The 56456-nt window shown below is 72.4% G+C and carries 53 protein-coding genes and 1 riboswitch (1 of these 54 running past the window's edge); of the genes, 20 read left to right on the forward strand and 33 right to left on the reverse strand.

From position 1 onward, the window contains the following. From ACIBTU_RS16305 to rsmH, 13 genes are all read right to left on the reverse strand, one after another. Positions 1-592 carry the 5' portion of a YggS family pyridoxal phosphate-dependent enzyme gene (locus ACIBTU_RS16305; RefSeq protein ID WP_399126800.1) on the reverse strand. Its footprint begins 155 nt before the window's first position, so the window shows 592 of its 747 coding nt (coding positions 1-592); its start codon is at positions 590-592; the stop codon falls past the left edge of the window. Between the two features lie 6 nt (positions 593-598). Next, positions 599-1330 (reverse strand): peptidoglycan editing factor PgeF, encoded by a 732-nt coding sequence (gene pgeF / locus ACIBTU_RS16310; protein WP_399126801.1) that lies wholly within the window; start codon positions 1328-1330, stop codon positions 599-601. Positions 1331-1361: 31 nt separating this feature from the next. Further along, the gene (ftsZ, locus tag ACIBTU_RS16315; protein ID WP_399126802.1) at positions 1362-2588 is read right to left on the reverse strand and encodes a cell division protein FtsZ; all 1227 of its coding nucleotides are present in this window, start codon (positions 2586-2588) and stop codon (positions 1362-1364) included. Between the two features lie 297 nt (positions 2589-2885). Continuing rightward, positions 2886-3692: a cell division protein FtsQ/DivIB gene (locus ACIBTU_RS16320; protein WP_399126803.1), complete on the reverse strand. Its 807-nt coding sequence runs from the start codon at positions 3690-3692 to the stop codon at positions 2886-2888. Between the two features lie 29 nt (positions 3693-3721). Continuing rightward, positions 3722-4810: an undecaprenyldiphospho-muramoylpentapeptide beta-N-acetylglucosaminyltransferase gene (gene murG, locus ACIBTU_RS16325; protein WP_399126804.1), complete on the reverse strand. Its 1089-nt coding sequence runs from the start codon at positions 4808-4810 to the stop codon at positions 3722-3724. Between the two features lie 6 nt (positions 4811-4816). Next, on the reverse strand, positions 4817-6127 hold the full coding sequence (gene ftsW / locus ACIBTU_RS16330; RefSeq protein ID WP_399126806.1) for a putative lipid II flippase FtsW: 1311 nt from the start codon (positions 6125-6127) through the stop codon (positions 4817-4819). 90 nt (positions 6128-6217) lie between these two features. Further along, positions 6218-7660 carry a UDP-N-acetylmuramoyl-L-alanine--D-glutamate ligase gene (gene murD / locus ACIBTU_RS16335; RefSeq protein ID WP_399126808.1) on the reverse strand — a complete coding sequence of 481 codons (1443 nt, stop codon included), beginning with the start codon at positions 7658-7660 and terminating at the stop codon, positions 6218-6220. Then, positions 7642-8715, reverse strand: a complete 1074-nt coding sequence (gene mraY / locus ACIBTU_RS16340) for a phospho-N-acetylmuramoyl-pentapeptide-transferase (protein WP_188339410.1) — start codon at positions 8713-8715, stop codon at positions 7642-7644. Before mraY ends, murD begins: the two co-directional genes overlap by 19 nt. Then, entirely contained in the window at positions 8712-10133 is a 1422-nt protein-coding gene (gene murF / locus ACIBTU_RS16345) for a UDP-N-acetylmuramoyl-tripeptide--D-alanyl-D-alanine ligase (protein ID WP_399126810.1), read from the reverse strand. The genes mraY and murF overlap by 4 nt, the downstream gene beginning before the upstream one ends. Positions 10134-10137: 4 nt before the next feature. Further along, a complete protein-coding gene (locus ACIBTU_RS16350; protein WP_399126812.1) occupies positions 10138-11793 on the reverse strand; it encodes a UDP-N-acetylmuramoyl-L-alanyl-D-glutamate--2,6-diaminopimelate ligase in 1656 nt (551 codons plus the stop codon). Positions 11794-11897: 104 nt separating this feature from the next. Further along, positions 11898-13862, reverse strand: a complete 1965-nt coding sequence (locus tag ACIBTU_RS16355) for a peptidoglycan D,D-transpeptidase FtsI family protein (RefSeq protein WP_399126813.1) — start codon at positions 13860-13862, stop codon at positions 11898-11900. Between the two features lie 4 nt (positions 13863-13866). Then, entirely contained in the window at positions 13867-14508 is a 642-nt protein-coding gene (locus ACIBTU_RS16360; protein ID WP_399126814.1) for a septum formation initiator family protein, read from the reverse strand. Positions 14509-14544: 36 nt separating this feature from the next. Further along, positions 14545-15501 carry a 16S rRNA (cytosine(1402)-N(4))-methyltransferase RsmH gene (rsmH, locus tag ACIBTU_RS16365; protein ID WP_399126815.1) on the reverse strand — a complete coding sequence of 319 codons (957 nt, stop codon included), beginning with the start codon at positions 15499-15501 and terminating at the stop codon, positions 14545-14547. Between the two features lie 312 nt (positions 15502-15813). Between rsmH and ACIBTU_RS16370 the strand changes: the two genes are divergently transcribed. From ACIBTU_RS16370 to ACIBTU_RS16385, 4 genes are all read left to right on the forward strand, one after another. After that, the gene (locus tag ACIBTU_RS16370; protein WP_399126817.1) at positions 15814-16356 is read left to right on the forward strand and encodes a beta-class carbonic anhydrase; all 543 of its coding nucleotides are present in this window, start codon (positions 15814-15816) and stop codon (positions 16354-16356) included. Between the two features lie 257 nt (positions 16357-16613). Beyond that, the gene (locus ACIBTU_RS16375) at positions 16614-17657 is read left to right on the forward strand and encodes an AAA family ATPase (RefSeq protein ID WP_399126818.1); all 1044 of its coding nucleotides are present in this window, start codon (positions 16614-16616) and stop codon (positions 17655-17657) included. Then, positions 17657-19057 carry a DUF58 domain-containing protein gene (locus ACIBTU_RS16380; protein WP_399126820.1) on the forward strand — a complete coding sequence of 467 codons (1401 nt, stop codon included), beginning with the start codon at positions 17657-17659 and terminating at the stop codon, positions 19055-19057. The genes ACIBTU_RS16375 and ACIBTU_RS16380 overlap by 1 nt, the downstream gene beginning before the upstream one ends. After that, positions 19054-21465, forward strand: coding sequence for a DUF3488 and DUF4129 domain-containing transglutaminase family protein (locus ACIBTU_RS16385; protein ID WP_399126821.1), 2412 nt, complete (start codon positions 19054-19056; stop codon positions 21463-21465). The genes ACIBTU_RS16380 and ACIBTU_RS16385 overlap by 4 nt, the downstream gene beginning before the upstream one ends. 194 nt (positions 21466-21659) lie before the next feature. On the opposite strand, the gene ACIBTU_RS16390 is transcribed toward ACIBTU_RS16385, so the two are convergent. From ACIBTU_RS16390 to ACIBTU_RS16400, 3 genes are all read right to left on the reverse strand, one after another. After that, positions 21660-22073 carry a DUF3040 domain-containing protein gene (locus tag ACIBTU_RS16390; RefSeq protein WP_399126823.1) on the reverse strand — a complete coding sequence of 138 codons (414 nt, stop codon included), beginning with the start codon at positions 22071-22073 and terminating at the stop codon, positions 21660-21662. A 275-nt stretch (positions 22074-22348) separates the two neighbouring features. Further along, positions 22349-23173: a methyltransferase gene (locus ACIBTU_RS16395; protein WP_399126824.1), complete on the reverse strand. Its 825-nt coding sequence runs from the start codon at positions 23171-23173 to the stop codon at positions 22349-22351. A 165-nt stretch (positions 23174-23338) separates the two neighbouring features. After that, positions 23339-23908 (reverse strand): SAV_6107 family HEPN domain-containing protein, encoded by a 570-nt coding sequence (locus ACIBTU_RS16400; RefSeq protein WP_399126826.1) that lies wholly within the window; start codon positions 23906-23908, stop codon positions 23339-23341. A gap of 169 nt (positions 23909-24077) precedes the next feature. On the opposite strand from ACIBTU_RS16400, the gene ACIBTU_RS16405 reads away from it, so the two are divergent. The 5 genes from ACIBTU_RS16405 to ACIBTU_RS16425 all read left to right on the forward strand — a co-directional run bounded on the left by ACIBTU_RS16405 (position 24078) and on the right by ACIBTU_RS16425 (position 30162). Continuing rightward, positions 24078-24926: an ATP-binding cassette domain-containing protein gene (locus tag ACIBTU_RS16405; RefSeq protein ID WP_399126827.1), complete on the forward strand. Its 849-nt coding sequence runs from the start codon at positions 24078-24080 to the stop codon at positions 24924-24926. Then, positions 24898-26982, forward strand: a complete 2085-nt coding sequence (locus tag ACIBTU_RS16410) for a YhgE/Pip family protein (RefSeq protein ID WP_399126829.1) — start codon at positions 24898-24900, stop codon at positions 26980-26982. Before ACIBTU_RS16405 ends, ACIBTU_RS16410 begins: the two co-directional genes overlap by 29 nt. Positions 26983-27017: 35 nt before the next feature. Next, on the forward strand, positions 27018-27644 hold the full coding sequence (locus ACIBTU_RS16415; RefSeq protein ID WP_399126830.1) for a TetR/AcrR family transcriptional regulator: 627 nt from the start codon (positions 27018-27020) through the stop codon (positions 27642-27644). A gap of 372 nt (positions 27645-28016) precedes the next feature. Next, the gene (locus ACIBTU_RS16420) at positions 28017-28625 is read left to right on the forward strand and encodes a DUF4126 domain-containing protein (RefSeq protein WP_399126831.1); all 609 of its coding nucleotides are present in this window, start codon (positions 28017-28019) and stop codon (positions 28623-28625) included. A 43-nt stretch (positions 28626-28668) separates the two neighbouring features. Further along, on the forward strand, positions 28669-30162 hold the full coding sequence (locus ACIBTU_RS16425; RefSeq protein WP_399126833.1) for a phytoene desaturase family protein: 1494 nt from the start codon (positions 28669-28671) through the stop codon (positions 30160-30162). Positions 30163-30259: 97 nt separating this feature from the next. Here ACIBTU_RS16425 and ACIBTU_RS16430 read toward each other — a convergent pair whose 3' ends face one another. The 6 genes from ACIBTU_RS16430 to ACIBTU_RS16455 all read right to left on the reverse strand — a co-directional run bounded on the left by ACIBTU_RS16430 (position 30260) and on the right by ACIBTU_RS16455 (position 35143). Beyond that, complete coding sequence (locus ACIBTU_RS16430) at positions 30260-31180, reverse strand: hypothetical protein (protein ID WP_399126835.1); 921 nt, start codon at positions 31178-31180, stop codon at positions 30260-30262. Positions 31181-31224: 44 nt separating this feature from the next. Further along, the gene (metF, locus tag ACIBTU_RS16435) at positions 31225-32145 is read right to left on the reverse strand and encodes a methylenetetrahydrofolate reductase [NAD(P)H] (protein ID WP_399126836.1); all 921 of its coding nucleotides are present in this window, start codon (positions 32143-32145) and stop codon (positions 31225-31227) included. A gap of 110 nt (positions 32146-32255) precedes the next feature. Then, positions 32256-32903 (reverse strand): thiamine phosphate synthase, encoded by a 648-nt coding sequence (gene thiE / locus ACIBTU_RS16440; protein ID WP_399126838.1) that lies wholly within the window; start codon positions 32901-32903, stop codon positions 32256-32258. A gap of 75 nt (positions 32904-32978) precedes the next feature. After that, positions 32979-33344: an Rv2175c family DNA-binding protein gene (locus tag ACIBTU_RS16445; protein WP_161304574.1), complete on the reverse strand. Its 366-nt coding sequence runs from the start codon at positions 33342-33344 to the stop codon at positions 32979-32981. A 69-nt stretch (positions 33345-33413) separates the two neighbouring features. After that, complete coding sequence (locus tag ACIBTU_RS16450; protein WP_399127016.1) at positions 33414-34577, reverse strand: NAD(P)/FAD-dependent oxidoreductase; 1164 nt, start codon at positions 34575-34577, stop codon at positions 33414-33416. 209 nt (positions 34578-34786) lie between these two features. Then, complete coding sequence (locus ACIBTU_RS16455; RefSeq protein WP_399126841.1) at positions 34787-35143, reverse strand: hypothetical protein; 357 nt, start codon at positions 35141-35143, stop codon at positions 34787-34789. A gap of 51 nt (positions 35144-35194) precedes the next feature. After that, a riboswitch (TPP riboswitch) is annotated at positions 35195-35308 on the forward strand. On the opposite strand from ACIBTU_RS16455, the gene thiO reads away from it, so the two are divergent. From thiO to ACIBTU_RS16485, 6 genes are all read left to right on the forward strand, one after another. Then, the gene (thiO, locus tag ACIBTU_RS16460) at positions 35306-36493 is read left to right on the forward strand and encodes a glycine oxidase ThiO (RefSeq protein ID WP_399126843.1); all 1188 of its coding nucleotides are present in this window, start codon (positions 35306-35308) and stop codon (positions 36491-36493) included. Its footprint overlaps the riboswitch before it by 3 nt. Next, on the forward strand, positions 36490-36690 hold the full coding sequence (gene thiS / locus ACIBTU_RS16465; protein WP_399126844.1) for a sulfur carrier protein ThiS: 201 nt from the start codon (positions 36490-36492) through the stop codon (positions 36688-36690). The genes thiO and thiS overlap by 4 nt, the downstream gene beginning before the upstream one ends. 5 nt (positions 36691-36695) lie before the next feature. Beyond that, on the forward strand, positions 36696-37490 hold the full coding sequence (locus ACIBTU_RS16470; RefSeq protein ID WP_399126845.1) for a thiazole synthase: 795 nt from the start codon (positions 36696-36698) through the stop codon (positions 37488-37490). An 83-nt stretch (positions 37491-37573) separates the two neighbouring features. Further along, positions 37574-39517 (forward strand): Stk1 family PASTA domain-containing Ser/Thr kinase, encoded by a 1944-nt coding sequence (gene pknB / locus ACIBTU_RS16475; RefSeq protein WP_399126846.1) that lies wholly within the window; start codon positions 37574-37576, stop codon positions 39515-39517. 76 nt (positions 39518-39593) lie between these two features. Then, on the forward strand, positions 39594-40487 hold the full coding sequence (locus ACIBTU_RS16480; RefSeq protein ID WP_399126847.1) for a deoxyribonuclease IV: 894 nt from the start codon (positions 39594-39596) through the stop codon (positions 40485-40487). A gap of 85 nt (positions 40488-40572) precedes the next feature. Further along, positions 40573-41139 (forward strand): DUF4396 domain-containing protein, encoded by a 567-nt coding sequence (locus ACIBTU_RS16485; RefSeq protein WP_399126848.1) that lies wholly within the window; start codon positions 40573-40575, stop codon positions 41137-41139. Between the two features lie 41 nt (positions 41140-41180). On the opposite strand, the gene ACIBTU_RS16490 is transcribed toward ACIBTU_RS16485, so the two are convergent. Then, a complete protein-coding gene (locus ACIBTU_RS16490) occupies positions 41181-41813 on the reverse strand; it encodes a sulfite oxidase-like oxidoreductase (RefSeq protein ID WP_399126850.1) in 633 nt (210 codons plus the stop codon). Between the two features lie 175 nt (positions 41814-41988). Between ACIBTU_RS16490 and bfr the strand changes: the two genes are divergently transcribed. After that, positions 41989-42468, forward strand: a complete 480-nt coding sequence (gene bfr, locus ACIBTU_RS16495) for a bacterioferritin (protein ID WP_399126851.1) — start codon at positions 41989-41991, stop codon at positions 42466-42468. A 27-nt stretch (positions 42469-42495) separates the two neighbouring features. Here bfr and ACIBTU_RS16500 read toward each other — a convergent pair whose 3' ends face one another. Then, a complete protein-coding gene (locus ACIBTU_RS16500; RefSeq protein ID WP_399126852.1) occupies positions 42496-42735 on the reverse strand; it encodes a bacterioferritin-associated ferredoxin in 240 nt (79 codons plus the stop codon). A 308-nt stretch (positions 42736-43043) separates the two neighbouring features. Next, positions 43044-44396, reverse strand: a complete 1353-nt coding sequence (locus tag ACIBTU_RS16505; protein ID WP_399126853.1) for a class II 3-deoxy-7-phosphoheptulonate synthase — start codon at positions 44394-44396, stop codon at positions 43044-43046. Between the two features lie 273 nt (positions 44397-44669). On the opposite strand from ACIBTU_RS16505, the gene ACIBTU_RS16510 reads away from it, so the two are divergent. Beyond that, a complete protein-coding gene (locus ACIBTU_RS16510) occupies positions 44670-46553 on the forward strand; it encodes an anthranilate synthase family protein (protein WP_399126854.1) in 1884 nt (627 codons plus the stop codon). Here ACIBTU_RS16510 and ACIBTU_RS16515 read toward each other — a convergent pair. From ACIBTU_RS16515 to ACIBTU_RS16530, 4 genes are read right to left on the reverse strand one after another with little or no spacing between them, the layout of a single operon-like run. Beyond that, positions 46502-47512, reverse strand: coding sequence for a 2-hydroxyacid dehydrogenase (locus tag ACIBTU_RS16515; protein WP_399126856.1), 1011 nt, complete (start codon positions 47510-47512; stop codon positions 46502-46504). The genes ACIBTU_RS16510 and ACIBTU_RS16515 overlap by 52 nt on opposite strands. A 50-nt stretch (positions 47513-47562) precedes the next feature. After that, on the reverse strand, positions 47563-48258 hold the full coding sequence (locus ACIBTU_RS16520; RefSeq protein WP_399126857.1) for a response regulator: 696 nt from the start codon (positions 48256-48258) through the stop codon (positions 47563-47565). Positions 48259-48299: 41 nt separating this feature from the next. Further along, entirely contained in the window at positions 48300-49550 is a 1251-nt protein-coding gene (macS, locus tag ACIBTU_RS16525) for a MacS family sensor histidine kinase (protein ID WP_399126859.1), read from the reverse strand. Positions 49551-49584: 34 nt separating this feature from the next. Then, complete coding sequence (locus ACIBTU_RS16530; RefSeq protein ID WP_399127018.1) at positions 49585-50346, reverse strand: lysophospholipid acyltransferase family protein; 762 nt, start codon at positions 50344-50346, stop codon at positions 49585-49587. Between the two features lie 226 nt (positions 50347-50572). Here ACIBTU_RS16530 and ACIBTU_RS16535 point away from each other — a divergent pair, with 226 nt between their 5' ends. From ACIBTU_RS16535 to ACIBTU_RS16545, 3 genes are all read left to right on the forward strand, one after another. Beyond that, positions 50573-51382 (forward strand): alpha/beta hydrolase, encoded by an 810-nt coding sequence (locus tag ACIBTU_RS16535; protein WP_399127019.1) that lies wholly within the window; start codon positions 50573-50575, stop codon positions 51380-51382. Further along, positions 51375-52028, forward strand: a complete 654-nt coding sequence (locus ACIBTU_RS16540; RefSeq protein ID WP_399126860.1) for a hypothetical protein — start codon at positions 51375-51377, stop codon at positions 52026-52028. Before ACIBTU_RS16535 ends, ACIBTU_RS16540 begins: the two co-directional genes overlap by 8 nt. Before the next feature lie 65 nt (positions 52029-52093). Continuing rightward, positions 52094-52738, forward strand: coding sequence for a dihydrofolate reductase family protein (locus tag ACIBTU_RS16545; protein WP_399126862.1), 645 nt, complete (start codon positions 52094-52096; stop codon positions 52736-52738). Here ACIBTU_RS16545 and ACIBTU_RS16550 read toward each other — a convergent pair. The 4 genes from ACIBTU_RS16550 to ACIBTU_RS16565 form a co-directional block, all read right to left on the reverse strand. After that, positions 52723-53499: an endonuclease/exonuclease/phosphatase family protein gene (locus tag ACIBTU_RS16550; protein WP_399126863.1), complete on the reverse strand. Its 777-nt coding sequence runs from the start codon at positions 53497-53499 to the stop codon at positions 52723-52725. The two genes, ACIBTU_RS16545 and ACIBTU_RS16550, sit on opposite strands and share 16 nt — an antisense overlap. 69 nt (positions 53500-53568) lie before the next feature. Then, entirely contained in the window at positions 53569-54522 is a 954-nt protein-coding gene (locus ACIBTU_RS16555) for an ROK family glucokinase (protein WP_399126865.1), read from the reverse strand. 230 nt (positions 54523-54752) lie between these two features. After that, positions 54753-55223, reverse strand: a complete 471-nt coding sequence (locus ACIBTU_RS16560) for a DUF5304 domain-containing protein (RefSeq protein WP_399126867.1) — start codon at positions 55221-55223, stop codon at positions 54753-54755. Between the two features lie 68 nt (positions 55224-55291). Beyond that, positions 55292-56386, reverse strand: coding sequence for an ArsA family ATPase (locus ACIBTU_RS16565; RefSeq protein ID WP_399126868.1), 1095 nt, complete (start codon positions 56384-56386; stop codon positions 55292-55294). Between the last annotated feature and the right edge of the window lie 70 nt (positions 56387-56456).

A 56456-nucleotide genomic window follows, 5' to 3' on the forward strand; every position in this document is an offset into this window, starting at 1 on the left:
GCCGCTCGAACGCCGCCTGTTGCCGTCCCGCGTAGACCCCCGTGAGCGGCGCGACGGTCATCAGACCGTCGAGCCGCAAGCCCGGAGCCTCGGCCACGCGAGCGGCCAGTTCCTCCACTCCCCCCACTCCCACGCCGCCGCGCTCGCCGTGCCCGTCCTCCTCGGCGTCGAGCGCGACCTGGATCAGACAGCCCAGCTCGCGCTCGGCCCGCACCGCCTCCTTGGACAGTGCCGTGACGAGCTTCGCGCGGTCGACGGACTGCACCAGACCGGCATAACCCACCACGGAACGGACCTTGTTGGTCTGCAACTGGCCGACGAAGTGCCATGTGAGGGGCAGATCCGCGCATTCCGCGGCCTTGGGGGCGGCGTCCTGGTCACGGTTCTCGGCCACGTGCCGCACCCCGAGCCCGGACAGGATCCGCACGTCGCTCGCGGGGTAGGTCTTGGTGACCACGATCAGGGTCACGTCCTCGCGCTTGCGGCCCGCGGCCGCGCAGGCGGCAGAGATACGTTCCTCCACCGCCGCCAGGTTCGAGGCGAGTTCGGCCTCGCGGTCCTGAAGGTCCGCAGGTCCCTGAAGGTCCGTCATGTCGTATCAGTCCAGCCAGACGTAGCCGGCGAGCCGGCCGGTGGCCTTGTCGCGGCGGTAGGAGAAGTGGTCGTGCGATTCGAGGGTGCACACCGGCGACCGCTCCCGGTCGCGCACCCCCAGCCGTTCCAGTTGCGCGTGCACACCGGCGGTCACGTCGACGGCCGGTGTGCCCCAACTGGTCTCGGCGTACGCCGCGGCTTCCACCGCGGCGACCTGCGCGCGCATCTCGGCCGGGACCTCGTAGCACCGCCCGCAGACCGCGGGTCCGGTGCGGGCCACGATCCGGGCCGGGTCCGCGCCGAGCTTCACCATCGCGCCGACCGCGGCGGGGACGACTCCGGCGATCATGCCGGGGCGCCCCGCGTGTGCGGCGGCAACGACACCGGCGACCGGGTCGGCGAGCAGGACGGGCGTGCAGTCCGCGGTGAGCACGGCGAGGGCGAGCCCGCGCCGCGTGGTCACGATCGCGTCGACGCACGGAATGTCGGAGTCCGGGCCCCAGGGCCCGTCCACCACCTCGACGTCGGGCCCGTGCACCTGGTTCATCCAGACCACCCGGCCCGGCTCGAGGCCGAGTTCCCGCGCCGCCCGTTCCCGGTTGCGCAGGACGGCCGCGGGGTCGTCGCCGACCGCGCCGCCGAGGTTGAGCTCCGCGTACGGAGCGGCGCTCACCCCGCCCCACCGGTCGGTGAAGGCGAAGTGCGCGCCGCTCACGGTGTCGCGCTGTCCTATCACTTCAGCGAAGTTCCCATCGGGCCCAGGAACGTCACTTCAGGAAGTCCGGGACGTCCAGCTCCTCGGCCTGGCTGTCCGGGTAGGACGGCCGGGGCACCTGGGGCGGGGAGACCGGGACGGCCGGGGCCTCGTTGACCGGGGTGGCCTCGACGGGCTCCGGGAGCTTGGGCTCCTCGCGCGGGGTGACGCTGCCGAGCGAACCGAAGCTCGGGCGCGAGGGCTCGGGGGCCGGGGCCGGACGCGAGGCCGGAGCCTGCTCCTCGCGCTTGGCCGAGGACGAACCGATCACGTTGTCCCGCTTGTTCGGCGGCTGACCGCCGTCGAAGCCGGCGGCGATCACGGTGACCCGCACCTCGTCGCCGAGGGCGTCGTCGATGACGGCGCCGAAGATGATGTTCGCCTCGGGGTGCGCGGCCTCGCTGACCAGCTGGGCGGCCTCGTTGATCTCGAACAGGCCGAGGTCGGAGCCGCCGGAGATGGAGAGCAGCACGCCGCGGGCGCCGTCGATGGACGCCTCGAGGAGCGGCGAGGAGATCGCCATCTCCGCGGCGGCCACGGCGCGGTCGTCGCCGCGGGCCGAGCCGATGCCCATGAGGGCCGAACCCGCCTCGGACATGACGGACTTGACGTCCGCGAAGTCGAGGTTGATGAGACCCGGGGTGGTGATGAGGTCGGTGATGCCCTGGACACCGGAGAGCAGGACCTGGTCCGCCGACTTGAAGGCGTCGAGGACGGAGACCTGCCGGTCCGAGATGGACAGGAGCCGGTCGTTCGGAATGACGATGAGGGTGTCGACCTCTTCGCGGAGCTCGGCGATGCCGTCCTCCGCCTGGTTCGCCCGGCGTCGGCCCTCGAAGGTGAACGGGCGGGTGACCACGCCGATCGTGAGGGCGCCGAGCGAGCGCGCGATGTTGGCCACGACGGGCGCGCCGCCGGTGCCGGTGCCGCCGCCTTCACCGGCGGTGACGAAGACCATGTCGGCCCCCTTGAGGACCTCCTCGATCTCCTCGCGGTGATCCTCGGCCGCCTTGCGTCCGACGGCCGGATTGGCTCCGGCGCCGAGTCCGCGGGTGAGTTCACGGCCGACGTCGAGCTTGACGTCCGCGTCGCTCATCAACAGGGCTTGCGCGTCGGTGTTGATGGCGATGAACTCGACGCCCTTGAGACCGACCTCGATCATCCGGTTGATGGCATTGACACCACCGCCGCCGACACCGATGACTTTGATGACTGCGAGGTAGTTCTGCGGTGCTGCCACGTCGAAGGCCTCTCGCCTCGAGTTACGTGTCGCCGCTTCGCTTCTACGGTGCGACGACTGATGCCGAATTGGGACGGTCCGGACTACTAGTTGAGTACTAGTCGACTGCCGACCCGAACCCTAACGCTGAAGTTTAGGGTTACCAGTGTGTCTGTTTCCTGGACTCTTCCGAACCTGACACTAAGTCGACAAGTGGCGCCCGTTCAACGAACACGCCGAACCTCCCGTTTTTCTTTTCACCCTATGTGATCAGCCGTAGCGCTGCCCAACCAGGGTGCTGGCCTGCGCCGATGAGCGTCAACTCCGCGATGAGGCGGGGGCGGTGGGGACGCTCACATCGAAGTGCCGGGCCTTCGGGGCTGCTTTCATGAGAGCGACGAGCGCACGCGCCTTGGCCGCACCCTTCTCCGCACTTCCCCACTCGACGACCCGCCCCCGGGTGAGCTCCAGCGAGATGCCGTCGTACGAACGGACCTTGAGATTCCGGGTGTCGCGCGCGACCTCCCGGGGAAGTTGCCGCGCGACGCGCACCGCCTCCCGCACCAGCCGGTCGGGGCCGAAGCGGCGCAGGCTGGCCGCGGCGCCGCCGTGATCCGGCGTCAATTCGAGGTGGGGAACGCCCTCGGGGGCTTTGTCGACCGTCGCGAAACGGACGCCTTTACGGTCAATTTCGACGAACTTGCCCGAATTTCGGGCGTCTTCGGCGAGGAGAACCGGCTTGCGTTCCGTCACTTTCAGTCCGATTCCGTGCGGCCAGGAACGGACGACGTCCACCGAGTCGATCCGCGGCAGTTTCCGCCGCAGCCGGGCCTCGATGGCGTCGGTGTCGACCGAGACCAGCGGGGCGCCGACCGGCACGTCGGCCGCGTCCCGCACCTGGGCCGACGTCAGGACCTCGGTGCCCGAGGTGGTCACGCGGTCCACGCGCAGCCACGCGGAGCCGTAGAGGAGCCAGATGCCTCCCGCCACGGCGAGGACGAGCAGCACTCCGGTCACGACGAGGGTGCGCATGCCCGGCATGCGCACCCTCCTGGGGGCGGGGGGCGGTTCGGGCGCCTGGGTCCTGTCCCGTTCGCCGCGGTCCGCGGTGGTCGCCTTGGCCACGCTCCCCTGCCTTCACATCCGTACGTCCGCTAGTGACGCGAGTTGATCGCCTCGTACACCATGCCGACGAGCAGGTCGTCGGCGTCCCGGCGGCCGAACTCGGAGGCGGCGCGGGACATCTCGTACAGCCGGTGCGGGTCGCCGAGGACGGGCAGGACGTTGCCCTGGACCCACTCGGGGGTCAGTTCCGCGTCGTCGACCAGCAGGCCGCCGCCCGCCTTGACCACCGGCTGGGCGTTCAGCCGCTGTTCGCCGTTGCCGATGGGCAGCGGGACGTAGGCGGCCGGGAGCCCGACGGCGGAGAGTTCGGCGACGGTCATCGCGCCCGCGCGGCAGAGCATCATGTCGGCCGCGGCGTACGCGAGGTCCATCCGGTCCACGTACGGTACCGGGATGTACGGGGGCATCCCCGGCATCTGCTGGACCTGCGGCAGTTCGTTCTTCGGGCCGACCACGTGCAGGATCTGGATGCCCGACTGCTGGAGCAGCGGGGCGACGCGCGTGACGACCTCGTTGAGGTGCCGGGCGCCCTGCGAGCCGCCGGAGACAAGCAGCGTCGGCAGGTTCGGGTCGAGCCCGAACGCGGCGCGGGCCTCAGGGCGCATCGCGGCCCGGTCCAGCATGGCGATGGTGCGGCGCAGCGGGATGCCGATGTAGCGGGCCCCCCGCAGCTTGCTGTCCGGGGTGGAGACGGCGACCCCGGCCGCGTACCGCGAGCCGATCTTGTTGGCCAGGCCGGGCCGGGCGTTGGCCTCGTGCACCACGATCGGCACACCGAGCCGCTTGGCGGCGAGATAGCCGGGCAGCGCCACGTAGCCGCCGAAGCCGACGACGGCGTCGGCCTTGGTGCGCTCCAGGATCTGCTCGGCGGCCTTGATGGTTCCGCGCAGCCGCCCCGGGACCGTGATCAGTTCAGGGGTGGGCTTGCGCGGCAGGGGTACGGCGGGGATCAGCGCCAGATCGTAGCCGCGCTCCGGTACGAGACGGGTCTCCAGGCCGCGCTCCGTGCCGAGCGCCGTGATCCCCACGGTCGGGTCCTGCCTGCGCAGGGCGTCCGCGAGGGCGAGCGCCGGCTCGATGTGGCCGGCGGTCCCCCCACCGGCGAGTACGACATGCACCGAAATTCACCGCTCTCCGGACGAACGCGCCTGAGCGCGCCGTCGCATCGTGTTCCATCTCATCCGTGGCTGCCGCATGGCGAGGGCCGCCCGCGCCGCCGGTTCGTCCCGCGCGAACGCGATCAGAAGTCCTACGGCGAACATGGTCGGCAGCAGCGCCGAACCCCCGTACGAGAACAGCGGGAGCGGGACGCCGGCGATCGGCAGCAGGCCGAGCACCGCACCGATGTTGACCACGGCCTGCGCCGTGATCCAGGTCGTCACGCCACCCGCGGCGTATCGAACGAAGGGGTCCTCCGTGCGTCCGGCCACGCGGATACCCGCATAGCCTAGAGCCGCGAACAGGGCGAGCACCGACAGCGTCCCCGCCAGGCCCAGTTCCTCACCGGTGATGGCGAAGATGAAGTCGGTGTGCGCTTCGGGAAGTTGACCCCATTTTTCCACACTCGCCCCCAGGCCAGAACCGAAGAGTCCGCCGGAGGCCAGGGCGTAGATCCCGTGCAGTCCCTGCCAGCACAGATCGTCCGGTCCGGCGTCGGCGCGGCCCAGACAGGCCAGGCGCGCCATACGGTTCGGGCTGGTCTTGATGAGCATGATCCCGATGGCGCCGGCGACCGCGAGCACCCCGACGAACAGCCGGGTGGGGGCGCCCGCCAGCCACAACAGGCCGAAGAGGATGGCTGTGAGAAGGATCGCGGTTCCCATGTCGCCGCCGAGCATGATGAGTCCGAGCAGCAGGAAGGCGACGGGGACCAGCGGCACCAGCATGTGCTTCCACTGGGTCAGCAGCCGCTTGTCGTGCTTGCGGGCCAGCAGGTCCGCGCCCCACAGGATGAGCGCGAGCTTCCCGAACTCGCTGGGCTGCAGCATGAAGGGGCCGCCGAGCGAGATCCAGTTCTGGTTTCCGTTGATCGACACTCCTATCCCCGGGATCTGCACGAGGACCATGAGGAAGACGCTGACGGCGAGGATCGGGTAGGCGAGCGCGCGGTGCAGCTTGACCGGCATCCGCATCGCGACGAGCAGCAGGATCGTGCCGAGGACGGCCGCGACGAACTGCTTGCGGAAGAAGTACGAACTGGACAGGCCCATCTGCAGGGCCGTGATCATCGAGGCCGAGTAGACCATCACGAGGCCGAGCACGGTGAGCAGGGACGCGGCGCCGAGGATCAGGTAGTACGCGGTGAGCGGCCGGTCCCAGGCGCGGCGGGCGCGCCCGTAGAAGGTGCGCACGGGGTTGACGCGCGCCCGGTAGACCTTGCTGGTCCTGCGGGGCGGTGCGGCGGGGCGCTTGGTCGTGCGGGCACTACCGGGCATTGCCGCTCCCCCGGGCCCCTGAGCCTTCCGTCAACGCTGCCACGTCCCCTCCCGAGGGTGCCCGGCGTCACCGGGCACCCGGGGGTCCCCTCAGACGCTGGTGGCGCCGAGTTCGCGGACCGCTGCCGCGAACGCCTCGCCACGCTTGTTGTAGTTGGTGAACATGTCCATCGACGCGCAGGCCGGGGCCATCAGGACCGTGTCGCCCGGGCGGGCGAGCCGTGCCGCCTCCCGCACCGCCGCCGACATCGCCCCAGTGTCGGTCCGCTCGAGGTCGACCACCGGGACTTCCGGGGCGTGTCGCTCCAGGGCTTCGCGGATCAGCGCGCGGTCCTGGCCGATGAGCACGACGCCGCGCAGCCGCTTCGCGGCGCCCGTGACGAGCTCGTCGAAGGTCGCGCCCTTGGCGAGGCCGCCGGCGATCCAGACGATGGACTCGTACGCGGCCAACGAGGCCTGCGTGGCATGAGTGTTGGTGGCCTTGGAGTCGTCGATGTACGCGACCCCGTCGACGTCCGCGACGTGCGCGATGCGGTGCGCGTCCGGCGTGAAGTTGCGCAGTCCGTCGCGGACGGCCCGGGGCTCGACGCCGAAGGCGCGGGCGAGGGCGGCGGCCGCGAGGGCGTTGGCGATGTTGTGCGGGGCCGGCGGGTTGACGTCGGAGATCTCGGCGAGCTCCTGGGCGTTCTTCTGCCGGTCCGGGGCGAAGGCGCGGTCGACCAGGATGCCGTCGACGACGCCGAGTTCGGAGGGGCCCGGGGTGCCGAGGGTGAAGCCGATCGCGCGGCAGCCCTCCTCGACGTCGGCCTCGCGGACCAGGTCCTCGGTGGCCTTGTCCGCGACGTTGTAGACGCAGGCGACCTGATTGCCCTCGTAGATACGGCCCTTGTCGGCGGCGTACGCCTCCATGGAGCCGTGCCAGTCGAGGTGGTCGGGCGCGAGGTTCAGGACGGCGCCGGAGTGGGCGCGCAGGGAGGGCGCCCAGTGCAGCTGGTACGAGGAGAGCTCGACGGCGAACACGTCGTAGGCGTCGTCGCCTTCGAGGACGACGTCGACGATCGGGGTGCCGATGTTGCCGACGGCCGCCGTGCGCAGGCCCGCCGCCTCCAGGATGGAGGCGAGCATCTGGGTCGTGGTGGTCTTGCCGTTGGTGCCGGTGATCGCGAGCCAGGGGGCCGCGTCCGGGCCGCGCAGCCGCCAGGCGATCTCGACGTCGCCGACGACGTCGACGCCCTTCTCGGCCGCCGCTTCGAACAGCGGCGACGAGGGCTTCCAGCCGGGGGAGGTCACGACGAGTTCCGTGCCCTCCGGGAGCGTCTCGGCGTCCCCGAGCCGTACGGCGATGCCCTCTTCGGCGAGCAGGGCGGCCTTCTCGCGGTGCGCGTCGCTGTCGCCGCCGTCGACGACGGTCACGGACGCGCCGAGGCCGGCCAGGGCGCGGGCGGCGCTGAGGCCGCTCACGCCGAGACCGGCGACGGTGATGTTCTTGCCGTTCCAGGAAACCTGGGGCGTGGTCACTTCTTGGCTGCCCATCCTGCGTAGAAGAGGCCGAGTCCGACGATCACGCACATGCCCTGGATGATCCAGAAGCGGACCACGATGAGGACTTCGGACCAGCCCTTGAGTTCGAAGTGGTGTTGCAGCGGCGCCATGCGGAAGACGCGCTTGCCGGTCATCTTGAAGGAGCCGACCTGGATGACCACGGACATCGTGATGAGGACGAACAGGCCGCCCAGGAGCGCGATCAGGAGCTCGGTGCGCGAGCAGATCGCGAGACCGGCCAGGGCGCCGCCGAGGGCGAGCGAACCGGTGTCGCCCATGAAGATCTTGGCGGGCGAGGTGTTCCACCACAGGAAGCCGAAGCAGGCGCCCATCAACGCGGAGGCGACGACGGCGAGATCGAGTGGGTCTCTGACCTCGAAACAGGCGGCCGGGTTGGTGAGGGTCTGCGCGTTGGCGCAGGACTCCTGGAACTGCCAGACGCCGATGAAGGTGTAGGCGCCGAAGACCATCACGGAGGCGCCGGTGGCGAGGCCGTCGAGGCCGTCGGTGAGGTTCACGCCGTTCGACATCGCGAGGATCATGAACAGCGCCCAGACGACGAAGAGCACCGGGCCGATCGTCCAGCCGAAGTCCTCCACGAAGGAGAGCTTGGTGGAGGCGGGGGTGTTGCCGCGCACGTCCGCGAAGTTGATGGCGAGCAGCGCGAAGGCGATGCCGACGATCAGCTGGCCGGCCATCTTGGCCTTGGCCCGCAGACCGAGCGAACGCCGCTTGACGATCTTGATGTAGTCGTCGAGGAAGCCGACCAGGCCCATGCCCGCCATCAGGCCGAGCACGAGCAGACCCGACAGGGTCGGGGCCGCGCCGGTGATCAGCTTGCTGAGGAAGTACGCGATGAGGGTCGCCAGGATGAAGGCGATACCGCCCATCGTCGGCGTACCGCGCTTCGCGTGGTGCTCGCGCGGGCCGTCGTCCCGGATGTACTGGCCGTAGCCCTTGCGGGCCAGCAGCTTGATGAGCAGCGGCGTCCCGACCAGGGTCAGGAACAGGCCGATCACACCCGCGAAGAGGATCTGCTTCATCATCGGGCATCAGCCCCGGCGTCGATGCCGCTGTCGAGCAGCGCCTGTGCCACGCTCTCCAGGCCCACCGACCTGGATGCCTTCACGAGCACGACGTCTCCCGGGCGCAGCTCGCTGCGCAACAGGTCGATCGCCGCCTGTGCGTCGGACACGTGCACCGACTCCTCACCCCACGAACCCTCGTTATAGGCGCCCAGTTGCAACCAGGACGCTTCCCTGCCCCCGACTGCCACGAGCTTGCTGACGTTGAGCCGGACGGCGAGCCGTCCGACGGCGTCGTGCTCGGCCAGCGACTCGTCGCCGAGCTCGGCCATCTGCCCGAGCACCGCCCACGTACGACCCCCCTCGGCCCGTCGGGCCTGACCCATGGCGGTGAGCGCGCGCAGGGCGGCTCGCATGGACTCGGGGTTCGCGTTGTAGGCGTCGTTGACGATCGTGACGCCGTCCGGACGCTCGGTGACCTCCATCCGCCAGCGGGACAGGGTGCCCGCCTCGGAGAGCGCGAGGGCGATCTCCTCCACGGACATGCCAAGGTCGTGGGCGACGGCGGCCGCGGCGAGCGCGTTCGACACGTGGTGCTCACCGTACAGGCGCAAGGTCACTTCGCTGCACCCGGAGGGTGTGTGAAGGCTGAAGGCGGGCTGCCCGTTCTCCGTGAGCCGGACATTCTCGGCGCGTACGTCGGCGTCGGCGGCCTCTCCGAAGAGGAGCACCTTCGCCCGCGTACGGGAGGCCATGGCCCGCACCAGGGGGTCGTCCGCGTTGAGGATCGCGGTGCCGTCGGCGGGCAGCGCCTCGACGAGTTCACCCTTCGCTTCCGCGATCTGCTCGCGGCCGCCGAACTCGCCGATGTGCGCGGTGCCGACGTTGAGGACGAGGCCCACCTTGGGAGGGGTGAGGCCGGTGAGATACCGGATGTGGCCCTTGCCGCGGGCGCCCATCTCCAGGACGAGGAACTTCGTGTCGTCCGCGGCGGAGAGGGCGGTCAGGGGCAGGCCGATCTCGTTGTTGAACGAGCCGGGGGTGAAGACCGTGGGGGCCTTGCGCCGCAGCACCTGGGCGATGAGGTCCTTGGTGCTGGTCTTGCCGGCCGAGCCGGTCAGCGCGACGAGCGTCGCGCCGAGGCGGGCCACGACGTGCCGGGCGAGCGCGCCGAGCGCGGCCTGGACGTCGTCGACGACGATCGCGGGCACGCCGACGGGGCGGGACGCCAGGACGGCGGCCGCGCCCTGGTCGACGACCTGGCGCGCGTAGTCGTGGCCGTCGACCCGCTCACCTGCAAAGGCCGCGAACAGGCTGCCGGTCTCGACCTTGCGCGAGTCGATGACGACCGGCCCGGTGACCCGGACCGACTCGTCCGGTATGTCGTACGTCTGCCCGCCGACGACTGAGGCGATCTCGGCGAGGGAGAGGGCGATCACAACTTCATCCCTGGGTCTGCTCGATGGCTTCGCGAAGCACCAGGCGGTCGTCGAAGGGACGCACCACCCCGGCGATGTCCTGTCCCTGCTCGTGGCCCTTGCCCGCGACGAGCACCGTGTCGCCGGGCTCGGCGCGCGCGACGGCGGCGGCGATGGCGGCGGCCCGGTCCTCGAAGACCTGGACCTCGCCGCGCTCGTGCGCCGGCACGTCGGCGGCGCCCGCGAGCATCGTGGCGAGGATCGCGAGGGGGTCCTCGCCGCGGGGGTTGTCGGAGGTGAGGATGGCCGTGTCGGCGAACCGCGCGGCCGCGGCGCCCATCGGCATCCGCTTCGTACGGTCCCGGTCGCCGCCGCAGCCGAGCACGATGTGCAGCTTGTTCTCGGTGACCTTGCGCAGCGCCTTGAGGACGGACTCGACAGCGTCCGTCTTGTGCGCGTAGTCGACGACGGCCAGGTACTTCTGGCCGGCGTCCACCCGCTCCAGGCGGCCCGGCACGCCGGGGACGGCGGCGACGCCGTCGGCCGCGGTCTGCGGGTCGATCCCGGCGACGGCGAGGGTGACGATCGCGGCGACGGTGTTCGCCACGTTGAAGGGGCCGGGCAGCGGGGCCCTGGCGGTGATCCGCTCGCCCGCGGGGCCGACGACGGTCAAGGTGGAGCCGAGCGGCCCGACTTCGACGTCCTCGGCGCGCCAGTCGGCGTCCGGGTGGCCCTCGGCGGAGAACGTGACGACCGGGACCTCGGACTCCTCGACGAGCCGGCGCCCGTACTCGTCGTCGTAGTTCACGACGCCCTGTTTGCTGCGCGCCTTCGTGAACAGCTGCGCCTTCGCCCGGAAGTAGTCCTCCATGTCGGAGTGGAACTCCATGTGCTCCGGGCTGAGGTTGTTGAAGACCGCGACGTCGAAGACGCAGCCGTCGACCCGGCCGAGCACGAGGGCGTGGCTGGAGACCTCCATGGCGACGGCGTCGACGCCGCGCTCGCGCATGACGGCGAACAGAGCCTGGAGATCGGTGGCTTCGGGGGTGGTGCGCTCGGACTTGATGCGTTCGTCGCCGATGCGCATCTCGACCGTGCCGATGAGCCCGGTGGAGCGGACCTTCTTGAGGCCGCCCTCCACGAGGTAGGCGGTGGTCGTCTTGCCGGACGTGCCAGTGATGCCGATCTGCAGCAGGCCCTTGCCGGGCCGGCCGTAGATGGTGGCGGCGAGTTCGCCCATGCGACCGCGCGGGTTCTCCACGACGAGCGGCACGAGTCCGGCCTCGGTGACGCGCTCGGCGCCCGCCGGGTCGGTCAGCGCGGCGACCGCGCCGAGGGACGCGGCCTGCGCGGCGAAGTCGGCGCCGTGGGCGCGGGCTCCGGGCAGGGCTGCGTACAGGTCGCCTGGGCGCACCGCGCGGGAGTCGTGGGTGATGCCGGTGATCTCGGCGGCTTGCGCTGGTGCGGCGACACCCAGCTGATCGGCGAGTTCCGCGAGGGGTGTGGCGGAGACCTCGACCGGCCGCGGCGGCCCGGGATATGTCACGGGTGCGCCCTTCTGGGTGGTTTGGGACTGATCAGCGTGTGGCACGGCGGTGAGCGTACCGGGCGCACCGGCCCCCGAGCGAAGCGAGGGGCGTGGCGCGGGCTGGTTCCCTGGATCGGGGGTGATGGTAGTCACGGGCTCTTCAGGCTGTTCTCGCGGGGCTTCGGGCGGTTCTCACGGGGTGGGGGACGGCCGTGATCACGACCGGCGGGCGGCCGGTCACGGCGTGTCATGGCAGATCATGGCTGGAAAGTGACGGGGAGCCGCGCGGACTTGGCGCCCGTGGGCGGCACCTGAAGCGTCTTCAGGGCGAACTCCATGACCTGCTTGTAGATGGGACCGCAGATCTGGCCGCCGAAATAGCTTCCCTTCGTGGCGTTCTGGATGGCGCAGTAGACGGTGATCCGGGGCTTGTCGGCGGGGGCGAAGCCGGCGAACGAGGACGTGTAGCCCTTGTAGCGGCCGGTGGCCGGATCCACGCGGTTGGCCGTGCCCGTCTTGCCGGCGACGCGGTAGCCGGGGATCCGGGCCTTGGTGCCGGTGCCCTCTTCGTCGTCGACGACGGACTCGAGCATCTGGGCGACCGTCTTCGCGGTCTTCGCGCTCACCACGCGGGTCTTCTTCGGCGCGGGCGCGGGCGTGAACTTTCCGTCGGGTCCGGTGGTGCCGCGCACCAGGCTGGGCTCCACGCGGACGCCGCCGTTGGCGATGGTCGAGTACACGGAGGCGGCCTGGATCGCGTTGATGGAGAAGCCCTGGCCGAACGGGATCGTGTACTGCTGCGAGGTCGACCACTTGGCGGGCGGGGCAAGGATGCCGGCCGTCTCGCCGGGGAAGCCGAGCCCGCTCTGCTCGCCGATGCCGAACTTGCGCAGGTACGAGGCGAGGGTGCGGTTCGCGGCGGGCTGGGTCTTGCCGAGTTCGCCGGTGGCCAGGATGGTGCCGATGTTGCTGGACTTGGCGAGCACGCCGTTGAGCGTGAGGTGCCAGGTCGGGTGGTCGATGTCGTCCTGGAAGAGCCGGTCGCCGCGGTGCAGCCGGTTGGGGACGGTGACGTGGGTGGCCGGGGTGGCCACGTTCTCCTCCAGGACCGCCGCCATCGACATGACCTTGGCGGTGGAGCCGGGCTCGTAGGCGTCCTGGAGCGCCGCGTTGCCGAGCGCCGACGGGTTGGCCTTCGACAGGTCGTTCGGGTCGAAGCCCGGCGCGTTGGCCATCGCGAGGACCTCGCCGGTCCGGGTGTCCTGCACCATCACGTACCCACGGTCGGCCTTGGACTTCCCGACCTGCTCGGTGATCGCTTTCTGGGCGGCCCACTGGATGTCGCGGTCGATGGTGAGCTCCACGTCGGCCCCGGGCACGGCGGGCTGCTCGTTGCTGCCCGCCGTGGGCACCTGCTGACCGCCGGACTGGGCGTAGCGGATCTTGCCCGCCTTGCCCGCGAGCTCCTTCTCGAGCTGCTGCTCCAGGCCGCCGCCGCCCTTGCCCGCGGCGTTGACCCAGCCCAGCATGCCCGCGGCCAGGTCCCCGTTGGGGTACACGCGCTTGCTGCTGGGGTCGGCGAGGACACCGGCGAGGACACCCGCCTCGCGGCCCTCGGCGTTGGCCTTCTCGTTGAGCGCCGAGCGGAGGTCCTTGATCTGCTTCCAGACCTGCGGGGTGCGGCGCGCCGCGAGCCGCACGTACCGGGTGTCCTTGGTGCGCAGCCGCTTCGCGAGGGTGTCGGCCTCGACGCCGACGATCGGCGCGAGGAGCGCCGCCGCCTGCTCGGGCGCGTCCTTCACCCCGGTGATCTTCTCGGTGAACAGCGTCGGGTCGGCGGTGATGTCGTACGCGTCGACGCTGGTGGCGAGCGCGACCCCGCCGCGGTCGGTGATGCCGCCGCGCTCGGCCGCGATGGTGTGGCTGACGTAGCGGTTCAGCTCGGCCTTGGCCGCGTACGCGTCGGCGTCGACGCCCTGCACCTGCAGCAGGCGGACGACGAAGGCCAGGAGGACGAGGGTGAGGCCGAGGCTCACCATGCGCAGCCGGGGCCGGGGGCTGCCCAGGCGCAGCGGTGCCGAGCCCTTGGGGGGCGCGGGGCGCGGGCGGCGGGCGGCGGGGCGCGGGGCGGGGGCCGGGCGGCGCTGCTGCGCGGGGCGGCCGGTGCCGGCCGGGCGCGCGGGGCCGGGCACCCGGCGGCGCGGGGGCTCCCTGTCGGTCATGGCGTCACCTGCCGGAGGTCGAGGGGGCGGGGGCCGACGGCGTCTGCGGCCGAGGCGGTGCCGACTGCTTCGGATCCGGCTTCGCCGAGGTCTGCGGGGACGCGCCGGTGCTCGGGGTCGGCGACCCGGCGGGCGTGGCCGGGGGCGACGCGGGGCGGCGCACGGGCGCGGGTGCGGCGGCGGGGCTCGCGTTGCCCTTCACGATGCCGGAGGGGCTGAGGAACGCGGGGTCGCCGCCGGGGACCATGCCGAGCTCGCGGGCGCGGCGCAGCAGGGCGTCGGGCGCGGAGTAGGAGTCGACCTCGCGCTGCAGTTCCTGCTCGTCGTCGGTGAGCTCGGTGGTCTGCTTCTTGAGCTTGCTGAGCCTGAACGATCCTTCGTTGAGCGAGGAGTTCAGCATCAGGAGCATGATCAGGCCGCCGCCGAGCAGCAGCACGACCAGGAGGACGAAGGGGGTACGGGCGGCCTGGGCGCCGCCGGACGGGGCGACGGGCAGGAAGCGGGCGAGGCGGGCGGCGCCGGTGCGTGGCGGGGTCGCGCCCGAGGAGCCGCGCGGGCGGGGCGCGCCGCGGGAGGGTTTCGCTCCCGTGCCGCCCCGGGGTTCCCGGGGAGTCCCGGGTCCTTTCGAGCCGTTCGCCGCACTCATGCCCACCCCTCCACGCGCGCGTGCCTCACTCGGCGTTCATCCCTGGACGTCCTCGCGGATGCGCTGCGCACCCCGCAGCCGTGCCGGGGCGGCCCGGCGGTTCTCGGCGACCTCTTCCTCCGTGGGGAGTTCGGCGCCGCGCGTGAGCAGCTGGAGTCGTGGCTGGTACTGCTCGGGGACCACGGGCAGGCCGGGCGGCGCGGTGTTGGCGGCGCCGGCCGCGAAGACCTGCTTGACCAGCCGGTCCTCCAGCGAGTGGTAGGACAGGACGGCGATCCGGCCGCCGACCGCGAGCGATTTCACCGCGGCCGGGATGGCCCGCTCCAGGACGCTCAGCTCGCCGTTGACCTCGATGCGCAGGGCCTGGAAGGTGCGCTTGGCGGGGTTGCCGCCGGTGCGCTTGGCGGCCTGCGGCAGGGAGTCGCGGATCAGCTCGACGAGCCGCGCGCTGTTGCTGAACGGCTCCTTGTCGCGCTCGCGCACGATCGCCGAGACGATCCGCTTGGCCTGCTTCTCCTCGCCGTACTGGCGCAGGATTCGCACCAGTTCGCCCGGCGGGTACGTGTTGAGGACCTCGGCGGCGCTCACGCCGGTCGTCTGGTCCATGCGCATGTCGAGGGGCGCGTCCTGCGCGTAGGCGAAGCCGCGGTCGGCCTCGTCGAGCTGCATGGAGGAGACGCCGAGGTCGAACAGGACGCCCTGGACGCGCGGGATGCCCAGGCGGTCGAGCACCTCGGGCAGCTCGTCGTAGACGGCGTGCACGAGGGTGGCCCGGTCGCCGAAGGGGGCGAGGCGCTCGCCGGACAGGCGCAGGGCCTCCTTGTCGCGGTCGAGCGCGACGAGCCGGCAGGAGGGGAACGTCGAGAGCAGGGCCTCACTGTGTCCGCCGAGGCCGAGCGTGCAGTCGACGACGACCGCTCCCGGCTGGGCCAGGGCCGGGGCCAACATGTCCAGGCAGCGCTGGAGCATGACCGGGACGTGTCGCTGACTCAAGAGGCCCTCTCAGGTCCGGCGTGGCGGGCCGTACGTATGTGCCGCGCACGCGGGGAGCGTCCGGCGGCGCCGGGATCTCCGTATTGCTTCGTCAATGGGGTTCGGCGTCACTTTAGTCCACGGCGGGGCGCGGTCAATCAACCGGCCTGCGCGTCGCGGGCCGGGTCGAGCCGAAGCCGCGTACCGGCCGAAATCACCCGACCGGTCGAGGTCCGGGCACTCCTGTGGGTTAGCTCACAACAAGGCACGATCATGTTCTTTGTCCTCCCTCACAGGAGGCCCACGGCACCTGTGAGCACTACCTTCATAAGCATGACGACTTCCGCATCCCTCCCCTCCGAAGGCGCCATAGCGGCCGAGGGCACCGTGACCGACCGCCTCGTCGAGGCGAACGGACAGTACGCGTCCGCGTTCTCCGACCCCGGCATGGACGCCCGTCCCGTGCTGCACGTCGCCGTGGTCGCCTGCATGGACGCCCGTCTCGACCTGCACGCCGCGCTCGGCCTGGAGCTCGGCGACTGTCACACGATCCGCAACGCGGGCGGCGTCGTGACCGACGACGTGATCCGCTCGCTCACCATCAGCCAGCGCGCCCTGGGCACCCGCAGCGTGGTCCTCATCCACCACACCAACTGCGGCCTCGAGGGTCTGTCCGACGACTTCCGGCACGACCTGGAGATGGAGGTCGGCCAGCGCCCGAGCTGGGCCGTCGAGGGCTTCCGCGACGTGGACCAGGACGTGCGCCAGTCGATCCAGAAGGTGCGCACCTCGCCGTTCCTGCTGCACACCGGCGACGTCCGCGGCTTCGTGTTCGACGTGAAGACGGGCCGGCTGCGCGAGATCGCCCCGGCCTGAGCGGCGCCGATGCCGGACCCCGGGCTCCCGCCCGGGGTTCCCGATCCGCCGGCGTTCCCCTCAAAAGGCTGTAAGCCCTGACATATCGCGGCCAGTTGTCCACAGGCGAGTGACACGAACCGGTAACGCCAACAAGAATGCGGGTGTGGCACCCCGCGTGAGCTACGGAACCTTTCGCGCGCGGTGTCCGTGTTTCGGGGTGGGCCGGTCCGCATCGCAGAGCGTCGGCCCGGAAAGTACGGGCCGAGGAGGGCCGGGTGACGACCTATGACGATCGAGCGAGCCTCACTGATCTGACCACCACTGTGGAGCGGGTGCGCAGGTCGGTGGAGAGCGTGATCGAGGGCAAGCCGGAGGTCGTACGGCTTTCGCTGACGGTGCTGCTCGCCGAGGGACACCTCCTCATCGAGGACGTCCCCGGCGTCGGCAAGACGATGCTCGCCAAGGCGCTCGCGCAGTCCATCGACTGCTCGGTGAGCCGCATCCAGTTCACGCCCGACCTGCTGCCCTCGGACATCACGGGTGTGTCCATCTGGGACCAGCAGCAGCGTGACTTCGAGTTCAAGCCCGGCGCGATCTTCTCGCAGATCGTGATCGGCGACGAGATCAACAGGGCCTCGCCGAAGACCCAGTCCGCCCTCCTGGAGTCCATGGAGGAGCGTCAGGTCACCATCGACGGGAAGAGCTACGAGCTGCCGAGCCCCTTCATGGTGGTGGCCACGCAGAACCCGGTCGAGATGGAGGGCACGTACCCGCTGCCCGAGGCGCAGCGCGACCGCTTCATGGCCCGCGTCTCCATCGGCTATCCGAGCCCGGAGGCCGAGCTGCAGATGCTGGACGTGCACGGCGGTGTCTCGCCGCTCGACGACCTGCAGCCCGTGGCGCACGCCCACGAGATCGTGAAGCTGGTCGACGCGGTGCGCTCGGTGCACGTCGCCGACCCGGTGCGGCGGTACGCGGTCGACCTGGTCTCCGCGACCCGCACGCACCCGGACCTCAGACTCGGCGCCTCCCCGCGCGCGACGCTGCACCTGCTGCGCGCGGCCAAGGCGTCCGCGGCCCTCAGCGGCCGGGAGTACGCGCTGCCCGACGACGTGCAGGCGCTGGCCGTCGCCGTCCTCGCGCACCGCCTGCTGCCCACGGCCCAGGCCCAGCTGAACCGCCGCACGGCCGAGCAGGTCGTGCTCGACATCCTCCAGCGCACCCCCGTCCCGGCCGCCGACTCGCGCGCGCCCGGCGCCTTCGACCACACCCCGCCCCCGGCGTACGGCGCGCAGCCGCCCGGCTCGCGGAGGATCTGATGTCGGCAGGGGGGCACTACGCGGCGGGGCCGGGGGGCGCCTTCGCCGACGGGGACGGGCCGGGCGACGACCGGGGCGACCGCAGCGGGCTGCGCACCGCGCTGGCCGGGCTGACCACGCGCGGCCGCTCCTTCCTCGCGGCCGGCATCGCCGCGGCGATCTGCGCCTACGTGCTGGGGCAGAGCGACCTGCTGCGCGTCGGACTGCTGCTCGCGGTGCTGCCCCTGGTCTGCGCCGGCGTCCTGTACCGCACCCGCTACCGGGTCGCGGGCAGCCGCCGCCTCACCCCCGCGCGCGTACCGGCGAGCTCCGAGGCCCGGGTGCAGCTGCGGATGGACAACATCTCGCGCCTGCCCACCGGCCTGCTGATGCTCCAGGACCGGGTGCCCTACGTGCTCGGGCCGCGGCCCCGCTTCGTGCTCGACCGGGTCGAGGCGGGCGGCCGCCGCGAGGTGTCCTACCGGGTCCGCTCGGACCTGCGCGGCCGCTATCCGCTGGGCCCGCTCCAGCTGCGCCTGACCGACCCCTTCGGCATGTGCGAGCTGACCCGCTCCTTCTCCTCGTACGACACCCTGACCGTCATCCCGCGCGTGGAGGCGCTGCCCCCGGTGCGGCTGTCCGGCGAGGCCAAGGGGTACGGGGAAGGGCGGCAGCGCTCGCTGGCGCTGGCCGGCGAGGACGACGTGATCCCGCGCGGGTACCGCTACGGCGACGACCTGCGCCGGGTGCACTGGCGCTCCACGGCGCGCTACGGGGAGCTGATGGTGCGCCGCGAGGAGCAGCCCCAGCGGGCCCGCTGCTCGGTGCTCCTGGACACGCGCGGCGCGGCCTACCAGGGCGCGGGCCCGGACTCGGCCTTCGAGTGGGCGGTGTCCGGCGCGGCCTCCGTCCTGGTGCACATGATCGAGCGGGGCTTCTCGGTGCGGCTCCTGACGGACCGGGGCGGCGCGGTCGCGGGCGAGGGCGGTGACGGGTTCACCGGTTCCGGCCAGGAGTCGGCGGACGCGGCGGGCCTGCTGATGGACACGCTCGCGGTCGTCGACCATTCCGACGGCTCGGCCCTCTCCCCCGCCTACGACGTGCTGCGCGGGGGCAACGAGGGGCTGCTGATCGCGTTCTTCGGCGATCTCGACGAGGAGCAGGCCGCGATCGCCGCCAAGATGCGGCGGCGCAGCGGCGGCGCGGTGGCCTTCGTGCTGGACAGCGAGGCGTGGATCCAGGGTCCGGGGGCGCAGGTGTCACCGCGGTGTGCCGAGCGGCTGCGGCTGCTGCGGGAGGCGGGCTGGACCGCGGTGGGGGTGCCCTCGGGCGCCTCCCTCGCAGAGATGTGGCGACAGGCGGACCAGGAGCGCTCGGGCGTCCTGTCCGCGTCGCAGGGCGGCAGTGGGGGCTGGGCATGAGCGGCGGTACGCGACTTTCGATCAGCGCGACGCTGGCGACGTTCCTGGCCACCTGCGCCCTGCTCCCGCTGGTCGACAGGTCGACGTGGATCGTGCAGGCCGCGATCCTGCTGGTGATCCAGGCCGCGGTGGGCGCCGCGGCCCGGCGGGTGCCGCTCGCGCGGGCGCTGACGGTCACGGTGCAGGCCCTGGTCAGCCTGCTCCTGCTGACGCTGGTCTTCGCCCGTGAGCAGGCCCTGGGCATGGTGCTGCCGGGCCCGGAGGCGATCCGGCACTTCGGTGCGCTCCTGGAGGCCGGCGGCGACGACGTGAGCCGGTACATGATCCCCGCGCCGCTGTCGGAGGGCATCCGGCTGATGCTGGTCGGCGGCGCGCTGGTGATCGGCCTGGCGGTGGACGCGCTGGCCGTGACCTTCCGCAGCGCGGCCCCGGCCGGGCTGCCGCTGCTCGCCCTGTACTCGGTGGCGGCGGGCCTGTCGGAGGGCGGCACGGACTGGCTGTGGTTCCTCCTCGCGGCCGGGGGCTATCTGCTGCTTCTGCTGGCCGAGGGCCGCGACCGGCTCTCGCAGTGGGGCCGGGTCTTCGGCGGCGCCCGCCGGTCGGGGCCCGGTGGGCGGTCCCCGATGGCGGACGGCGGGGGCGGGGCGCTCGCCCCGGTCCGCACGGGCCGCCGGATCGGCGTACTGGCGCTGGGCATCGCCCTGGTGGTGCCGCTGGCGCTGCCGGCCCTGGACGGCGGCCTGCTGGGCCCGTCGGGCAAGGGTGTGGGCAGCGGCCCGGGCGGCGGCGGCACGATCTCCGCGGTCAACCCGCTGGTCTCGCTGCAGAACAGCCTGAACCAGCCGGAGGACCGCCAGGTCCTCGCCTACCGGACGGACGCGGAGCAGACCGCCGACCTGTACATGCGGATCGTGGCGCTCGACGAGTTCGACGGCACGAGCTGGCGGCCTTCGGTGCGCAGCATCACGGACGTCCCCTCCCAGCTGCCCACGCCGCCGGGTCTCGGCCCGGACGTGCGCCGCACGGAGATCGAGACGCGGATCGCGGCCGCCGACTGGTACGCCCAGGACTGGCTGCCGATGCCGTACCCGGCCTCCGAAGTGTCGATCGACGGCCGCTGGCGGTTCGAGCAGGTGGGCCGCACGCTCGTGGGCGACCACGGGCAGACCACCCGCGGGAAGTCGTACACGGTCAAGTCGCTGATCGTGCAGCCGACGCCGCAGCAGCTGGCGAACGCGGGCGAGCCGCCCGCCGACATCGCCCGCGAGTTCACGAAGGTGCCCGACTCGCTGCCGGACGTCGTGCACGCCACGGCCCGCAAGGTCACGGAGGGCGCGTCCAACAACTACGAGCGCGCGGTGAAGCTCCAGGACTGGTTCGCGTCCGAGGGCGGCTTCACGTACAACACGCAGGTGTCGGCGGGCAGCGGCTCGGCGGCGATCGCCCGGTTCCTGAAGCAGAAGGAGGGCTTCTGCGTCCACTTCTCGTTCTCGATGGCGGCGATGGCGCGGACGCTGGGCATCCCGGCCCGGGTCGCGGTCGGCTTCACACCGGGCTCGCCGGAGGGTTCGGGGCGGTACTCGGTGGGGCTGCGGGACGCGCACGCCTGGCCCGAGCTGTACTTCGAGGGTGTGGGCTGGACCCGCTTCGAGCCGACGCCGACCCGGGGCACGGTCCCCGAGTACACGCAGCAGGACACCCCGGCGGACGACCCGAGCAATTCGGCGGCGCCCAGCGAGGACGCCTCGGCGGCCCCGTCGGCGGCGGAGCCGTCCACGTCGCAGAGCTGTTCGCTGATCGAGCGCAAGGAGGGCGGTTGCAACAGTGCGGCGCCCGCCGTGGTGGGCGGCTCCCCGGACGACGGTCCGCCGTTCGGCACGATCCTGCTCGTCTCGCTGGCGGTGCTGCTCGTGCTCGTGGTGCCGTCGCTGCCGATGCTGTGGCGGCGGCGGATCAGAGCGCGCCGGCTCGGCGCGGCCGGCCGTACGGACGCGGACGTGGTCGGGCGGACGCTGGCGGCCTGGCGTGAGCTCACGGACACGGCGTGGGACCACGGCATCCCGCCGGACGACTCGCAGACCCCGCGCGGGACGGCGGCCCGCATCGTGCGGCTCGGCAGACTGGAGCCGGACGCGGCGGAGTCGGTGCAGCGGGTGGCCGCAGCGGTGGAGCAGGTGCTGTACGCGCCGCAGCCGCGCCCGGTGGCGGGTCTCGGCGAGGACGTGCGGCGGGCGCACGACGGGCTGCGCGCGAAGGTGAGCCGCAGGACCCGGTGGCGGGCACTGCTCGCGCCGCGCTCGGCCGTCCGGGTGGTGTGGGCGCTCTCCCAGCGCCAGGAGTCCCTCCGGGTGACCGCGCGCGCCCGCTGGGCGGCGTTCCGTTCCCGCCCCTCGGGCCAGCAGGGCTGAGGAAGGGGACGAGGGCCCCGGCCGTGATCGGCCGGGGCCCTCGTCCATGCCAACACCGGGACGGACCGAAGCCGACGACGTCTCTTACGCACAAAGGGTGACCACGCACGAAGGGTGACCACCCGGCGAGGTGGTCACCCTTCGTGCATACACGTCATCTGCATACGAAGCTTCCGCACGCGGAGTCGATCGGCTCAGTGGCCGCCCTGCTCGTCCCTGCGCTTCTGCCAGCGCTGCTCGATGCGGTCCATCATCGACCGCTTCTGCCGGCCCTGGCGCCGCGCCGCGGGTGCGCCGGGCGCTCCCGGCACGGCTCCCGCCGGCTGTTCACCCGGCTTCGGCGCCTTGCGCCAACCGGTGACGGCGAGCACCGCACAGCCCAACATGACGAGGAACCCCACCACGCTGATCCAGATCTGTGTGAGGACCATTCCAGTCATGAGGAGCGCGATACCCACCAGGAAGCCCGCGACTGCCTGGTAGACCCGACGTCGGGTGTACGTACGCAGCCCGCTTCCCTCAAGCGCTGTCGCGAACTTGGGATCTTCGGCGTACAGCGCTCGCTCCATCTGCTCGAGCATGCGCTGCTCGTGCTCCGAGAGCGGCACGGAGTCCTCCTCATCGTGCAGTCGCCGGGGCGACCGGGGGTCCCCTTCAGGATAGGCAGGGAATCGCCCCCGTGAAACCCGCCCCTCTACGCCAACTTCACCATCGCGGACCGCCGCACGCCGCTCCGGCTCACGGGGTCGTCATTCCCCGACGTCCGGCTCGTCATGCCCGGCGGTCTCCCTCGATCATACGGCGCCGAGCGCCGTATCGGGGGGCCTGTTGCCTACTCCATCTGCCGCTGCGCCGCTGATCAGCGCGGGATCACGGGAGTGGCTCAGGCCCCTTCGGCCGTCCGCTTCTCGCCGAGCACGTGCAGCTGGGTCGCCACGGCGTGGAAGGCGGGCAGCTCGGCGGCCGCGGCCTCCAGCTTCAGGAGCTCCTGGAGCGCGCCCGGCTCGGTGTCCACGAGGACGCCGGGGACGAGGTCGGCGAAGACCCGCACGCCGTGCACCGCGCCGACCGTCACCCCGGCGTCGGCGACGAGTCCGGAGAGCTGCTCGGCGGTGAAGCGCCGGGGCACCGGGTCGCCCTCGCCCCAGCGGCCCGCCGGGTCGCCGAGCGCCTGCCGGGCCTCCTTGAAGTGCCCGGCCAGGGCCCGCGCGAGCACGGCGCCGCCGAGACCGGCGGCGAGCAGGCTGAGCACACCGCCGTCGCGCAGCGCGCCGACCGCGTGGTGCACGCCCTCGGCCGGCTCCTCCACGTACTCGAGGACGCCGTGGCACAGCACCGCGTCGAACGCGTCGTGCTCGACGACGTCGAACAGGCCGGAGATGTCGCCCTGCACACCGCGCACCCGGTCGGCGACGCCCGCCTCGGCGGCGCGGCGCTCGAGCGCGAACAGCGCGTTCGGGCTGGGGTCGACGACCGTGACGCGGTGGCCGAGCCGGGCGACGGGCACCGCGAAGTTCCCGCTGCCGCCCCCGGTGTCGAGGACGTCGAGGCTGTCGCTTCCCGTGGCCTTGGCGCGCCGGTCGAGGGCGTCCGTGAGCACGTCCCAGACCACGGCCGTCCGCAGCGCGGCACGGGGCCGGGGCGGCTCGGCGCGCTGCGGCGTCGGCTGCGGCTGGGACGAGACGGGCGGGCGCATCGGGTCCGACACGGCTGAGACTCCTCGGCGCGGCTCCGGCTGGTGGCGGAGCGTGAACAGGTTCGGGCGCCTCCACCCTAATGGGCCGGGGCGGACGCCCACGCCATCAGCGTCGACCGCTCACATACTGGTCGGTCCCGCCCCGCGCGGCCGGTCCCGCGGCGGCCGCCCGGCCGGTCAGCCCGCGTCGGGCACCTCCCGGCGGGCCGGGCGCTCGTCGTCCTCCTGGCGGGGCTGCGGAAGGACCGGTTGCAGAACGAGCAGGCGCTCGACGAGGCGCAGGAACATCGCCACGTCACGGAGCAGGTCGTCGGCGTCGCGCGGGCTCGCTGCGCCGCGTATGCCCGCCTCGGCGCGGGCCCTGCGGGTGGCGCCCGAGGCGAACAGGGCGCTCCATTCGGTCAGCTCGGGGGCGATCTCGGGGAGGACCTCCCAGGCGCTGCGGATCCTGGCGCGGCGCCGGGGCGTGGGCTCGGGCCTGCCGCGGGCGGCGAGGACGGCGGCGGCGGTGCGCAGGGCGGCGAGGTGGGCCGTCGCGTACCGCTCGTTCGGAGTCTCCAGGGCGGCGGCCTCGTCGAGTCCGGCGCGGGCCTGGGCGAGCAGCTCGAGGGCGGCGGGCGGGGCACCGGCCCGGCGGAGCACCGGGTGGACGTCGCTCGCCGGTCCGGTCAGTGAGGGGGCATGGGCAGGGCCGGTGGCGGCACGGCGGCCTGCGGCGGCTGCGGTGGGTGCCTGATGTCCAGCCATGACGAACCTCCTGTCGTCTGTGTGACGGCGCAGTGGCCGTATGTGCCCATCGTGGGGTACGCCACTGACAATCCGGCCTGACCTGCGCTTTTGCTTCGTTCAGAGGTTCGGGCTATTTTTGTACTGACCAGTCAGTTCAAAAGAGGTAGTTCGAAAGAGGGGGGCGGTCGTGGACGCGGACGGCCGGGAGGACGGCGCCGCCGTCTCCGCCGCGGGGTTCGGGTTGAAGGGGCCGCGCGGCTGGGCGTTCCGGGGCGTGGACATCGACGCCCCGGCCGGAGCGCTCGTCGCGGTCGAGGGCCCGTCCGGGAGCGGGCGGACCTGTCTGCTGCTCGCGCTGACGGGGCGGATGCGGCCGAGCGAGGGCACGGCCCGGGTCGGCGGCCTGCGGCTGCCGAAGCAGATGGCCGCCCTGCGCCGGGTGAGCGCGCTCGCGCACGTGCCGGGGGTGACGGACCTCGATCCGGCCCTCACCGTCGCGGAGCACCTGAAGGAGCGGGCCCTGCTGCAGCGACGCTTCGGCGGGGGGCTGCGCGGGCTGCTGCGGCCGCGCGCCGAGCGGGTGACCGAGGCGAAGCTGCGGATCGACTCCGCGCTGACCGCCGCGGGCCTCGACCGCGAGAGCCTGCCGAAGGGGTCCCGTACCGCCGTGCGCGACCTGGAGCGGACCGAGGCGCTACGGCTCTCGCTCGCCCTCGCGCTGATCGGCCGGCCGCGCCTGATCGGGGTCGACGACACCGACCTGAAGCTGTCGGACGCCGAGCGGGTCGCGGTCTGGGAGCAGCTGCGGTCGATCGCGGCCGCCGGCACGACCGTGGTGGCCGTGTGCAGTGAGGCGCCCGCGGACACGATCGTCGTCTCCACCGCCCCGGCACGCGCCGAGGCCGAGGCCACGAGCAAGGGCGCGTCGGAGGAGACCGTCGAGAAGACCTCCGAGAAGACCGACAAGAACGACGACGACACCGACACCGACGGGGGGACGACGGCCGATGCGCTCGCCGAAGCTGGCCGCTCTTGAGCTCAGGCGCTTCGGCAGGGGGAAGCTGCCGCGCGCCGCGCTCGTCGCGCTCCTCCTGCTGCCGCTGCTCTACGGGGCGCTCTACCTGTGGTCGTTCTGGGACCCGTACGGGCGGCTCGACAAGATCCCCGTCGCGCTCGTCAACGACGACAAGGGGGCGACCGCCGCGGGCCGGAAGATCACGGCGGGCGACGACATCACCAAGGGGCTGTACGAGAGCGACACCTTCCAGTGGCACGAGGTCAGCGCCGCGCAGGCCTCCAAGGGCGTCGAGGACGGCACGTACTACCTGTCGCTGACGATGCCCGCGGACTTCAGTGAGCGGATCGCGTCCAGTTCCGGGGACGCTCCGGAGACCGGCGCCCTGAAGGTGCGCACGAACGACGCGAACAACTACATCGTCGGGCAGATCTCCCGGACGGTGTTCTCCGAGGTGCGCTCGGCCGCCTCCACGAAGGCGTCGCGCAGCTTCCTGGACAAGATCTTCATCTCGTTCTCGGACATCCACGACGCCACCCAGAAGGCGGCGAAGGGCGCGGACGACCTCAAGGGCGGCATCGGCAAGGCCAAGAAGGGCTCCAAGGACCTCGCCGACGGCCTGAAGGACGCCAAGAAGGGCAGCGGCGACCTGGCGAGCGGCTTGAAGAAACTCGACAAGGGCGCCAGCGACCTGGAGACCGGGTCGAAGCAGGTCGCGGCCGGCACCCGGACGCTCGCCGGCAAGGTGAACGGCACCGCCGACAAGGTGCTGCCCTTCCTGAAGAACAACAAGAAGCAGATCGCCGACACCGCCCGCCTGGTCGCCGACTCCGCCAAGGGCGTGCGGCACAACCTGGACACCCTGGTGAAGGTCGCCCCGACCGCCCGCAAGGGCGCACACGCGGGCTCCGACATCCTGGGTGCGATCTACGAACAGCGCTGCGAGAAGGCGCTCCTCGACGACCCGGCCTGCCCGGACCTCAAGAAGGCCGCGACGGCCGCGGACGACGTCGCCACGGTCTCCGACGACCTGGACACGCTCATCCAGGACGAGCACGGCAACCTGACGCTCATGGACCGCCATCTGGCCACGCTCCAGAAGCAGTCCGAGGAGCTCGCCCGGCGCGCCCCGACCCTCGACCAGGACGTCGAGAACGCGGTCGCGCAGATCAACCGGCTCGACAAGGGCGCGGGCCAGGTCGCCGCCGGCGCGAAGCGGCTGCACACCGGGCTCGGCACGGCGCACACCGGCTCGACGGCACTCGACAGCGGTGTCGGCAAGCTGAAGACCGGGGCGAACGACCTGAACGGCGGCATGTTCAAGCTCGCCGACGGCTCCGGGAAGCTCGCGGGCGGTCTGCACGACGGCGTCGAGCAGATCCCCGACTACGACAAGCAGGACCGCGACCGGCGCACCGACGTGATGGCCGACCCCGTCCAACTGGCCTCCCAGTCGCTCCACAAGGCGCCCAACTACGGGACCGGTTTCGCGCCCTACTTCATCCCGCTCTCCCTGTGGGTGGGCGCGATGGTCGCCTACATGCTGATCCAGCCGCTCAACCGGCGGGCTCTCGCCGTCGGCGCCTCCTCCTGGCGCGTGGCGCTGGCGGGCTGGCTCCCGGTGGCCGTGCTCGGCCTGCTCCAGGTCGGCGCGCTGATGGCCGTACTCCACTGGGCGCTCGGCCTCCAGATGCTGCACGCGGCCGGCACGATCGGCTTCCTGTGCCTGGTCACGGCGTGCTTCGCGGCCATCGTCCAGTGGCTGAACGCCCGCTTCGGCGCGGCGGGCCGCATCCTGGTGCTCGCGTTCCTGATGCTCCAGCTGACCTCGGCCGGCGGCACGTACCCCGTGCAGACGAGCCCGGGCTTCTTCAACGCGCTGCACCCCTTCCTGCCGATGACCTACGTGGTCGAGGCGCTGCGCCGGCTCGTCTCCGGAGGCGGGCTCGGCCCGGTGTGGCAGGCGTGCGCGGTGCTGACCGCGTTCACCCTCGGCGCGCTCGCGCTGACGGCCCTGAGCGCCCGCCGCAAGCAGGTGTGGACGCTGGACCGGCTGCACCCGGAGCTGAGCCTGTGAGCGCGGCCACAAGGGCACCTGTGAGAATCGGGGGCATGGAAAGCAGCACACGGCGCCAGGCCACCCGGCAGAAGCTCTACGAGGCCGCTGTCACGCTCATCGCGGAGCAGGGCTTCTCCGCGACGACGGTCGACGAGATCGCGGAGCGCGCCGGCGTCGCGAAGGGCACGGTCTACTACAACTTCGCCAGCAAGTCGGTGCTCTTCGAGGAGCTGCTGCGGCACGGTGTCGGGCTGCTGACGGCCTCGCTGAGGGACGCGGCCCGCAGGACGGACGAGCGCGGCGGCAGCAAGGTGGACGCGCTGGACGCGATGATCCGGGCGGGTCTCGTCTTCATCGACCAGTACCCGGCGTTCACGCAGCTCTACGTGGCGGAGCTGTGGCGCACGAACCGCGCCTGGCAGTCCACGCTCGCCGTGGTCCGCCAGGAGGCGGTGGCCGTGGTGGAGGGCGTGCTGCGCGGCGCCGTGGAGGGCGGCGAGCTGAGCGACGAGATCGACGTGCCGCTCACGGCGGCCGCCCTGGTGGGCATGGTCCTGGTGGCGGCTCTGGACTGGCAGGCGTTCCAGCCGGAGCGTTCCCTCGACGACGTGCACGCCGCGCTGTCGCTGCTGCTGCAGGGCCGTGTGGGCGGCGGTCAGCCGCTGTCCGGGAAGTCCTGAGGCGCGCGGCCCGCGAGGACCCGGCCGGAACGTGAAGCGCCGGTCCGGCACGGCCTGTGGTCTTCCTCAGGCCTCACCGGACCGGCGCGTCCCCCGTTGTTCCCCCGTTGAACCCCGTGCGGTCTCCCCCGGGTCCCCCGTGCCTCGCTCCCACCCGTTCGGGTGAGAGGAGCGGCCAAGGACGCTGCCTCCGTTCCGCCGCCCCGTGTCGGCGGTGCGGGAGCCGCGTCCTTCTCCGTGGTCTCCACTCTCTCGTCATCGCAGGTCGGGCCCATCCGCGTACCTACTCATCTCCGCGTCTAGGTACGGATACTCAGACGCGCGTGATCGTCCCCAGGCACACCGAGTGCCCTACTGGTTACGCTCTCCCCCGTGTCCGTACTCCCCCTGGTCTTCACCAGCGGCTGGGCGAGTGGCATCAACGCGTACGCGGTGATCCTGCTGCTCGGTGTCTTCGGCGCGACCGGGCTGAGCGACGACGTGCCCGAGTCGCTGCAGCGGCCCGACGTCCTGATCGCGGCCGGGGTGCTCTTCCTGTGCGAGGCCGTCGCCGACAAGATCCCGTACGTGGACTCGGTGTGGGACACGGTGCACACCGTGATCCGGCCGGTGTCGGGCGCGGTCGTCGGGGCGCTGCTCGCCGGGCAGAGCGGTTCGCTGTCGGATCTCGCGGCGGGTGCGATCGGCGGGTCCACGGCGCTGGCCAGCCACACGGTGAAGGCCGGCACGCGCATGGCGGTGAACACCTCGCCGGAGCCGATGTCGAACTTCGTCCTGAGCACCGCCGAGGACCTCGGCGTCGGCGGGATCGTCACGTTCGCGATGTTCCATCCGGAGGCGGCGGCGATCATCGCGGCGGTGCTCCTGGTGCTCGGGCTGATCCTGCTGTTCCTGCTGGTGCGGCGCATCCGCCGGTTCCTGCGCCGGCGGGCGCAGCGGCGCGAGGAGCGGCGGCTGGCCCGCGCGGTGCCACCGCCCTGACCTCGCGGCGGCGTTGTCGGTGCCGGCGGATAAAGTCGCTGGCATGGCACGAATTGCGGTGATCGGCGCGGGCATGGGCGCCATGGCGGCCGCCGCTCGGCTGGCCGTCGCGGGCCACCGACCGGTGGTGTTCGAGCGCGCGGCGACGTACGGCGGCGCGCTGGGCCGGTTCGAGCGTGACGGGTTCGCGTTCGACACGGGCCCGGGCCTGCTCCTGCTGCCGGCCGTGTACCGGGACCTGTTCGTGAAGACCGGCAAGGAGCCGCTGGAGGACGCGGTCGGTCTGACGCAGATCGAGCCCGCCGTGCGGCACGTCTTCGCGGACGGCACGACGACGGACCTGCCGAACGCACGGCGGGCGGGCGTCGCGGAGGCGCTCGACGCGGCTGTGGGAGCGGGCGCGGGCGCCCGCTGGTCGGCGTTCATGAACCGGGCGCGGGAGGCCTGGGACCGCTCGCGGCGCCCCCTGCTCGAAGAGCCGCTGTGGCCGAACTGGGAGGTGCTGGCCGAGCGCGAGCCGTACCCGGCGGTGGTGCACAAGCGGCTGCTGCGCAAGGACCGCGCGGCGACGACGCTGGCGGAGATCGGCGCGCTCGAGCTGGCCGGCGAGCCGCGTCTGGTGGCGCTCCTGGAGCAGTACGCGCTGGCGTACGGCCTCGATCCGCGCACGGCTCCGGCGAGCGCGGCCGTGCTGCCGTACATGGAGCAGACCTTCGGCACCTGGGCCGTCACGGGCGGCATGCGGGCGCTCGCGGACGCGGTGCACGCGCGCTGTGAGCGTCGCAAGGTCGAGTTCCGCTTCGGCGCACAGGTGCGGCGGATCGTCGTGAAGGACGGGCGCGCGGCGGGTGTGGAGCTGGCCGACGGATCGGTGGAGGACGCCGAGTTCGTGGTGGCCGGGGTCGCGCCGGGTGTGCTGGAGCGGCTGCTGCCGGGCCGTGCGCCGCGCGGCGCGGTGCCCGCGCGGCCGGAGGCGGCGGCGCCGAGCCGGCTGACGGTGCATCTGGCGCTGCGCGGGGACCGCCCCGAGGACATCCCGCACCGCACGGTGGTGCACGGCACGGACCGGGCGGCGGAGGCGGCCTGGCTGTTCGACGGCGCGCCGCGCCCTGGGAGACCGACGATCGCGGTGCTGCGCACCGGGGACGCCGGGCAGGCCCCCGCGGGGCACGAGGCGGTCACGGTCACGGCGACGGTGCCGAACGGCGCGCGCGTGGGCGAGGATCTCGTGGCCTCGGTCGTCGCGGCGGCCGGGCGCGCGGTGCCCGGTCTCGGCGAGCGGCTGCTGTGGCAGGAGGCCCGCACCCCGCAGGACGTCGCGGAGACGACGGGCGCGGTGGGCGGCGCCGTGCCCGCGCCCGCGCTCGCGGCGGCGTCCGGGAGCCTGCTGCACGCGGCGAACGGGACGGAGGTGCCGGGCCTGTTCACGGTGGGCGGCTGGGCGCATCCCGGGGGCGGGCTGCCGCACGCGGGCATGTCGGGCGCGCTGGTGGCGGGACTGATCGTGGAGGGCCCTGGATTCCAGGGCTCCCAGTGAAACGCGACAGACCGGTGAACGCGACGGACCGGTGAACGCGACAGCCGCCGGGCAAGGGCCCGGCGGCTGCAACTGCTTCTGAAGCTGCGGATCCGGCTCAGTACCGGTACTGCTGCTCGTTGTACCCGGTGTCGTAGCCCGTGTTGTTCGGGTCGTGCTGTGGGTAGGCCGGGTACGGCTGCTCGGGCGGCAGCTCCCCGCCGTAGTTCTGCTGCTGCTCGTCACCGCTGCGCTGCTGCGGGACCCAGACGCCACCGGGCGGGGTGTCCGAGCCGTAGCCCGCGGCCGTCGCGTACGGGTCGCTGTACTGCTGCTGCCCGCCGCCGGTCGCGTACGGGTCGCCGTACTGGGGCTGCTCCGGGTAGGTCTGTCCGCCGATGTACGGGTCCGAGTAGGGCGCGGCGTAGGGCTGCTGCTGGGCGCCGGTGTCGTAGCCGTAGTTCTGCTGCTGGTCGTAGCCGAAGGCGTTGGCGTTGGCGTCGTAGCCGTAGCCCTGCGGGTCCTGGGCGGCCGGGCCGGCGGCGGCCCCGGCGTACGCGGAGTCGCTGTAGACGCCGTACTGGCCCGTGTCGTCGGGCATCGGCTCGGGGGCGTAGACCGCGGTGGACTCGGCCGGGGACTCGGGGGCGGCGGGGCCCCACGCGTCGTGCGTGTCCTGCCCGTACTCCAGGTCGGAGACCTCGAGGGTCGGCTCCTGGTGGACCGGCTCCTTCTTCCGGCGGCGCCTGGGCGCGCCCGCGCTCTCCTCCTCGTCGTCGGAGCCGCCGGCCTTGAGGGACCAGCCGGCCTCGAAGCCGCGGCGGAAGGACAGCGTGACGTACGTCTGGCCGATCGCGAAGGCGATGGCGCCGATCCCGATGACGATCACCGAGGGCATCAGGACGCCGAGGACCACACCGAGGAAGCCGACGAACGCGAGCAGGCGCCAGCGCAGCCGTGCCTTGTTCTGCAGCAGCACCTCACCGAGGAGCCACAGCGCCACCAGTCCGAACGCCGCATAGAGGACCGCCCAGCCCATGTACGCCCCTCTCGTACGGCCGAGGCCCCCGCGGGTACGGCCGATCAGGCCCGCTGGTCGTGCAGGCCCAGATTCTCGTAGATTTCCAACGTCGCAGTGGAGTTGTTGAGCGTAATGAAGTGCAGACCCGGCACGCCTTCGTCAAGCAGCTTCGCGCAGAACTCCGTCGCGAACTCGATGCCAATGGAGCGTACAGCGGCCGGATCGTCTTTGGCTGTGAGGATCCGCTCTTTCAGAGCCGGGGGGAAGTCCGCGTTGCTGAGCTTGGGCAGCCGCTCGAGCATGCGGACGCTGGTGACCGGCATGCACTCCGGGATGATCGGGGTGTCGCAGCCGGCGGCGGCGACCTTGTCCCGGAGTCTCAGGTACTCCTCGGGGTAGAAGAACATCTGGGTGATCGCGTAGTCGGCGCCCGCGCGGCACTTGTCGACGAAGTGCCGCACGTCGGAGTCCCAGTCCGCGGAGCGCGGGTGCATCGCCGGGAACGCGGCCACGCCGACGCAGAAGTCCCCCGACTCCTTGATCAGCTCGACCAGTTCGGCCGCGTACGTGAGGCCCTCGGGGTGGGCGATCCACTCCCCCATCGGGTCGCCCGGCGGGTCGCCGCGCACCGCCAGCATGTTCCGGATCCCGGCGTCGGCGTACTGCCCGATGATGTTGCGCAGCTCGGCGACCGAGTGCTCGACGGCGGTGATGTGGGCGACCGGCGTGAGCGTCGTGTCGGCGACGATCTGCTGGGTCTCCTTGACGGTGCCGGCCCGCGTGGAGCCGCCCGCCCCGTACGTGACGGACACGAAGTCGGGGGCGACGGCCTCGACGCGGCGCAGCGCGTTCCACAGGTTGCGCTCGCCCTTGGGGGTCTTCGGCGCGGAGAACTCGAACGAGTACGTCGCCTTGCCGGGCGTGAGCATGCCGCGCACGGTGCGGGCGCGATCAGTCCTGGTGGAAGCGGTGCCTAGGGCCATACGGGCAGGTTACTGACGCAGGACGACTGTCCCAAATCCCTGTCCAGCCTACGGACAGGTTCCGGACAGGGGCGCCTTTCCCGCTGGTCGACGGGTCGGTCGGCGACCGGTCAGAGGGACCGAAGGCGCTTGGCGAACTCGGCGGCCGCGGCGCCCGGATCGTCGGCCTCGGTGATGGCGCGCACGACGACGACCCGGCGGGCGCCCGCGTCGAGGACCTCGTCCAGGTTCGTCAGGTCGATGCCGCCGATGGCGAACCAGGGGCGGTCGGTGCCGAGTCCGGCGGTGTGGCGCACCAGGTCGAGGCCGGGTGCGTACCGGCCGGGCTTGGTGGGGGTCGGCCAGCAGGGGCCGGTGCAGAAGTAGTCGACGCCCTCCTCGACGGCGGCGGCGTCGGCCTCCGCGTCGGAGTGGGTGGAGCGGCCGATGAGCACGTCGTCGCCGATGATCGCGCGGGCGGCGGGCACGGGCAGGTCGCCCTGGCCCAGGTGCAGCACGTCGGAGGCGCTCGAGTGGGCGACGTCCGCCCGGTCATTCACCGCGAAGAGCTTGCCGTGGCGGCGGGCGGCCTCGGCGAACACCGCGAGGTGCTCCAGCTCCTCGCCGGCCTCCATGCCCTTGTCGCGCAGCTGCACGATGTCGACGCCGCCGGCCAGCACGGCGTCCAGGAACTCCGGCAGGTCGCCCTGACGCCTGCGGGCGTCGGTGCACAGGTAGAGCCGTGCGTCGGCGAGCAGGTCACGCTTCGGGTCGGCCATGGGAAATCCCCCGTCGATGGGCACCGGTGTGCGCGGCCCCTGCGGGGGACCGCGCACACCGCTCGGTTGTCAGGTTCAGACGGCGAGCGCCTGGGCGCGGCGCTTCACCTCCGTGCCGCGATTCTCGCTCAGGGCCTGCGCGGGCGTGCCCGGCAGGGTCGCGTCGGGGGTGAAGAGCCACTCCAGCATCTCTTCGTCGGAGAAGCCGTCGTCCCTCAGGAGCGTCAGGGTCCCGGTCAGGCCCTTGACGATCTTGTCGCCGTCGATGAAGGCGGCGGGCACGTGAAGCGCCCTGTTCTCACCGCGGCGTACGGCGATGAGCTGACCCTCCTTCACCCACTGCCGCACACGCGTCACCTCGACGCCCGCCTGTTCGGCGATGTCGGGGAGGGTGAGCCAGTCGGGGACGAGAGCATCGATCTTTGCGTCAATCTCGGTCACAGGACAAGCCTGCCATCCCGGACCGACAGTCGGAAGCCGGGCCCACCCGAGGCCCACCCGACCAGGCGTTCAGGCCGCGGCGGACTTCAGCGGACGGGCCGGGTCGGCGAGCAGCGCCGGGTCGAGCACGGTGCCCGCCTCGATGAGTTTGCGGCCCTGGGCGAGGTCGCGGGGCTTGCCCACGGCCAGGACGGCGACCAGGGCGCCCTCGCGCAGCCAGCACACCGACCAGGCGGCGCCGGCCGGGTCGCCGCGCCACACGGTGGTGTCGGCGGCGTCGTGGTGGCCCGCGTACTGGACGAAGCGGCCGAACTGCTCGGACCAGAAGTAGGGCACCGGGTCGTAGGCGGCCGGGGTGGTGCCGATGATGTTGGCCGCGACGGTGCGGGGGCCCTGCAGCGCGTTGTCCCAGTGGTGGACCATCAGGCGCTGTCCGTAACGGGCGGACGGGAACGAGGAACAGTCGCCGACCGCGTACACGTCGGGCACGGAGGTGCGCAGCCCCTCGTCGGCGACGACCTCGTGGTGCTCGCCCAGGGCGAGGCCGGAGCCGTCGAGCCAGGCGGTGGCGGGGCGGGCGCCGATGCCGACGACGACGGCCCCCGCGGGCAGCCGCGTCCCGTCGTCGAGGACCACGACCCCGGGCTCGACGCGTTCCACGCGCGCGTGGGTGCGCAGTTCTGCGCCGGCGTCCGCGTACCAGGCGGCCATCGGGGCGGCGACCTCCGCGGGCAGCGCACCGGCCAGCGGGCGCTCGGCGGCCTCCACGACGGTGACCCGGCAGCCCGCGTCGCGCGCGGCGGTGGCGAACTCGGCGCCGATCCAGCCGGCTCCGACGACGACCACGTCGTGCTGCTCGACGAGGACGGGCCGCAGCCGCTCGGCGTCGTCGAGGGTGCGCAGCAGGTGGACACCGGGGACACCGTCGGCGCCCGGGAGGCGGATCGGTTCGGCACCCGTCGCGACGACCAGGACGTCGTACGGGACGGGGCCCGTCACGGTGTCGAGCTCGTGGTCGGCGGGGCGCAGTCCGGTGACCTCGCGGCCCAGCTGGAGGGTGACGCCGAGGGCCTCGAAGTCGACGTCGAAGGCGGAGCCCTCGGCCTTGCCGAGCAGGACGGCCTTGGAGAGCGGCGGCCGGTCGTAGGGCTGGTGGGGTTCCGCGCCGATCAGCGTGACCGCCCCGGTGAAGCCCTGCTCGCGCAGCGCCACCGCCGTCTGCACGCCGGCCATGCCCGCGCCGACCACGACGACGTGCCGGTCGCCCGGGGGCGTCTCGTTCCCGCTCTCCTGATCGCTCACAAGGTCACCTTAGGCACCCGTGCGGGCGCGGGTCAGCGGCCCGGGCCACTCGCGTTCCGTGACGTCCTGCACACGTGTCACCGGTTTAGCGATCAAGCCCCGCGATCATCCCCGTGTCGACCCCCGCGATCACTCCGCGATCAGTCCCGCGCGGCAGGCGCGGCGATCTCCTCGACGACGCTCGTGCCGCTGCCCTCCTGCGACTCCCACTCCCAGGTCTCGTCGAGCCGGACCCGGCCATCGGGCCGCTCGGAGACGGTGGAGACGCAGTGCCCCGAGGACGTCGTCCCGTCGGTCTTCAGCTGGACGTAGCGGAAGTCGAGCCGGTCGCCCGCGCGGGTGCCCACGAGGTGGCCGCGCACGATGTCGCCGCCTTCGTAGGAGGCCCAGATCCGGCCCTCCTCCTCCCTGTAGGCGAAGCGGGTCCGGGTGCCCACCTGACCTGGGGCCTGGTCGGTCACGGGGGCGAGGAAGAGACCTTCGAGGGATCGGGCCACGGGCTGGGCTCCCTTACTTGGTGGCATACCGAACGGCTAGGGTGGCCAACGTAAAGCACTCGCGGGAGCCCGTACGCAGCGGGCTGAGAGGGAGGCTGGAGCGGCCTCCGACCGTACGAACCTGATCCGGGTCATGCCGGCGAAGGGAGGGGCTGGACGCCCATGTCGCGTACGCCATCTGTCAGCGGGTCCGCCACCGACGTCGTGGTCGTCGGTGGCGGCATCATCGGTCTGGTGACCGCGTGGAGGGCCGCGCAGCGCGGTCTGTCCGTCGCGGTCGTGGACCCCGAGCCGGGCGGCGGCGCCGCCCAGGTCGCGGCCGGGATGCTGGCCGCCGTCACCGAACTGCACTACGGCGAGGAGACGTTGCTCGCCCTGAACGTCGAGTCCGCGCGCCGCTATCCGGACTTCGCGGCCGAGCTGTCCGAGGCCACGGGCCACGATCTCGGCTACCGCGCGTGCGGCACGCTGGCCGTCGCGCTCGACGCCGACGACCGCTCGCACCTGCGGGAACTGCACGCGTTGCAGCTGCGCTCGGGCCTGGAGTCCGAGTGGCTGTCGGGCCGTGAGTGCCGCCGCCTGGAGCCGATGCTCGCGCCGGGCGTGCGCGGCGGCCTGCGGGTCGACGGCGACCACCAGATCGACCCGAGAAGGCTCGCGGGCGCCCTTGTGACGGCCTGCGAGCGCGCCGGCGTCACCCTGCACCGGACGTGGGCCGAACGGCTCTCCGTCGTACGGGACCGGGCGCGCGGCGTCGTCCTCGCCGACGGCGGCGAGCTCGCCGCGGAGCAGGTCGTACTGGCCGCCGGCAGCCACAGCGGGCGGCTCGCGGGCGTCCCCGAGGCCCTGCTGCCTCCGGTGCGCCCGGTCAAGGGCCAGGTGCTGCGCCTCAGCGTGCCGAAGGCGTACGCGCCGTTCCTGAGCCGCACGGTCCGCGCGGTCGTGCGCGGCGGCAACGTGTATTTGGTGCCGCGTGTCAACGGCGAGCTGGTCGTCGGCGCCACCACCGAGGAGCTCGGCTGGGACACCACGGTCACCGCCGGCGGTGTCTACGAGCTGCTGCGCGACGCGCACGAACTCGTCCCCGGCATCACCGAACTGCCGCTGACGGAGACGCGCGCGGGCCTGCGCCCCGGCTCTCCGGACAACGCGCCGATCCTCGGCCCGACGGCCCTGCCCGGCCTCCTCCTCGCCACCGGCCACTACCGCAACGGCGTGCTGCTGACCCCGGTCACCGGCGACGTCATGGCGCACGCCCTGGCCACCGGTGAACTCCCGGACGAGGCCCGCCCGTTCACCCCCCACCGCTTCAGCACCTCTTTCCCGGCCCTCTCGGAGCAGCCCGCATGAACGTGTCCGTGAACGGCGAGCCGCGCACCGTGGCCGCCGCGACCAAGCTCGACGAACTGGTGGCCACGCTGACCGCCGCCCCCTCCGGCGTCGCCGCCGCCCTCAACGAGACCGTCGTCCCGCGCACCCAGTGGGCCGCGACCGCGCTCTCCGAGGGCGACCGGGTCGAGGTCCTCACCGCGGTCCAGGGAGGCTGACCGACATGGCGGACGACGCACTGGTCCTCGGCGGCACGACGCTCTCCTCGCGTCTCATCATGGGCACGGGCGGCGCCCCGAGCCTCGACATCCTGGAGCGCTCCCTGGTCGCCTCCGGGACCGAACTGACCACGGTGGCGATGCGCCGCGTGGACGCCTCGGTGCACGGCTCGGTCCTCTCCGTCCTGGAGAAGCTCGGCATCCAGGTGCTGCCCAACACGGCGGGCTGTTTCACCGCGGGCGAGGCCGTCCTGACGGCCCGCCTCGCGCGCGAGGCGCTCGGCACGGACCTGGTCAAGCTCGAGGTGATCGCAGACGAGCGCACCCTGCTGCCCGACCCGATCGAGCTGCTCGACGCGGCCGAGACGCTGGTGGACGACGGTTTCACCGTGCTCCCGTACACGAACGACGACCCGGTGCTGGCGCGCAAGCTGGAGGACGTGGGATGCGCGGCCGTGATGCCGCTCGGTTCGCCGATCGGCTCCGGGCTCGGCATCCGCAACCCGCACAACTTCCAGCTGATCGTCGAGCACGCGCGCGTGCCGGTGATCCTGGACGCGGGCGCGGGCACGGCCTCCGACGTGGCACTCGCCATGGAGCTGGGCTGCGCCGGTGTGATGCTCGCCTCCGCGGTGACCCGCGCGCAGGAGCCGGTGCTGATGGCCGAGGGCATGCGGCACGCGGTGGAGGCGGGCCGCCTCGCCCGCCGCGCGGGCCGCATTCCCAGGCGCCACTTCGCCGAGGCGTCCTCGCCGACGGACGGGATGGCCCGCCTGGACCCGGAGCGCCCGGCCTTCTGAGCGGGTCGCACAGGGTCACAGGTCTGCTGCAGTACCTCCCGGGCGGGCGGGCCCTGTCGGTCACTCCTCGTACACTCGCCTGCGTGGACACGACCCTTCAGGACCCGCTGCTCGGGCAGGTGCTCGACGGCCGGTACCGCGTCGACGCACGGATCGCGGTCGGCGGGATGGCCACGGTCTACCGGGCCGTGGACACCCGCCTCGACCGCGTGCTCGCGCTCAAGGTGATGCACCCCTCGCTGGCGGCCGACGTCTCGTTCGTCGACCGGTTCATCCGCGAGGCCAAGTCCGTCGCCCGCCTCTCGCACCCGAACGTGGTGGGTGTGTACGACCAGGGCACCGACGGCGCGTACGTGTACCTGGCGATGGAGTACATCGCGGGGTGCACGCTGCGTGACGTGCTGCGCGAGCGCGGGGCGCTGCGTCCGCGGGCCGCGCTCGACATCCTGGAGCCGGTGCTCGCGGCGCTCGGGGCGGCGCACCGCGCGGGGTTCGTGCACCGCGACATGAAGCCGGAGAACGTCCTGATAGGGGACGACGGCCGGGTCAAGGTGGCGGACTTCGGCCTGGTCCGCGCGGTGGACACGGTGACGAACACGACGGGCGCGGTGCTCGGCACGGTCTCGTACCTGGCGCCGGAGCAGATCGAGGACGGCACGGCGACGCCGAGCGTGGACGTGTACGCGTGCGGTGTCGTGTTCTACGAGATGCTGACCGGCGGCAAGCCGCACTCGGGCGACACCCCGGCCCAGATCCTCTACAAGCACCTGAACGAGGACGTGCCGCCGCCCTCGGCCGCCGTCCCGGGCCTGCCGTACGCGCTGGACGAGCTGGTGGCGTGGGCCACGGCCCGCAACCCCGAGGTACGGCCGCCGGACGCCGTGGCACTGCTGTCGCAGACGCGGGAGGCGCGGGCGACGCTGTCCGACGCCGAGCTCGACGCGGTGCCGCCGCAGGCGCGCGAGACGGACCACACGGGCGCGGACGACCGTACGAGCGTGATCCCGCGCGCGGTGCGCACCGCCGGGGTGCAGATGTCGCTGCCGGCCGAGCCGGACCAGGACGCCCTGCACCGCACGAGCCGGCTGGAGACCCCGCCGCCCGCCGCTCCGCCCGCGCCCCGCGGCACGGGCGGCGGCCGGGCCCCGCGCCGCGGTCTGCTCGCGGTCGTCGCGGCGGTCCTGCTGGTGCTCGGCGTCGGCGCGGGCGTCTGGTACATCAACTCGGGCCAGTTCACGAAGGTCCCGGCGCTGCTCACCAAGACGGAGGCGCAGGCCGAGAAGCGGCTCGACGCGGCCGGTCTCCGGGCGGGCACGACCCGGTACGCGTACAGCGGCACGTACGAGCGCGGCACGGTCATGGCGACGGACCCGGGGTCCGGTGCGCAGATCCGGGACGACGGCACGGTGACGCTGACCGTGTCGAAGGGGCCGAAGACCGTGAAGGTGCCCGACCTGAAGGGGACCTCGCTCCCGACGGCGAAGAGCGACCTGAAGCACCGGGGTCTGTCGCCGGGCATGGTCACCGAGCAGTTCAGCGAGGAGATCCCGAAGGGCTCCGTGATCAGCACGGACCCGGCGGCGGGCCTCACGCGCGACTCCGGCACCGCGGTGGCCCTCGTCGTCTCCAAGGGCTCGCCCGTCGACGTCCCGGACGTCACGGGGCAGTCGGAGCAGGACGCGGTCGCCGCGCTGGAGGAGCTCGGGCTCAAGGCGAAGATCGAGCCGCAGCGGGTCGAGTCGGAGGTCGACAAGGGTTCCGTGGCCGCGCAGTCCCCGGAGCACGGGCGGCTGGCCGAGGGCGACACGGTGACCCTGACGATCTCCAAGGGCCCGCCCATGATCGAGGTCCCGGACGTCACGGGCCTGAAGGTCGACGAGGCGCACGACAAGCTGGAGGGCGCCGGCTTCCAGGTCGACGAGGACCGCGGCATCCTCGGTCTCTTCGGCGACACGGTGAAGAGCCAGTCGGTCGAGGGCGGGGACACGGCGCCCAAAGGCTCCGAGATCACGATCACCATCCGCTGACCGGCGCGTTCCGCGTCCGCTCCCGTCTCCCGGGAGCGGACGCGGACGGTCCGGGCGCGCATGACACCCTGGCCCGGTGAACAGCAGCATCCGCAATCCGATCGGCGGCCATGTGCCGGTGGCCGGGGGCCTCGCCTCCATAGGCCTGTCCTACGCCCGTGAGCTCGGCGCCGAGACCGTCCAGGTCTTCGTCGCCAATCCGCGCGGCTGGGCCACCCCGCCCGGGAACCCGAAGCAGGACGAGGCGTTCCGGGAGCGGTGCGCCGAGGACGGCGTCCCGGCGTACGTCCACGCGCCGTACCTGATCAACTTCGGCTCGCACACCGAGGCCACTGTCGACCGGTCCGTCGACTCGCTGCGGCACTCGCTGCGCCGGGCGCGGGCCATCGGCGCGCTCGGCGTGGTGGTGCACACCGGGTCCGCGACCGGCGGCCGGCCGCGCGAGACGGCCCTCGCCCAGGTGCGCGAGCGGATGCTGCCGCTGCTCGACGAGCTGACCCACGACGACGACCCGTTCCTGCTTCTGGAGTCGACCGCGGGCCAGGGCTCCTCGCTCTGCTCGCGGACCTGGGACTTCGGGCCGTACTTCGACGCCCTGGACCGGCATCCGAAGCTGGGCGTCTGCCTGGACACCTGCCACATCTTCGCCGCGGGCCACGACCTGACGGGCCCCGCGGGCATGCGGCAGACCCTCGACCTGCTGGTGGAGACGGTCGGCGAGGGCCGCCTCAAGCTGATCCACGCCAACGACTCCAAGGACGTCGTCGGCGCCCACAAGGACCGCCACGAGAACATCGGCTCGGGCCACATCGGCGCCGATCCCTTCCGGGCCCTGATGGCGCATCCGGCGACCGCGAACGTCCCGCTGATCATCGAGACACCGGGCGGCAAAGAGGGCCACGCGGCCGACGTGGCCCGCCTGAAGGAGCTCCGGAAGACTCCCTCCGGCGAAGATCACAAAACCTGTTGAGGCATACCCCGAGGGGGCATACGGTTCCTGTCGGCGACAGGACGGCACGGCCGACGGGAACCGCCACCGACTTCTGGGGGACGACATGGACCACGAGGCGCACACCGGCCACGACCACGAGCACGGCCACCACGGCTCTGCGCACGAACATGAGCACGAACACGGGCACGCTCACGAGCACGAGCACGAGCACGAGCACGAGCACGGGCATGGCAAGGCCGGCTGGGCGACGGCCGCGCAGGCGACGCTGCACTGCCTCACCGGCTGCGCGATCGGCGAGGTCCTCGGCATGGTGATCGGCACGGCGCTCGGCTGGGGCAATGTGCCGACGATGATCCTGGCGATCGTGCTGGCGTTCTTCTTCGGCTACTCCCTGACCCTGCGCGGCGTCCTCAAGGCCGGCCTGGACCTCAGGTCCGCGTTCCGGGTCGCCCTCGCCGCCGACACCCTGTCGATCGCGGTCATGGAGCTGATCGACAACGGCGTGATCGCGCTGTGGCCGAACGCGATGGACGCCCAGCTGTCGGACGCCCTGTTCTGGGTCGCCCTCGCGGCCTCGCTCGCGCTGGCCTTCGTGGTGACGACGCCGGTGAACCGGTGGATGATCGGCCGGGGCAAGGGCCACGCCGTGGTGCACCAGTACCACCACTGACGGCGCGCGCCGGACCAGCACACAGGACCGGCGGGACAGGGCTAGAGCTCGGGGCCTTCGCCGGGGACTTCCTGGTAGGAGTAGCGCTGCTCGCGCCACGGATCCCCCACGTTGTGGTACCCGCGCTCCTCCCAGAAGCCGCGCCGGTCCGCCGTCATGTACTCGATGCCGCGGACCCACTTCGGGCCCTTCCACGCGTAGAGGTGCGGGACGACGAGGCGCAGCGGGAACCCGTGCTCGGCGGTGAGCAGTTCGCCGTCCTTGTGCGTGGCGAAGATGGTGCGGTCGGCGGCGAAGTCGGCCAGCCGCAGATTCGAACTGAATCCGTACTCGGCCCAGACCATCACATGCGTGACACCGGGATCCGGCGGCGCGAGCTCCAGGATCGTGGAGGCGAGCACGCCGCCCCATTCGGCGCCGAGCATGCTGAACTTCGTGACGCAGTGCAGGTCGCCGACGACGGTCGTGTACGGGAGGGCCGAGAACTCCTCGTGGTTCCAGCAGCGCTTCTCACCGTCGACGGTGGTCCCGAAGACCCTGAACTCCCAGCGCTCGGGGCGGAACTTGGGCACCGGCCCGTAATGCGTGACGGGCCAGCCGCGCTGCAGCCGCTGCCCCGGCGGAAGCTCCGGTTGCACGGCTCCCCCAGACTCGCTACCCACCGGATGACCCATGCCTCCATCCTGACAGACCCCGGGCAGTGGCCATGACCATGCGGGCCCCGACCGGCCCGCAGTCGATCATCGATTCGGGCAACTCGTACTAAGCGTGCACTTACTGGACGCTTCTGGGCGGCGGTGCGAGGATGCGCGGACCTGTCCGGTCACCCTCTTGGAAGGAGCCTCTGCGATGCAGGGCGACCCCGAGGTCATCGAATTCCTCAACGAACAGCTGACGGCCGAGCTCACGGCCATCAACCAGTACTTCCTGCACGCCAAGATGCAGGAGAACTTCGGGTGGACGAAGCTCGCGAAGTTCACGCGGTCCGAGTCGATCGACGAGATGAAGCACGCGGAGGTGCTGACCGACCGGATCCTGTTCCTGGACGGGCTGCCCAACTACCAGCGGCTGTTCCACGTACGGGTCGGCCAGTCGGTGATCGAGATGTTCCAGGCCGACCGGCAGATCGAGGTCGAGGCCATCGACCGCCTCAAGCGGGGCATCGAGGTGATGCGCGCAAAGGGCGACATCACGTCCGCGAACATCTTCGAGTCGATCCTCGAGGACGAGGAGCACCACATCGACTATCTGGACACGCAGCTGGAGCTGGTGGACAAGCTGGGTGAGGCGCTGTACATCGCGCAGCTCATCGAGCAGCCGGAGAGCTGAACGGGGCAGCTGAACCGGTAAGCCGGTTCAGGCGGCTTCAGGGAGCCCGACGCCCGACGCGAGGGCCACGGCCGCCTCGCCCCGGTCGACGAGCTCGGGGCGGGGGCACGCGCCCCGGCCGAGCAGCGCCTGGATGCGGCGCACGCAGGAGCCGCAGTCGGTGCCGGCCTTGCAGGCCGACGCTATCTGGCGGGGGGTGCAGGCACCGTCCTCCGCGTGCTTCTTGACCTGCGCCTCGGTGACTCCGAAACAGTTGCAGACGTACACGCGGGTTCACCTCCCGGTCGGGACTCGTCGTGGTGCCGCCCCGATGACTCGGTGAGGCATACCTAACCTTACCCGGGCCGCCCGGAACGCAAAAGTGGGGGGGGGGGGGGGGGGGGGGGGGGGGGGGGGGGGGGGGGGGGGGGGGCGGGGGGGGGGGGTGGGGGCGGGCGGGGGGGGGCGCGCCCCGCCCCCCCCCCCCCCCCCCACCACACCCCCCCCCCCCCCCCCCCCCCCCCCGCCCGGCGCGCCCCGCGCCCCCCCCCCCCCCCCCCCCCCCCCCCCCCCCCCCACTTAGCGCGAGCGAATCCTCACTGGTCCCGGTACATCTCCGCCACCAGGAACGCCAGGTCCAGCGACTGGCTGCGGTTGAGGCGCGGGTCGCAGGCCGTCTCGTAGCGCTGGTGCAGGTCGTCGACGAAGATCTCGTCGCCGCCGCCCACGCACTCGGTGACGTCGTCACCGGTGAGCTCGACGTGGATGCCGCCCGGGTGGGTACCGAGCTCCTTGTGGACCTCGAAGAAGCCCTTGACCTCGTCGAGCACGTCGTCGAAGCGGCGGGTCTTGTGGCCCGAGGCCGCCTCGTACGTGTTGCCGTGCATCGGGTCGGTGATCCAGGCGACGGTCGCGCCGGACGCGGTGACCTTCTCGACCAGCTCCGGGAGCTTGTCGCGGACCTTGTCGGCGCCCATGCGGACGATGAAGGTCAGACGGCCGGGCTCGCGGTCCGGGTCGAGACGCTCGATGTACTGCAGCGCCTCCTCGGCCGTCGTGGTCGGGCCGAGCTTGATGCCGATCGGGTTGCGGATCTTCGAGGCGAACTCGATGTGCGCGTGGTCGAGCTGACGCGTGCGCTCACCGATCCAGACCATGTGCGCGGACACGTCGTACAGGCTGCCCGTACGCGAGTCGACACGGGTCAGGGCCGACTCGTAGTCGAGCAGCAGGGCCTCGTGCGAGGAGTAGAACTCGACCGCCTGGAACTCGGCCGGGTCGGTGCCGCAGGCGCGCATGAAGTTCAGCGCGTTGTCGATCTCGCGCGCCAGCTGCTCGTAGCGCTGGCCCGAGGGGGACGACTTCACGAAGTCCTGGTTCCAGGCGTGCACCTGGCGCAGGTCGGCGTAGCCACCGGTGGTGAAGGCGCGCACCAGGTTGAGCGTGGAGGCGGACGCGTTGTACATCCGCTTCAGGCGCTCGGGGTCCGGGATGCGGGCGGCCTCGGTGAAGTCGAAGCCGTTGACGGAGTCGCCCCGGTAGGTCGGGAGCGTCACGCCGTCACGGGTCTCGGTGCCCTTGGAGCGGGGCTTGGAGTACTGGCCGGCGATGCGGCCGACCTTCACGACGGGCACGGAGGCCGCGTACGTGAGGACGGCGCTCATCTGCAGGAGGGTCTTGAGCTTCGCCCGGATGTGATCCGCGCTGACGGCGTCGAAGGCCTCGGCGCAGTCGCCGCCCTGGAGGAGGAACGCCTCGCCACGGGCGACGGCTCCCATCCGGGCGCGCAGCTGGTCACATTCGCCGGCGAAGACCAGCGGGGGATACGTCTCGAGCTCGGCGATCACATCGCGCAGAGCCTCGGCATCCGGGTACTCGGGCTGCTGCGCCGCGGGCAGGTCTCGCCAGGTGTTGCCAGCGCTTGCGCTGGTCTTAGCGTTCACGGTCACCTCGACAACATTACGTCCTCGGGCCCCTCGTCCATCCCGCCGCTCATTCTTTGAGACGGGTGTCCGAACGGCTGATACGGTGACCACCATGTTCGCGCAGCTCATGAACCGCACCTGGTGGTGGACCGCACATCCGGCGGCCCACTGACTGCGCGTATCCGAAACCGCGAAGGCCGCCCGAGGGGCGGCCTTCAGTGTTTTCCGACACCGACACCGGCTGTTCCTCCCGAATGACCCGCTCGATCCTCTCGAAGCGCTCCGGAAGGACACACCGTGCTGCAGGACCTGCTCACCGACGACCGCCCCTTCGCCCTGCTCCGCCGCCGCACCCCCGGCCGCGACCACGATGTGGTCGAGGTCCTGATCGGCGAGGTCGGCACCTACGAGCGGCTCGCCGACATCCCCGAGGGCCTCGCGCTCGTCCCGTTCCGCCAGATCCGCGAGCGCGGCTTCGACGTCCGCGACGACGGCACGCCGCTGACCGTGCTGCGTCCCGAGGAGTCCTACGAGATCCCGCTCGCCGAGGCCCTCGACACGCTGCCCCGGCACGCCGTGGACGTGCGCGGCGGCGGCTTCGACGTGGACGACGACACGTACGCGGAGATCGTCGGGCGGGTGCTGCGCGAGGAGATCGGGCGGGGCGAGGGCGCGAACTTCGTCATCCGGCGGACCTACGAGGGCGAGATCCCCGGGTTCTCGCGGGCCGACGCGCTCGCCCTGTTCCGGCGGCTGCTGGACGGCGAGCGGGGCGCGTACTGGACGTTCGTCGTGCACACCGGGGACCGGACGCTGGTCGGGGCGAGCCCGGAGGTGCACGTGCGGATGTCCGGCGGCACGGTCGTGATGAACCCGATCAGCGGTACGTACCGCTATCCGGCCGGCGGTCCGACCCCGGACGACCTGCTGGAGTTCCTCGCCGACGGCAAGGAGATCGAGGAGCTGTCGATGGTCGTCGACGAGGAGCTCAAGATGATGTGCACCGTCGGCGACATGGGCGGCGTCGTCGTCGGCCCGCGCCTGAAGGAGATGGCGCATCTCGCCCACACGGAGTACGAGCTGCGCGGGAAGTCGACGCTCGACGTGCGGGACGTCCTCAAGGAGACGATGTTCGCCGCGACCGTCACCGGTTCGCCGGTGCAGAACGCCTGCCGGGTCATCGAGCGGTACGAGGCCGGGGGCCGCGGCTACTACGCGGGGGCGCTGGCGCTGGTCGGGCGGGACGCGGGCGGGGCGCAGACGCTCGACTCCCCCATCCTGATCCGCACCGCCGACATCGACGCCGCGACCGGGCGGCTGCGGGTGCCGGTGGGCGCGACGCTGGTGCGCGGCTCGGACCCGGCGGGCGAGGTCGCGGAGACGCACGCCAAGGCGGCCGGGGTGCTCGCGGCGCTGGGCGTACGTCCCGGGCGGCCGCGTGCGGAGAGCACGGGGCCGGCGCTGGCCGAGGACCCGCGAGTGCGGGCGGCGCTCGACGGGCGCCGCGCGGCCCTCGCACCGTTCTGGCTGCGGATGCAGCAGCGGACCGGGGAGCTGTCCGGGCACGCGCTGGTGATCGACGCCGAGGACACGTTCACCGCGATGCTGGCGCACGTGCTGCGCTCGTCGGGGCTCGACGTGACGGTGCGGCGCTACGACGAGGAGGGACTGCGGGAGACGGTCCTCGCGCACGAGGGGCCGATCGTGCTGGGCCCGGGCCCGGGCGACCCGTCCGACCCGTCCGACCCGAAGATGCGTTTCCTGCGGTCGCTGGCCGCCGAGGTGATCCGCGACCACCCCTACGGCGTGCTCGGCGTCTGCCTCGGACACGAGCTGCTCGCGGTGGAACTGGGCCTGGACCTCGTGCGCAAGGAGGTGCCGTACCAGGGCGCCCAGGTCGAGGTGGACCTGTTCGGGCGGACCGAGACGGTCGGCTTCTACAACAGCTTCGTGGCGCGCTGCGACGACGAGGCGGCGCAGGAGCTGGCCGCGCACGGCGTGGAGATCAGCCGGGACACCCGTACGGGTGAGGTGCACGCGGTACGGGGTCCGGGCTTCGCGGGCGTGCAGTTCCACCCGGAGTCGGTGCTGTCGCTGCGCGGGGCGGGGATCGTGCGGGAGCTGCTCGCTCAGGTGCTGGCGGGCACCAGCACGTTCTCGGAGCGGCGGCCGGCCCGGTAGTCCAGGACGTTGCGCACCGTGGTGTCGATGATCTGGCCGACGGCGTCCGACGTGTAGTACGCCTGGTGGGACGTGACCAGCACGTTCGGGAACGTGACGAGGCGGGCCAGGGTGTCGTCCTCGACGACGTCGAGCGACTTGTCGAGGAAGAACAGGCCCGCCTCGGCCTCGTACACGTCGAGGCCGACGCCCGTGAAGCGGCCCTCGCGCAGTTCGGCGACGAGGGCCTTGGAGTCGATCAGGCCGCCGCGGCTGGAGTTCACCAGGATCGCGTCGTCCTTCATGGTGCGCAGCGCGGCCGCGTCCACGATGTGCTCGGTGGCGGGGAGCAGCGGGACGTGCAGGCTGATCAGGTCGGCCTCGGCGAACAGCCGCTCCTTGTCGACGTACTTCATGCCGAGCTCCAGGCACTCGGGGTTCTCGGCGACGTCCCAGCCCAGCAGGTTCATGCCGAAGCCGTGGGCGATCCGGGTGAACGCGGCGCCGATCTTGCCGGTGCCGAGGACGCCGACGGTGCGGCCGCGCAGGTCGCGGCCCATGAGTCCGTCGAGCCGGAAGTCGAAGTCGCGGGTGCGGTTGCTGGCGCGGACGATGCGGCGGTTGACGGCCATCGCGAGGGTCCAGGCGAACTCGGCGACCGAGTACGGCGAGTAGGACGAGACCCGCGCGACCGTGAGGCCGAGCCGTTCGGCGACGCCCAGGTCGATGTTATTGAAGCCCGTCGAACGCTGGGCGATCATCTGCGTGCCGCCGGCCGCGAGGGTCTGCAGGACGTGGTTGTTCAGGTTCGCGTTGACGCTGGTGGAGATGATCTCGTAGCCGGCGGCGATGGGGGCGGTGTCCTCGTTGAGGAACACGTCCAGGCACCGGACCTCGTAGCGATCCTCCTGGTGGACCTCGAACGCCTTCTCGATGAGGGGCTTTTCGTCGGACTGCACGCCGAACGCGAGGATCTCCATGGCTGGAGTCTAGGTTCGGGGGGCTGCTTCGGCTCGGCGGCTGCCCCGGATCAGGCGTCGTCGTCCAGGCCGCGCTCGATCGCGTAGCGCACGAGCTCGACCCTGTTGTGGAGCTGGAGCTTGCCCAGGGTGTTCTGCACGTGGTTCTGGACCGTGCGGTGGGAGATGACGAGGCGCTCGGCGATCTGCTTGTAGCTCAGGCCCTTGGCGACGAGCCGCAGCACCTCGGTCTCGCGCTCGGTGAGCTGGGGCGCCTTGGGCTCGTCGGCGCCCGCGGCGGACACCGGCTCGGAGGCGAGGCGGCGGTACTCGCCGAGGACGAGGCCCGCGAGGCCCGGCGTGAAGACCGGGTCGCCGACGGCGGTGCGGCGCACGGCGTCGACAAGCTCGTCGGTGGACGCCGACTTGAGCAGATAGCCGGTGGCGCCGGACTTGACCGCCTCCAGGACGTCCGCGTGCTCGCCACTCGCGGACAGCACGAGGACCCGGAGCTTCGGGTCGGCGCCCACGAGCTCCTTGCAGACCTGGACGCCGGGCTTGGCCGGCAGGTTCAGGTCGAGGACGAGCACGTCGGGCCCGGCCGCGCGGGCGCGCCGCACCGCCTGCTCGCCGTCGCCCGCGGTGGCGACGACGTCGAAGCCCGACTCGGCCAGGTCGCGGGCGACGGCGTCGCGCCACATCGGGTGGTCGTCGACCACCATGACCTTGATCGCGGCCCCGTCCGCCTGGTTCCGCTCTTCGCTCATCGCTGCGGTCCTGCCTTCCCCCGTGATGTCCACGTTCCGGTTCACTTCTTCTTCGGTGCGAGTTTCTTCGGTACGAGCTGCTTCGGCACGGTCAGCTCGACCTCGGTGCCCTGGCCGGGGACCGAGAGCAGTTCGGCGGTGCCGCCGATGTCGCGCAGCCGGCCGCGGATCGACTGGGCGACGCCGAGCCGCCCCTCGCCCTCGGCCTGCGCGAGCCGGCCCTCCGGGATGCCGGGGCCGTCGTCCCGTACGGTCACGACGACCGCGTCGGGCTCGTCCTCGACAAGGATCCAGGCGTGCGCGTCCTCGCCCGCGTGCCGCCGCACATTGTCCAGGGCCGCGCTGACCGCCGCCGCCAGTTCGCGTGCGGCGGCGGGCGCCAGCAGGACGGGGGCGCCCGGCTCGGAGAACGTGACGCGGGCGCCCGCGTGCCCGGCGAGCAGCGGCCGCAGATCGCGGGGCTCCCCGGCGTCCTCAATGTCGGCGGGGTCGTCGAGGGCCCGTACGACGGCGCCCTGTGCCGCGTCCTCGGAGACCCGTGACGTGGGGGTCAGGCCGCCGGCGACGAGGGTGCGCAGCGCGATCTCCTGCTCGCCCGCGAGCCGGCCCAGCTCCGCGGCCTCACCGCCCAGGGCCGAGCCGCGCCGCTGCACCATGGCGAGGACCTGCAGGACGCTGTCGTGGATGTCGCGGGCGAGGCGCTCGCGCTCGCGGGTGGCCGCCTCGATCTCCAGGGCGCGGGCGAGGGTGCGCTCGGAGGCGCGGGCCACCTCGACGACGTAGCCGATCGCTATCGAGGCGATGCAGACGAGCAGGACGTTGTGGATCGTGCTGCGGCTGAGGCCGCCGCGCTGGATCACGTTGGCCACGCCGATGAAGACGGACGCGAAGGCCGCCCAGCGCCAGCCGCCCTTGAGCGCCCAGGCGAGGACCGCGCCCGCCGTCCAGATCGAGGGCAGGGTGGAGCCGCCGGTGACGGCGCGGTCGTGCCCGGCCACCGGGGAGAGCAGGATGCCGACGACGGCGACGGTCAGGTCGGCCGTCAGGAAGCGCTTGGTGCAGCGCCGGGCGCCGGAGACCTGGGGCAGCGTCGCCAGCGTCCAGACGACCAGGACCACGTAGTAGCCGATGGCGACCCAGGGCCGCTCGTAGACCTCGTACGCGGAGGCGAAGAGCCCGATCGCGTACACCATGGTCAGGACCCGGTACCCCATGAGGGCGCGCCACAGCGGCTGCTCGACCGACATGCGGACGACGCGCTCGCGCCGGACCGTGTTCCCGCTGTTGCCCATCTCCCCCACCACTGTCCGCGAACGAACGACGCGGCTACGAGCCGTCCCGCTCCTTCTCGAGCGCCTTCTCGCGCTCTTTCTCGAGCGCCTTCCTGGCTTCCTTCTCGGCCTTCTCCGCGTCCGCGATCTGCCGCTTGGCGGCGGTCGCGTACATGTCGACGTACTCCTGGCCGGAGAGCTTCATGATCTCGTACATGACCTCGTCGGTGACCGCGCGCAGGACGAACCGGTCGCCCTCCATGCCCTGGTAGCGGCGGAAGTCGAGGGGCTTGCCGATGCGGATGCCGGGGCGCATGAGCTTGGGGAGGACCTTGCCCGGGGGCTGGATCTTCTCCGTGTCGATCATGGCGACGGGGATGACGGGCGCGCCGGTGGCCAGCGCCACGCGCGCGAGGCCGCCCGGCTTGCCGCGGTAGAGGCGGCCGTCGGGCGAGCGGGTGCCCTCGGGGTAGATGCCGAAGAGCTCGCCGCGCTCCAGGACCTCGATGCCGCTCTTGATGGCGGCCTCGCCGGCGCCGCGCGAACCGGAGCGGTCCACGGGCAGCTGGCCGACGCCCTTGAAGAAGGCGGCCGTGAGCTTGCCCTTCACGCCAGGCGTCGTGAAGTACTCGGCCTTGGCGATGAAGGTGACCTTGCGGTCGAGGACGGCCGGCAGGAAGAACGAGTCCGAGAAGGACAGGTGGTTGCTGGCGAGGATCGCGGGGCCCTCGGCGGGGATGTTCTCCAGGCCCTCCACCCACGGCCGGAAACCGAGCTTCAGCGGCCCCCCGATGGCCACCTTCATTGCGCCGTAGATCAACCCACTGCCTTCCCTCGTTCCCGGACTCGTGCCGGATCGGCCCACGGATCAGTCCGAGATCAGTCCGAGGATCAGACCTTAACCCGCGAGGCCGCCCCGGACGCCGACGACCCTGGTCGGTGTCGGTCCGGTCGCGTACGGTGAAGTGCACGTCGTAGTGCGCGTACTCCACGCTGTGTCACCTCTCCCCGTTGTCACTCCTTACATGAACAGGAGACCGAAGGTGCCGGTCCTCCCTGGAGCCGAGCCGTACCGCCACGAAGGCGGCGAGGTAGGCGTCCTCCTCTGTCACGGCTTCACCGGTTCCCCCCAGTCGATGCGTCCCTGGGCGGAGCATCTCGCCGAGCGCGGACTGACCGTCTCGCTCCCGCTGCTGCCCGGTCACGGCACCCGCTGGGAGGACCTCGCGGTCACGGGCTGGCAGGACTGGTACGCGGAGGTGGACCGCGCCTTCGAGGAGCTGGCCGAGCGCTGCTCGCAGGTGTTCGTGTGCGGCCTGTCGATGGGCGGCGCGCTGGCGCTGCGCCTGGCGGCCCGGCACGGGGACAGGGTGGCGGGCCTCGTCCTGGTCAATCCGGGGAACAAGGTGCACGGCGCCGCCGCGCACGCCCTCCCGGTCGCCCGGCACCTGGTCCGCACGATCCCGGGGATCGCCTCGGACATCGCGAAGGAGGGTTCGGTCGAGGTCGCCTACGACCGGGTCCCGCTGCACGCCGCGCACCAGTTGCGGAACTTCTTCCGGCTGGTCGACCGCGAGCTCCCGCAGGTCACGCAGCCGCTCGTGGTGCTGCACAGCCCGCAGGACCACGTGGTGCCGCCCGCCGACTCGGCCCGGGTCCTCGGCCGGGTGTCCTCGCGCGACGTCACCGAGATCCTGCTGGAACAGAGCTACCACGTCGCGACGTTGGACCATGACGCGGACCGGATCTTCGAGGAGAGCGTCACCTTCATCGAGCGGCTCGCGGACGGTGCCGACGACGGCTCCGGCACGGGTGCGGACACAGGTGTGGAAGGGACGGCCAGCGGTGGCTGAGCAGGAGCGGCGGGAGCCGGAGAGCCCCGACGGCGGCGAGAGCCGCGACTCCGGGGCGGCGGGCGGCGAGCAGCCGGCCGAGGACCCGGAGCGCGACCCGCTGCTGCCCACCGACGAGGACGCCGCGTGGGCGGAGATCGTCGCGGGGTACGGGCAGGAGCCGCCGGACCCGCCGGGCGCGAGGCCGTTCAAGCCGATGAAGGACCTGCCCCTGCCCGACTTCGAGCCGAACGGGCGGGAGGATCGCCCCGAGGCCGAGGACCGCGAGGACGAGGAGCGTGCCGCCCGGGGCCCGCTGGGTTCCTCGGTGTCCTTCGCCCCGGGCATCGCCGCGACTCCCGGCCCGCGCGACCACACGCCGGCCGAGCCGGCCGACGACGACTTCGACGGCGACGACGAGGGCCACTTCGTGCCGCCCGAGCCGCCGCCGCTGCCGGAGGCCGACGTCACGTCGCGGTTCGCGTGGCTGGCGGTGGTCGGCGGCCCGGTGCTGCTCCTGCTGTCCGTGCTGCTCGGCTGGGACATGACCTGGTGGCTGGCGACGCTCTGCATCGGTGGCTTCCTGGGCGGTTTCGCCACGCTGGTGGCCCGGATGCAGCCGGGCGACGACGAGGACGACGACCCGGGGCGCGGCGCGGTCGTCTGACCCGGCGGCGATGAGTTCCCGAGGCGGCTCCGGTCTGTCCTGGTATGACATCACCGACGCCAGGTATGACATCACGGACACCAGGACGGACGACACGTACCCGGGTCGTCGCCGACATCTCCGTCTCCGTCGACGGCTTCGTCACCGGCCCGGACCCGGGTCCCGAGAGCGGTCTGGGCACGGGCGGCGACGCCCTGCACACCTGGGCCTTCTCCGAGGACCCGGACGACCGGCGGCTGCTGAGCGAGGCGACCGCGCGCTCGGGCGCCGTCGTCATGGGCCGCCGCCTCTTCGACACGGTCGACGGGCCGGGCGGCTGGAACGACGAGGTGGGCTACGGGGCCGCTGAGGTCGGCAGGCCCGCCTTCGTCGTGGTCACCGGCACGCCGCCGGAGTCGGTGCGCCTGAAGAACCTCGACTGGACCTTCGTCACGACCGGGATCGCCGACGCCGTGGCCACCGCGCGGACCCACGCCGAGGCGGCCGCGGCGGCCGCCGGGCGGGATCTCGACGTGGTCCTGATGGGCGGCGCCGCGACGATCCGCTCGGCGCTGGACGCGGGGCTCGTGGACGTCCTGTCCCTGCACCTCGCGCCCGTGCTGCTCGGCGGCGGCACGCCCCTGTTCACGGGCGCGGTCCCGCGCCCGCTGGTCCGGCGCAGCGTGCTCGCCACCTCCACGGCGACGCACCTCGTCTACGAGGTCGGCTGAGCGCCCCCGCCGGCCGGCACCCGGAGCGCGGCGAGGACCGGCAGGTGGTCCGTGGCCGCGCGCAGGTCGCCGGGGTGGAGGAAGCCGGGGACGCCGCAGCCGAGTACCTCGATGCCCGGGGTGGTGAGGACGGCGTCGATGCGCTGGTGCGGGTCGTCCGGTGTGGAGGTGTACTCGCCGCCCCAGGGCCGGGTCGCCCAGGCGTCGTTCAGGGTCGCGGTCAGCCGGCGGAAGGTACGCCCGCCGGGCCGCTCGTTGAGGTCGCCGCCCGCGACGACGTGCTCGACGCCGAGCCCGGCGATCGTGTCGAGCAGCATGCCGCCCTGCGCGTACCGCTCGTCCTTCTGGAGGCTCAGATGGCAGCTGACCACGCCGAGCCGGACGCCGCCGAAGCGGACGACGGCGGTGGCGAGGCCGCGCCGGTGCAGGCCCGGGGTGAGCGGGAGCAGCACGTCCTCGGTGCGTTCGACGGTGGCGCGCAGGGAGCACAGGAGCGCGGGTCCGGCCGCGCTGCCGCCGCCGGAGAGGATGACGAGGTCGGCGGCGCGGGCGAGCCGGGCGAGTTTCTTGCGCCAGCGGAAGAAGCGGGGCGCTTCCTGGACGAGGACGAGGTCGGGGGCGCAGGCCTTGATGACCCGGGCGAGCGCGGCGGTGTCGTCGCGCAGGGAGCGGATGTTGTAGCTGAGGACGCGGATCACGGCGGAACCGTCGGGTTCCGTACGGGAGTTGGGCAGCGGGCTGGTCGTGGCGTCGGTCGGCATGTGATCAAGATACGACGGTGCCCGCCGCTCCCAGGGGGAACGACGGGCACCGGCACGTACGCGATCCGGTCACATGACCGGGTCGGGCTCCCGGGCCAGGTCGGCGGCGCCGACGAGGCCCGCCTTGTTGCCCAGTTGGGCGGCGATGACGTCGGCGACGGGTCGCCAGTTCCCGCCGACCAGCCAGCGCTTGTACGACTTGCGGATCGGGTCGAGGACCAGCTCGCCCTCGTCGGAGAGGCCGCCGCCGACGATGAACGCGGAGGGGTCGAAGAGGGAGGCCAGGTCGGCGAGGCCGGCGCCGGCCCAGCGGGCCAGCTCGCGGTACGAGTCGACGGCCACGGCGTCGCCCTGCCGGGCGGCCATGGAGATGTGCTTGCCCTCGATGCCGTCGGGGGTGCCGTCGCCGAGCGAGAGCAGGAACTCCGCGTTCTCCGGCGTGGCGTTGGCCCGCTGCTTCGCGTAGCGCACGAGGGCGCGGCCGGAGGCGTACTGCTCCCAGCAGCCCTGCGAGCCGCAGCCGCACAGGAGGCCGTCCGGCACCATGCGGATGTGGCCGAACTCGGCGGCGACACCGAAGTGGCCGCGGCGCAGCTTGTTGCCGATGATGATGCCGCCGCCGAGGCCGGTGCCGAGGGTGATGCAGATGACGTTGCGGTGGCCCTTGCCGGCGCCGAACTTGTACTCGCCCCAGGCGGCCGCGTTCGCGTCGTTCTCGACCACGACGGGGAGGCCGACGCGCTCCTCGACCTTGGCCTTCAGTGGTTCCTGGCGCCAGTCGATGTTCGGCGCGAAGTACACGGTCGAGCGCTGACGGTTGACGTATCCGGCGGCACCGATGCCCACGCCCACGATGTCGTGTCCGGCCCTCGCGCCTTCCACGGACGAGGCGATGGCGTCGACGATCCCGTCCGGCGTGGAAGGCGTCGGCACCTTGAACGTGGAGAGGATGTTGCCGTCCTCGTCGACCACGCCGGCCGCGATCTTCGTGCCGCCGATGTCGACGCCGATGGTGAGTCCCATGAATCCCTCAGTTCGGTCGAGCCCCGCTAGGGCCCACCGTACCCGAGGGCCTGCCGCCGGATTTCTGTCGTTCGCCCGAAGGGCGGGCCCGGCGGCGTCTGGTGCGTGCAGCTGCAAGGCGGAGGAGGGAGTCGACGCGGAGCGTCGGTGACCGACGACAACGCCGCAGATGTGCGTGCCAGACGCCGCCGGGCAGACAGAAATCCGGCGGCAGGCCCTCTCAGGCGGGTTCAGTCCAGGTCGATGTGTTCGCCGCCGGGGGCTTCGTCCCCGGGGCCCTTCTTCTCGGGGCCGCCGGGGGCCTTCGGCTCCTGGGTGCGCTGGGTCCAGCGGGCCTCCTGGCCCTCGACGGCGGACCGGTACGCGGCGAGCAGTTCGGAGCCCGCGGCGGCGAGGTGGTCGAACACGTCGGAGTTGCGCTCTATGACGGGCTCGACGACGGACCGGGCCTGCTTGACGACCTGCTTGACGGCTTGCTCGGCGGTGCCCTGGGCGACGGCTCCGAGGAAGGGGGCCTGGACCCCGGAGAGCTTGTCGGCGACGGCGTCGACGAGCTTCTTCAGCTCCTCGGCGGCGGTGCCGGGCTGGGGGCCCTGCTGGGCACGGCGGCGGGCCTTCTCCGCCGCGAGATCCTCGGCGCACGCCTTCTCCCAGGCGTCGGCGTCGGCCTGGGGTGCGGGCTGCTCGGTGGCGTCGCTCATGGCGGCTGACTCCTGCGGAGAGCTGAGGTGGTGGTGTCTTCGACGGTACCCGAACGGGGCCGTGCGGTTCACGGGGTCCGGGGCCACAGCCCGGGATCCGGCGCGAACCGTACGCACAGCTCACCGTCGACGAGCCCGGCGCCCGCGACGGTGCAGCGGCGGGGCGCGGAGGGCAGCGGCACGATGCGGCGGAACGGTCCGGCGCCGACGACGAGTTCGTCGCCGCGCCGGATCAGGGTGAGCTCCTCGCGGACGGCGCCGGGCAGCGGGATCCGCCAGACCAGCACGCCGTCCTCGGCGATCCGGTCCTCGACGGGCCAGTCGGCGCGGGGCGCGGCCGCGCCGGGCGCCGGTACGTCGAGCCCGCCGTCGGCGTCGCGCCCCAGGTGCGGGATCTCGTACGCGTCCGGCCAGCCCGCGACGACCTTGCGCTGGTGGGCGGCGGCGTCGGCGAGCCAGGGGTCGGTGGAGCCGTCGGGCAGGACGCGGTTGGCGAGGACGGCCTCGACGGGCAGGCCGTGCAGGGCGAGGCCGGTGCGGATGTGCCGCAGGCTCTCGGCGGCGGCCTTGGTGGGCTCGGCGACGAGCCGTACGGCGGTGCCCTCGGCGTCGATGACGGACTGGGCGGCGGCGAGCTCGGCGTCCCAGCGGGCGGCCGTCTCGCAGAGCCACTCGGCGGGCATCGGCACACCGGCGAGCCGGCCGAGGACGGGGCGCAGGGCGCGGGCCGCCTGGCGCTCGGCGGGGAGCAGGCGGCGCAGGTAGCGGCGCAGCTGCTCGGGCAGAGCCAGGAGGGAGACGGCGCCCGGTCCGGCCGGCAAGTCGACGACGACCAGGTCGTGCGTGCCGCCGGCGCTGTCGCGCAGGGCCCTCAGCAGGGCGAGCTCGTCGCTGCCGGGCAGCGGGGTCAGTTCGTCGGCGTCGAGCCGTGCGGCCCCGACCATGTCGAGCAGGCCGCCGGCCCGCTCCTGGAGGGCGAGCAGGTCGTCGCGGAACTCGTCGGCCGGTATGAGCCGCTTGATCTCGGCCCCGGGCACGTCCGGGACCTCGTCGCCGGTGACCAGCAGGACCCGCAGCCCGTCGCGCACGGCCCGCCGGACCGTACTGACAGCGACCGTGGTCCGCCCGGCCCCACCGGGCCCGGCAACAAGGAGAGTCCGCATGCCCGCGAGGCTACCCCGAGAAAGATCGCCCCTGAGACCCCTGAGATGGCGTACGCAAGTACGCGTCCCA

Source organism: Streptomyces sp. NPDC050145 (assembly GCF_044460245.1).
Classification (GTDB): domain Bacteria; phylum Actinomycetota; class Actinomycetes; order Streptomycetales; family Streptomycetaceae; genus Streptomyces.

What these genes read in the sequence shown, in the direction of transcription:
- ACIBTU_RS16565 (WP_399126868.1), bottom strand. Translation starts at nt 56,386, where the DNA reads ATGCGGACTCTCCTTGTTGCCGGGCCCGGTGGGGCCGGGCGGACCACG.
- bfr (WP_399126851.1), top strand. Translation starts at nt 41,989, where the DNA reads ATGCAGGGCGACCCCGAGGTCATCGAATTCCTCAACGAACAGCTGACG.
- ACIBTU_RS16360 (WP_399126814.1), bottom strand. Translation starts at nt 14,508, where the DNA reads ATGAGTGCGGCGAACGGCTCGAAAGGACCCGGGACTCCCCGGGAACCC.
- ACIBTU_RS16355 (WP_399126813.1), bottom strand. Translation starts at nt 13,862, where the DNA reads ATGACCGACAGGGAGCCCCCGCGCCGCCGGGTGCCCGGCCCCGCGCGC.
- mraY (WP_188339410.1), bottom strand. Translation starts at nt 8,715, where the DNA reads ATGATGAAGCAGATCCTCTTCGCGGGTGTGATCGGCCTGTTCCTGACC.
- ACIBTU_RS16485 (WP_399126848.1), top strand. Translation starts at nt 40,573, where the DNA reads ATGGACCACGAGGCGCACACCGGCCACGACCACGAGCACGGCCACCAC.
- ACIBTU_RS16430 (WP_399126835.1), bottom strand. Translation starts at nt 31,180, where the DNA reads ATGGGCTGGGCGGTCCTCTATGCGGCGTTCGGACTGGTGGCGCTGTGG.
- ACIBTU_RS16425 (WP_399126833.1), top strand. Translation starts at nt 28,669, where the DNA reads ATGGCACGAATTGCGGTGATCGGCGCGGGCATGGGCGCCATGGCGGCC.
- macS (WP_399126859.1), bottom strand. Translation starts at nt 49,550, where the DNA reads ATGGGCAACAGCGGGAACACGGTCCGGCGCGAGCGCGTCGTCCGCATG.
- ftsW (WP_399126806.1), bottom strand. Translation starts at nt 6,127, where the DNA reads ATGCCCGGTAGTGCCCGCACGACCAAGCGCCCCGCCGCACCGCCCCGC.
- thiO (WP_399126843.1), top strand. Translation starts at nt 35,306, where the DNA reads ATGTCGCGTACGCCATCTGTCAGCGGGTCCGCCACCGACGTCGTGGTC.
- murD (WP_399126808.1), bottom strand. Translation starts at nt 7,660, where the DNA reads ATGGGCAGCCAAGAAGTGACCACGCCCCAGGTTTCCTGGAACGGCAAG.
- ACIBTU_RS16410 (WP_399126829.1), top strand. Translation starts at nt 24,898, where the DNA reads ATGCGCTCGCCGAAGCTGGCCGCTCTTGAGCTCAGGCGCTTCGGCAGG.
- ACIBTU_RS16470 (WP_399126845.1), top strand. Translation starts at nt 36,696, where the DNA reads ATGGCGGACGACGCACTGGTCCTCGGCGGCACGACGCTCTCCTCGCGT.
- ACIBTU_RS16380 (WP_399126820.1), top strand. Translation starts at nt 17,657, where the DNA reads ATGTCGGCAGGGGGGCACTACGCGGCGGGGCCGGGGGGCGCCTTCGCC.
- metF (WP_399126836.1), bottom strand. Translation starts at nt 32,145, where the DNA reads ATGGCCCTAGGCACCGCTTCCACCAGGACTGATCGCGCCCGCACCGTG.
- ACIBTU_RS16385 (WP_399126821.1), top strand. Translation starts at nt 19,054, where the DNA reads ATGAGCGGCGGTACGCGACTTTCGATCAGCGCGACGCTGGCGACGTTC.
- ACIBTU_RS16550 (WP_399126863.1), bottom strand. Translation starts at nt 53,499, where the DNA reads ATGCCGACCGACGCCACGACCAGCCCGCTGCCCAACTCCCGTACGGAA.
- ACIBTU_RS16490 (WP_399126850.1), bottom strand. Translation starts at nt 41,813, where the DNA reads ATGGGTCATCCGGTGGGTAGCGAGTCTGGGGGAGCCGTGCAACCGGAG.
- ACIBTU_RS16555 (WP_399126865.1), bottom strand. Translation starts at nt 54,522, where the DNA reads ATGGGACTCACCATCGGCGTCGACATCGGCGGCACGAAGATCGCGGCC.
- ACIBTU_RS16415 (WP_399126830.1), top strand. Translation starts at nt 27,018, where the DNA reads ATGGAAAGCAGCACACGGCGCCAGGCCACCCGGCAGAAGCTCTACGAG.
- ACIBTU_RS16370 (WP_399126817.1), top strand. Translation starts at nt 15,814, where the DNA reads ATGACGACTTCCGCATCCCTCCCCTCCGAAGGCGCCATAGCGGCCGAG.
- ACIBTU_RS16545 (WP_399126862.1), top strand. Translation starts at nt 52,094, where the DNA reads ATGACATCACGGACACCAGGACGGACGACACGTACCCGGGTCGTCGCC.
- ACIBTU_RS16560 (WP_399126867.1), bottom strand. Translation starts at nt 55,223, where the DNA reads ATGAGCGACGCCACCGAGCAGCCCGCACCCCAGGCCGACGCCGACGCC.
- ACIBTU_RS16520 (WP_399126857.1), bottom strand. Translation starts at nt 48,258, where the DNA reads ATGAGCGAAGAGCGGAACCAGGCGGACGGGGCCGCGATCAAGGTCATG.
- ACIBTU_RS16515 (WP_399126856.1), bottom strand. Translation starts at nt 47,512, where the DNA reads ATGGAGATCCTCGCGTTCGGCGTGCAGTCCGACGAAAAGCCCCTCATC.
- thiS (WP_399126844.1), top strand. Translation starts at nt 36,490, where the DNA reads ATGAACGTGTCCGTGAACGGCGAGCCGCGCACCGTGGCCGCCGCGACC.
- ACIBTU_RS16450 (WP_399127016.1), bottom strand. Translation starts at nt 34,577, where the DNA reads ATGGCCGGCGTGCAGACGGCGGTGGCGCTGCGCGAGCAGGGCTTCACC.
- thiE (WP_399126838.1), bottom strand. Translation starts at nt 32,903, where the DNA reads ATGGCCGACCCGAAGCGTGACCTGCTCGCCGACGCACGGCTCTACCTG.
- ACIBTU_RS16400 (WP_399126826.1), bottom strand. Translation starts at nt 23,908, where the DNA reads ATGGCTGGACATCAGGCACCCACCGCAGCCGCCGCAGGCCGCCGTGCC.